Annotated in this window: 46 protein-coding genes and 4 pseudogenes (2 of these 50 running past the window's edge); 29 read left to right on the top strand and 21 right to left on the bottom strand. The window is 73.1% G+C overall.

The genetic code is table 11. The features are described from left to right. From IE244_RS17975 to IE244_RS17965, 3 genes are all read left to right on the top strand, one after another. On the top strand, positions 1 to 239 hold the 3' portion of the coding sequence (locus tag IE244_RS17975) for a sensor histidine kinase (RefSeq protein WP_229854178.1). The gene continues 1,165 nt to the left of window position 1, outside the view; the window shows 239 of its 1,404 coding nt (coding positions 1,166-1,404); the start codon falls outside the window, past its left edge; the stop codon is at positions 237 to 239. Positions 240 to 472: 233 nt separating this feature from the next. Then, positions 473 to 3,355: a lectin gene (locus tag IE244_RS17970; RefSeq protein ID WP_191874529.1), complete on the top strand. Its 2,883-nt coding sequence runs from the start codon at positions 473 to 475 to the stop codon at positions 3,353 to 3,355. Positions 3,356 to 3,482: 127 nt separating this feature from the next. After that, positions 3,483 to 4,613, top strand: coding sequence for a PP2C family protein-serine/threonine phosphatase (locus IE244_RS17965; RefSeq protein WP_191874706.1), 1,131 nt, complete (start codon positions 3,483 to 3,485; stop codon positions 4,611 to 4,613). 12 nt (positions 4,614 to 4,625) lie between these two features. On the opposite strand, the gene IE244_RS17960 is transcribed toward IE244_RS17965, so the two are convergent. Next, on the bottom strand, positions 4,626 to 5,420 hold the full coding sequence (locus IE244_RS17960; protein WP_191874528.1) for a maleylpyruvate isomerase family mycothiol-dependent enzyme: 795 nt from the start codon (positions 5,418 to 5,420) through the stop codon (positions 4,626 to 4,628). A gap of 87 nt (positions 5,421 to 5,507) precedes the next feature. After that, positions 5,508 to 7,967 (bottom strand): SpoIIE family protein phosphatase, encoded by a 2,460-nt coding sequence (locus tag IE244_RS17955; RefSeq protein WP_191874527.1) that lies wholly within the window; start codon positions 7,965 to 7,967, stop codon positions 5,508 to 5,510. Positions 7,968 to 8,127: 160 nt separating this feature from the next. On the opposite strand from IE244_RS17955, the gene IE244_RS17950 reads away from it, so the two are divergent. Both IE244_RS17950 and IE244_RS17945 read left to right on the top strand, forming a co-directional pair. Beyond that, positions 8,128 to 10,230, top strand: a complete 2,103-nt coding sequence (locus IE244_RS17950; protein ID WP_191874526.1) for a SpoIIE family protein phosphatase — start codon at positions 8,128 to 8,130, stop codon at positions 10,228 to 10,230. A gap of 94 nt (positions 10,231 to 10,324) precedes the next feature. Beyond that, complete coding sequence (locus IE244_RS17945) at positions 10,325 to 12,241, top strand: glycoside hydrolase family 5 protein (protein WP_191874525.1); 1,917 nt, start codon at positions 10,325 to 10,327, stop codon at positions 12,239 to 12,241. On the opposite strand, the gene IE244_RS17940 is transcribed toward IE244_RS17945, so the two are convergent. Further along, complete coding sequence (locus IE244_RS17940; protein ID WP_191874524.1) at positions 12,218 to 12,829, bottom strand: TetR/AcrR family transcriptional regulator; 612 nt, start codon at positions 12,827 to 12,829, stop codon at positions 12,218 to 12,220. The genes IE244_RS17945 and IE244_RS17940 overlap by 24 nt on opposite strands. Positions 12,830 to 12,925: 96 nt before the next feature. Here IE244_RS17940 and IE244_RS17935 point away from each other — a divergent pair, with 96 nt between their 5' ends. Further along, positions 12,926 to 13,717, top strand: a complete 792-nt coding sequence (locus tag IE244_RS17935; RefSeq protein ID WP_191874523.1) for an SDR family NAD(P)-dependent oxidoreductase — start codon at positions 12,926 to 12,928, stop codon at positions 13,715 to 13,717. 426 nt (positions 13,718 to 14,143) lie between these two features. After that, a complete protein-coding gene (locus IE244_RS17930) occupies positions 14,144 to 14,911 on the top strand; it encodes a GNAT family N-acetyltransferase (RefSeq protein ID WP_191874522.1) in 768 nt (255 codons plus the stop codon). Positions 14,912 to 14,958: 47 nt separating this feature from the next. Here IE244_RS17930 and IE244_RS17925 read toward each other — a convergent pair whose 3' ends face one another. Then, positions 14,959 to 15,807, bottom strand: a complete 849-nt coding sequence (locus tag IE244_RS17925) for an alpha/beta fold hydrolase (RefSeq protein WP_191874521.1) — start codon at positions 15,805 to 15,807, stop codon at positions 14,959 to 14,961. A gap of 134 nt (positions 15,808 to 15,941) precedes the next feature. Here IE244_RS17925 and IE244_RS17920 point away from each other — a divergent pair, with 134 nt between their 5' ends. Beyond that, the gene (locus IE244_RS17920) at positions 15,942 to 16,541 is read left to right on the top strand and encodes a TetR/AcrR family transcriptional regulator (protein ID WP_191874520.1); all 600 of its coding nucleotides are present in this window, start codon (positions 15,942 to 15,944) and stop codon (positions 16,539 to 16,541) included. Between the two features lie 48 nt (positions 16,542 to 16,589). Here IE244_RS17920 and IE244_RS17915 read toward each other — a convergent pair whose 3' ends face one another. After that, positions 16,590 to 17,216 carry a DinB family protein gene (locus IE244_RS17915; protein WP_191874519.1) on the bottom strand — a complete coding sequence of 209 codons (627 nt, stop codon included), beginning with the start codon at positions 17,214 to 17,216 and terminating at the stop codon, positions 16,590 to 16,592. Positions 17,217 to 17,561: 345 nt separating this feature from the next. Next, positions 17,562 to 18,272, bottom strand: coding sequence for a GPR1/FUN34/YaaH family transporter (locus IE244_RS17910; RefSeq protein WP_191874518.1), 711 nt, complete (start codon positions 18,270 to 18,272; stop codon positions 17,562 to 17,564). 259 nt (positions 18,273 to 18,531) lie between these two features. On the opposite strand from IE244_RS17910, the gene IE244_RS17905 reads away from it, so the two are divergent. The 7 genes from IE244_RS17905 (at position 18,532) to IE244_RS17875 (ending at position 27,142) form a co-directional block, all read left to right on the top strand. Continuing rightward, complete coding sequence (locus tag IE244_RS17905; protein ID WP_191874517.1) at positions 18,532 to 19,305, top strand: polysaccharide deacetylase family protein; 774 nt, start codon at positions 18,532 to 18,534, stop codon at positions 19,303 to 19,305. Between the two features lie 157 nt (positions 19,306 to 19,462). Beyond that, complete coding sequence (locus IE244_RS17900; protein WP_191874516.1) at positions 19,463 to 20,671, top strand: EfeM/EfeO family lipoprotein; 1,209 nt, start codon at positions 19,463 to 19,465, stop codon at positions 20,669 to 20,671. Then, positions 20,668 to 21,915 carry an iron uptake transporter deferrochelatase/peroxidase subunit gene (gene efeB / locus IE244_RS17895; protein ID WP_191874515.1) on the top strand — a complete coding sequence of 416 codons (1,248 nt, stop codon included), beginning with the start codon at positions 20,668 to 20,670 and terminating at the stop codon, positions 21,913 to 21,915. Before IE244_RS17900 ends, efeB begins: the two co-directional genes overlap by 4 nt. Positions 21,916 to 22,118: 203 nt before the next feature. Then, entirely contained in the window at positions 22,119 to 23,927 is a 1,809-nt protein-coding gene (locus IE244_RS17890) for a phospholipase C (RefSeq protein ID WP_229854176.1), read from the top strand. A 289-nt stretch (positions 23,928 to 24,216) separates the two neighbouring features. Further along, positions 24,217 to 25,218: an aminoglycoside phosphotransferase family protein gene (locus tag IE244_RS17885; RefSeq protein WP_191874513.1), complete on the top strand. Its 1,002-nt coding sequence runs from the start codon at positions 24,217 to 24,219 to the stop codon at positions 25,216 to 25,218. A gap of 96 nt (positions 25,219 to 25,314) precedes the next feature. Beyond that, a complete protein-coding gene (locus tag IE244_RS42810; protein ID WP_268252895.1) occupies positions 25,315 to 25,443 on the top strand; it encodes a hypothetical protein in 129 nt (42 codons plus the stop codon). A gap of 139 nt (positions 25,444 to 25,582) precedes the next feature. Continuing rightward, entirely contained in the window at positions 25,583 to 27,142 is a 1,560-nt protein-coding gene (locus tag IE244_RS17875) for a N,N-dimethylformamidase beta subunit family domain-containing protein (protein ID WP_229854175.1), read from the top strand. Positions 27,143 to 27,232: 90 nt separating this feature from the next. Here the strand turns inward: IE244_RS17875 and IE244_RS17870 are convergent, their stop codons facing one another. The 4 genes and pseudogenes from IE244_RS17870 to bla all read right to left on the bottom strand — a co-directional run bounded on the left by IE244_RS17870 (position 27,233) and on the right by bla (position 29,140). Further along, positions 27,233 to 27,415, bottom strand: coding sequence for a hypothetical protein (locus IE244_RS17870; RefSeq protein WP_031168583.1), 183 nt, complete (start codon positions 27,413 to 27,415; stop codon positions 27,233 to 27,235). A gap of 108 nt (positions 27,416 to 27,523) precedes the next feature. Next, positions 27,524 to 28,051 (bottom strand): DinB family protein, encoded by a 528-nt coding sequence (locus tag IE244_RS17865; protein WP_191874512.1) that lies wholly within the window; start codon positions 28,049 to 28,051, stop codon positions 27,524 to 27,526. 67 nt (positions 28,052 to 28,118) lie between these two features. Beyond that, positions 28,119 to 28,256 (bottom strand): annotated as a pseudogene (locus tag IE244_RS42040) (right-handed parallel beta-helix repeat-containing protein); the annotation flags it as partial. Continuing rightward, positions 28,247 to 29,140, bottom strand: a complete 894-nt coding sequence (gene bla / locus IE244_RS17860; RefSeq protein WP_373305752.1) for a class A beta-lactamase — start codon at positions 29,138 to 29,140, stop codon at positions 28,247 to 28,249. The pseudogene IE244_RS42040 and the gene bla, both read right to left, overlap by 10 nt. 163 nt (positions 29,141 to 29,303) lie before the next feature. Between bla and IE244_RS17855 the strand changes: the two genes are divergently transcribed. Then, complete coding sequence (locus IE244_RS17855) at positions 29,304 to 30,287, top strand: LysR family transcriptional regulator (RefSeq protein WP_191874510.1); 984 nt, start codon at positions 29,304 to 29,306, stop codon at positions 30,285 to 30,287. After that, a complete protein-coding gene (locus tag IE244_RS17850) occupies positions 30,284 to 31,219 on the top strand; it encodes a serine hydrolase (protein WP_191874509.1) in 936 nt (311 codons plus the stop codon). The genes IE244_RS17855 and IE244_RS17850 overlap by 4 nt, the downstream gene beginning before the upstream one ends. Positions 31,220 to 31,380: 161 nt before the next feature. Here the strand turns inward: IE244_RS17850 and IE244_RS17845 are convergent. The 4 genes and pseudogenes from IE244_RS17845 to IE244_RS17830 all read right to left on the bottom strand — a co-directional run bounded on the left by IE244_RS17845 (position 31,381) and on the right by IE244_RS17830 (position 35,714). After that, a pseudogene (locus tag IE244_RS17845) lies at positions 31,381 to 31,944 on the bottom strand (LuxR C-terminal-related transcriptional regulator). A gap of 96 nt (positions 31,945 to 32,040) precedes the next feature. After that, positions 32,041 to 32,772: a DUF4232 domain-containing protein gene (locus tag IE244_RS17840; protein ID WP_191874508.1), complete on the bottom strand. Its 732-nt coding sequence runs from the start codon at positions 32,770 to 32,772 to the stop codon at positions 32,041 to 32,043. 245 nt (positions 32,773 to 33,017) lie between these two features. Continuing rightward, positions 33,018 to 35,243 (bottom strand): catalase/peroxidase HPI, encoded by a 2,226-nt coding sequence (gene katG / locus IE244_RS17835; RefSeq protein WP_191874507.1) that lies wholly within the window; start codon positions 35,241 to 35,243, stop codon positions 33,018 to 33,020. A 33-nt stretch (positions 35,244 to 35,276) separates the two neighbouring features. Then, a complete protein-coding gene (locus IE244_RS17830) occupies positions 35,277 to 35,714 on the bottom strand; it encodes a Fur family transcriptional regulator (RefSeq protein WP_191874506.1) in 438 nt (145 codons plus the stop codon). 495 nt (positions 35,715 to 36,209) lie between these two features. On the opposite strand from IE244_RS17830, the gene IE244_RS17825 reads away from it, so the two are divergent. The 6 genes and pseudogenes from IE244_RS17825 (at position 36,210) to IE244_RS17800 (ending at position 42,182) form a co-directional block, all read left to right on the top strand. Beyond that, complete coding sequence (locus IE244_RS17825) at positions 36,210 to 37,250, top strand: helix-turn-helix domain-containing protein (RefSeq protein ID WP_191874505.1); 1,041 nt, start codon at positions 36,210 to 36,212, stop codon at positions 37,248 to 37,250. A 254-nt stretch (positions 37,251 to 37,504) separates the two neighbouring features. Further along, on the top strand, positions 37,505 to 38,602 hold the full coding sequence (locus tag IE244_RS17820; protein WP_191874504.1) for a hypothetical protein: 1,098 nt from the start codon (positions 37,505 to 37,507) through the stop codon (positions 38,600 to 38,602). Positions 38,603 to 38,638: 36 nt separating this feature from the next. Further along, positions 38,639 to 39,670, top strand: coding sequence for a non-homologous end joining protein Ku (gene ku, locus IE244_RS17815; protein WP_191874503.1), 1,032 nt, complete (start codon positions 38,639 to 38,641; stop codon positions 39,668 to 39,670). A gap of 240 nt (positions 39,671 to 39,910) precedes the next feature. Continuing rightward, positions 39,911 to 40,162: a hypothetical protein gene (locus tag IE244_RS17810; protein ID WP_191874502.1), complete on the top strand. Its 252-nt coding sequence runs from the start codon at positions 39,911 to 39,913 to the stop codon at positions 40,160 to 40,162. Next, a pseudogene (locus IE244_RS17805) lies at positions 40,159 to 40,530 on the top strand (TIM barrel protein); the annotation flags it as partial. The gene IE244_RS17810 and the pseudogene IE244_RS17805, both read left to right, overlap by 4 nt. 470 nt (positions 40,531 to 41,000) lie before the next feature. Next, entirely contained in the window at positions 41,001 to 42,182 is a 1,182-nt protein-coding gene (locus tag IE244_RS17800) for an acyltransferase family protein (protein WP_191874500.1), read from the top strand. Between the two features lie 613 nt (positions 42,183 to 42,795). Here IE244_RS17800 and IE244_RS17795 read toward each other — a convergent pair. Then, positions 42,796 to 43,209, bottom strand: a pseudogene (locus IE244_RS17795) (MarR family winged helix-turn-helix transcriptional regulator); the annotation flags it as partial. Between the two features lie 297 nt (positions 43,210 to 43,506). On the opposite strand from IE244_RS17795, the gene IE244_RS17790 reads away from it, so the two are divergent. Genes IE244_RS17790 through IE244_RS17770 form a run of 5 tightly spaced genes read left to right on the top strand, consistent with a single transcriptional unit; the run spans position 43,507 to position 47,954 of the window. Continuing rightward, complete coding sequence (locus IE244_RS17790; RefSeq protein WP_191874499.1) at positions 43,507 to 44,400, top strand: STAS domain-containing protein; 894 nt, start codon at positions 43,507 to 43,509, stop codon at positions 44,398 to 44,400. Then, a complete protein-coding gene (locus IE244_RS17785; RefSeq protein ID WP_191874498.1) occupies positions 44,397 to 44,777 on the top strand; it encodes an STAS domain-containing protein in 381 nt (126 codons plus the stop codon). The genes IE244_RS17790 and IE244_RS17785 overlap by 4 nt, the downstream gene beginning before the upstream one ends. Then, positions 44,777 to 45,223 (top strand): anti-sigma regulatory factor, encoded by a 447-nt coding sequence (locus IE244_RS17780; protein WP_191874703.1) that lies wholly within the window; start codon positions 44,777 to 44,779, stop codon positions 45,221 to 45,223. Before IE244_RS17785 ends, IE244_RS17780 begins: the two co-directional genes overlap by 1 nt. Next, positions 45,220 to 46,281: an ATP-binding SpoIIE family protein phosphatase gene (locus IE244_RS17775; protein ID WP_191874497.1), complete on the top strand. Its 1,062-nt coding sequence runs from the start codon at positions 45,220 to 45,222 to the stop codon at positions 46,279 to 46,281. The genes IE244_RS17780 and IE244_RS17775 overlap by 4 nt, the downstream gene beginning before the upstream one ends. Further along, a complete protein-coding gene (locus IE244_RS17770; RefSeq protein ID WP_191874496.1) occupies positions 46,278 to 47,954 on the top strand; it encodes a PP2C family protein-serine/threonine phosphatase in 1,677 nt (558 codons plus the stop codon). Before IE244_RS17775 ends, IE244_RS17770 begins: the two co-directional genes overlap by 4 nt. 70 nt (positions 47,955 to 48,024) lie before the next feature. On the opposite strand, the gene IE244_RS17765 is transcribed toward IE244_RS17770, so the two are convergent. Both IE244_RS17765 and IE244_RS17760 read right to left on the bottom strand, forming a co-directional pair. Beyond that, positions 48,025 to 50,304 carry a catalase gene (locus IE244_RS17765; RefSeq protein WP_191874495.1) on the bottom strand — a complete coding sequence of 760 codons (2,280 nt, stop codon included), beginning with the start codon at positions 50,302 to 50,304 and terminating at the stop codon, positions 48,025 to 48,027. Between the two features lie 716 nt (positions 50,305 to 51,020). After that, entirely contained in the window at positions 51,021 to 51,380 is a 360-nt protein-coding gene (locus IE244_RS17760) for an ANTAR domain-containing protein (RefSeq protein WP_191874494.1), read from the bottom strand. Positions 51,381 to 51,512: 132 nt separating this feature from the next. On the opposite strand from IE244_RS17760, the gene IE244_RS17755 reads away from it, so the two are divergent. Then, on the top strand, positions 51,513 to 52,469 hold the full coding sequence (locus IE244_RS17755) for an AraC family transcriptional regulator (protein WP_191874493.1): 957 nt from the start codon (positions 51,513 to 51,515) through the stop codon (positions 52,467 to 52,469). An 82-nt stretch (positions 52,470 to 52,551) separates the two neighbouring features. Here the strand turns inward: IE244_RS17755 and IE244_RS17750 are convergent, their stop codons facing one another. From IE244_RS17750 to IE244_RS17735, 4 genes are all read right to left on the bottom strand, one after another. Next, positions 52,552 to 53,907: an FAD-binding protein gene (locus IE244_RS17750; RefSeq protein WP_191874492.1), complete on the bottom strand. Its 1,356-nt coding sequence runs from the start codon at positions 53,905 to 53,907 to the stop codon at positions 52,552 to 52,554. Positions 53,908 to 53,951: 44 nt separating this feature from the next. After that, positions 53,952 to 54,767: an inositol monophosphatase family protein gene (locus IE244_RS17745; protein WP_191874491.1), complete on the bottom strand. Its 816-nt coding sequence runs from the start codon at positions 54,765 to 54,767 to the stop codon at positions 53,952 to 53,954. Between the two features lie 73 nt (positions 54,768 to 54,840). Next, positions 54,841 to 56,637, bottom strand: coding sequence for an RICIN domain-containing protein (locus IE244_RS17740; protein WP_191874490.1), 1,797 nt, complete (start codon positions 56,635 to 56,637; stop codon positions 54,841 to 54,843). A gap of 126 nt (positions 56,638 to 56,763) precedes the next feature. Next, a protein-coding gene (locus IE244_RS17735; RefSeq protein ID WP_229854174.1) for an FAD-dependent oxidoreductase crosses the window boundary here: on the bottom strand, positions 56,764 to 56,954 show its end. 991 nt of this gene lie beyond the right edge of the window; 191 of the gene's 1,182 nt are visible here — the last part of the coding sequence; its start codon lies off the right edge, out of view; the stop codon is at positions 56,764 to 56,766.

Here is a 56,954-nt window from a genome sequence, read left to right as displayed (position 1 = left end):
GGCTGGAGATCACCGTCCGCGACCACGGTCCCGGCATCGACTCGGCCGACCTTCCTCATGTGTTCGACCGCTTCTACCGGGCCCGCTCCGCCCGTGCCCTTCCCGGCTCGGGCCTCGGCCTGGCCATGGCCCGGCAGATCGCCCACACCCACCACGCCGAACTCACCGCCCACCAGGCCCCGGGAGGCGGCGCCCTGTTCCGGCTGCGACTGCCGACGGACACGGGCCTGGCCCCCTGAGCGGTCGGCTCGGCCGCGACCTCCGGGCGGCCGAGCCGCTGTGGGAGCACCGTGCGGCCGTGAGACACGACGCTCCGGCCTTGTGGGATGTGTTCAGCCGCGCCAAACGGCCCGTCCCTCACGGCATGTGACGTCACGTCAGGCGAACGGCTGGTTCTGTACCGCGCGTGCTTGACAGCAGGGGCCAAAGGGGCCAGTTTTCGGGACAACGTTGTCGAAGGGACATGGTCACGATGGTGCCGTTCCGCCTCCTGTCCGTGCTCGCCGCCGGCGCCCTGGTCGTGGGTGCCGCCTACGCCCCCGCCCAGGCCGATCCCGTCCGGCCGGCCCCGGTGTCCGATCCGGCCCTGCTCGTGGACCCCTTCATCGGGACCACGCACGCCGCCGACGACTTCCCGGGGGCCGACACCCCGTTCGGGATGGTCCAGTGGAGCCCCGACACCAGCCCCCACCGCCCGGACGGAGGCGGCTACGAGTACGGCGACTCCGCCATCACCGGCTTCGGCCTGACCCATATCGCCGGACCGGGCTGCCGGGCCGCCGGAGACATCCCGGTACTGCCGACCGTCGGCGCGGTGGACACCGCCGCCACGGTCGGCTTCTCGCACGCGAACGAGTCCGCCGGCCCCGGCTCGTACACGGTGTCCCTGGACAACGGCGTCACGACGGAACTGACCGCCACCACCCGCAGCGGGATGGCCCGTTTCACCTTCCCGTCCAGCACCCAGGCGAACCTCCTGTTCAAACTGACGGGCAGCGAGAACGGCGACACCGCCGCGCAGTTCGACGTGGTCGGCGACAAGGAAGTGCGCGGGAAGGTCAGCAGCGGGAACTTCTGCGGCGAGGGCAACTCCTACACCGTCTACTACGACATGGTCTTCGACCAGCCGTTCCGCCACAGCGGTACCGCGCTGGCCGCCGCCACACCCACCACGCCGGAAACCGTCGCCCCGCCCAGCGCCCCCGAGGCACCGAACAAGCCGGTGCTGCACGGTTCCGTCCCCCGCACGCCCCACGCCTTCGCTCCCCCGGCGAGCGGCTCCGACGGCTATGTCACCTTCGACACCACCACCCGCCGGGCCGTTCAGGCCAAGGTCGGCATCTCCTACGTGTCGGCGGCCGACGCGGCGGGGAACCGGCAGGCGGAGAACCCCGGCTGGGACCTGGCGAAGGTCCGTGGCGCGGCACACGACGCCTGGAAGTCCCTCCTCGGCCGGGTGCGGATCGCCGGAGGTACGCCCGCTCAGCAGAGCGTCTTCTACACGGCGCTCTACCACGCGCTGCTGCACCCGAACGTGATCAGCGACACCAACCGCCGCTATCCCGGCTTCGACGGCAGGACCCACACCGTCGACCAGGGCCACGGTGCCGCCTACGCCAACTACTCGGGCTGGGATGTCTACCGCTCCCAGGCCCAGCTGGAGGCCCTCGTCGCGCCGCAGGTCGCCTCGGACACCGCCCAGTCGATGGTCGACGACTACCGCCAGACCGGCCTGTTCCCCAAGTGGTCGGAGAACAACGGCGAGACACACGTCATGGTGGGCGATCCGGCGGACGAGACCCTCGCCGACTACTACGCCTTCGGAGCCCGCAACTTCGACACCGCCACCGCGCTCAAGGGCATGATCGCGGACGCCACCGTCCCCAACGACAACCGGCCCGGGCTCGCTTACCTGGAGCAGCTGGGCTGGCTGCCGAGCAACGGCAGGTACGGCTGCTGCAACTTCTACGGCGCGGCCGCCACCACGCTCGAGTACGACTCGGCGGACTTCGCCGTCTCGGCCCTCGCCGGCGCCCTCGGTCACACCGCCGATCAGCGACGGTTCGCGGACCGGGCGCAGGGCTGGCAGAACCTGTTCCACCACGGCAGCGGATTCGTCCAGCCGCGCGACGCCTCGGGGTCGTGGACCGCGGGCTTCTCACCGACCTCGGGGAAGAACTTCGTCGAGGGCGACTCCTGGCAGTACACGCCGATGGTGCCGTTCGACCTGCACGGGCTGGCGACCGCCATGGGCGGTGACGCGGCCATGGCCACGTACCTGGACACGGACCTGTCCTCGCTGACCGGCGCCGGCGGATACACCGACCTGGGCAACGAGCCCAGCCTCAACATCCCCTGGGAGTACGACTACATCGGCCGCCCGTACCAGACGCAGAAGGTCGTCCGGCAGGTCCAGGACCAGATCTGGACCGCCGGCCCGTCCGGACTGGCGGGCAACGACGACCTGGGCGAGATGAGCTCGTGGTACGTGTGGTCCGCCCTCGGCATGTATCCCGAGACCCCCGGCACCGCCGACCTGGCCCTGGGCAGCCCGCTGTTCACCCAGGCGCTGATCACCCTCCCGTCCGGGCACGTCCTCACGATCGACGGCAGGGGCGCGGCGGACGACGCCCCGTACGTCCAGTCGGCCACATGGAACGGCACGGCCTGGAACGCGGCACACGCGCCCGACGGCGCCCTGACCGACGGCGGCACCCTCGGCTACGTCCTGGGCACCTCCCCCGACACGTCCTGGGCCTCGGACCCGTCCGCCGCCCCGCGTTCCTATCCGGGCGCGCCCGCCTACAGCGACGTGGGGACGTCCGGCGACACCGCCGCGGCCTCGGCGAACTTCGACGGCGCGGGCTACAGCTACTCCGCGCACGCCCTGGCCGGGGCGGGCGTCACGCCCGGCGCGAAGGTCACCGTCAACGGCGTGCCGTTCACCTGGCCCGACGTGGCGCCCGGCGCACCGGACAACTACGAGGCGAACGGACAGACGGTACGGACATCGGGCTCGGGCAGCATCTCCTTCCTGGGTGCCGCCAACAACGGTCCGGCGACCGGCACGGCGACCGTCACCTACACGGACGGCACGACCCAGTCGGTCCCGGTGGGCCTGTCCGACTGGACGCTGAGCGCGGGCACCGCCCCACCGCGCGCCGACAACACCGTCGCGGTCACCCTGCCGTACCGCAACCACGCGGGCACCGCGTCCGACAGCACCCGGACGTATGTGTTCGCGACGACGCCCGTGGCACTGAGTCCGGGCAAGACGGTCAGCAGCGTGCGCCTGCCGTCCGATGTCGCCGCCGGGGGTCTGCACGTCTTCGCGGTCGGCTTCGGCACCGGCTGACCCGGCGGCGGTGCGCCGACGCCGGAACATGCCGTTGAGTGGAGCAATACCGGGGTACGGGGGCACCGGCCATCAGGCTGGTCGGGTGACGTACGAACGGACCGGCCGGGAGCCGGAGGACGGTTCGATGCCCCGGCCCCGGCTGCCGGCGCCTCCGGCGTGGCTGCGCTGGCTTCCGCTCCTGTACGTCGCCGCCGTGCTGCTGCTGGAGCCCGCCACGCCCGTGGACTGGCCGGTGAGCTTCGTGCTGATCGCCGTACCCCTGGTGACGGCGTTCGCGCACGGTCCCGGGGTCGTCGCCGCGGCCACGATGTTCGCCCTGGTCCTAGAGGGGGTGCTGGCCGGTACCCCGTGCTGTGCGGGCCGGTCCGTCGGCTATCTGTGGGACCGTCACTACGTGGCGTCCTATGTCTGTACGGCCCTCGTGGGCGCCCTCGGCACGATCCTGGCCGCCCACCGGATCCGGCGCGAACGCACCCTCGCCGACGTGCGGTTCGTGGCCGAGATCGCCCAGCGGGTCCTGCTGCGGCCCGTGCCGCACCGGATCGGCCACCTCCGTCTGGAGAGCCTGTACCTCTCGGCGGCGGCGGAGGCCCGCATCGGCGGCGACCTGTACGAGGCCGTGCCCACCCGTTTCGGGGTCCGCCTGGTCATCGGCGACGTCCGCGGCAAGGGGCTGCTCGCGGTCGAGACCGCCGCCGCGCTGCTCGGGGCGTTCCGCGAGGCGGCCTACGACGAACCGGAACTGCCGGCCCTGGCCGACCGGGTGGACACGAGCATGAGCCGCCGGGCGACACAGCTCGGCGGGAGCGAGACGAGCGAACGGTTCGTGACCGCGGTCTTCGTCGAGATCCCCGCCGACGGCCGGCTCGTCCGCCTCGTCAACTGCGGTCACCCGCCGCCGATCTCGCTCAGGGCCGACGAGGTGCGGGAACTGGAGAGCGGGCGGCCGGCACCGCCCCTGAACCTCGGCATGCTGGTCGATGACCCGTTCCGCCTGGAGGTGTATCCCTTCGGGCCCGGCGATCAGCTGCTCCTGTACACCGACGGCGTCACGGAGACGCGGGACGCGGCCGGCAGCTTCTATCCGCTGCTCCAGCGCCTGCGCTCCTGGGGTCCGCTCCCGCCGAAGGAGCTGCTCGAACGGCTCCACGACGACCTGCTGGACTACAGCCACAACGGTCTGCAGGACGACACCGCGGCCCTCGCGGTCTGCCTGCATCCCGAGCAGCCGCCGGTCGGGGCATCGGCCCGGTGAGGACGGCCCGGGTCAGAAGGCCGTGTGGGCGAACCAGGTGTCCAGGACCGTGGTCCGTCCCGAGACCTCGAAGGCGGAGTCCTGGTACGACCGCCGTCCGTAGAGAAGGAGCAGCAGGTCCCCGGCCTGACCGCGCACCGCCGCCGTGACCGGCTCGGCCTCACCGGCCTCCCGCTGCACCAGGCGGAAGCCGTCCGGGTCCAGCCGTACCCGCCACTCCTCGCCGAGGTCCGTGCACCGGAACGCGAGGGTCTCGCCGTCGCCGCGCAGCTTGGTCACGCCGGGAGCGAAGAGACCGGCGTGGGGCAGGTTGACGAGGAACTCGTCCACGCCGTCCGCCGCGAGCACCGGGTCGAGGTCCGGCTCCACGCCGACGGCACGCTCCGCGTCCACCCGGTGCACCAGGGTCTCGAAGAGCATCCGGCGGGCCCAGAACCGCGCGTGCCGGTCCTCGCCCCAGACCCACATCGGCGCCCCGGGATCGGTGTCCCGCAGGACCGCCGCCACACCGGGCACCCCGTCCGCCACCCAGTCGGGATAGTCCCGCGGGTTCTCCGGCAGCCCCAGCTCGACGTCGCGGCTGCGGGGAGGCTCCTGCACCAGCCGGGTCAGCAGCGTGCAGAACCAGCGCTGCAGGGAACCCACGTGCCGGGTGAGGTCGGCCAGCGTCCAGTCGGGGCAGGAGGGTACGGCGACGGCCGGGTCGGCGCCCCTGACCACCTCGGCGAAGCGCAGGGTCTCGCGGGCGACGGCCTCGCGGTAGGTGTCGTACGGCAGAGGATGCTCCGCCTTGCTGGTGGTTGCCATCGGCTGCCGCCGTCCTGTTCTGTTCTCGGCAGGGGTTCGGTCACCGACAGTCTGGATGCTGGAGTCCACTCGAAGGCAAATCCGGGCTCAGGGAATCTCCTGTTCGGCCCAGATGACCTTTCCGTCGCCGCTGTACCGGGCGCCCCAGCGCTGGGTGAGCTGGGCCACCAGGAAGAGCCCCCGGCCGCCTTCGTCCGTGATCCGGGCGTGTCTGAGCCGGGGGGCGGTACTGCTGGCGTCGGCGACCTCGCAGGTGAGACGCGCGTCGCGGAGGAGCCGTAGCCGGAGGGGCGGTGTGGCGTAGCGGATGGCGTTGGTGACGAGTTCGCTCACCACGAGTTCCGTCGTGATGGCCAGTTCGCCCAGGCCCCAGGCCTCGACCTGGCGGGTGGCCTGGGCGCGCAGGATGCCGACGGAGGCCGGGTCGGGGGGGATGTCCCAGGAGGCGACCCGGTCGGCTCCGAGGGCGTGGGTGCGGGTCAGGAGGAGGGCGATGTCGTCGGGCTGGGGCACGGTCAGGAGCTGCCGCACGGCGGACGTGCACAGCGCGTCGAGGTCCTTCCCGCTGTGGGCGAGCACCTCGCCGAGCCGGGCCATGCCGCGCTCCACGTCGCGGTCGCGGCCTTCGATCAGACCGTTGGTGTAGAGGCCGAAGAGGGTGTTCTCGGCCAGTTCGATCTCGCTGGCCTCGAAGGCCATGCCGCCCAGCCCGAGCGGGGGCCCGGCGGGGATCTCGGCGAAGCGGACGTGCCCGTCGGGGGTCACGACGACGGGCGGCGGGTGTCCGGCCCGGGCCATCGTGCACCGTCTGCTGACCGGGTCGTAGACGGCGTAGAGGCAGGTCGCGCCGATGAAGGTGCTCCGGGCGGCGGTGCCGGCGGCGGTCTCCTCGTCGCTCAGCAGGAGCACGAGGTCGTCGAGATGGGCGAGCAGTTCGTCGGGGGGCATCTCCATGGCGGCGAGGGTCTGCACCGCCGTGCGCAGCCGGCCCATGCTCGCCGCCGCGGTGATGCCGTGGCCCACCACGTCGCCGACGACGAGTCCCACGCGTGCGCCGGACAGCGGGATCACGTCGAACCAGTCGCCGCCGACACCGCCCGAGGGGTCCGCCGGGAGATAGAAGGAGGCCACCTCCAGCGCGGTACCGCCCGTCACGGCGGGGGGCAGCAGGCTGCGCTGCAGGGTGAGCGCCGCCGTGTGCTCCCTGGTGTAGCGGCGGGCGTTGTCGACGCACACCGCCGCTCGGGCCACCAGCTCCCGGGCCAGCAGGACGTCGTCGGTGGCGAAGGAGACGGGGTTGAGGGACCGGGCGAACGTGGTGAGGCCGAGGACGGTGTTCCGGGCCCGCATGGGCACGGCGATGAGCGAGTGCAGGCCGAACTCGCGGATGCGTTGCGTGCGCACGGGCTCCCGGGTGAGCCACAGCTCGTCGGAGGGGTCGAGGACCGGGATGAGCAGCGGCTCGCCCTCCGTGAGCAGGCTGCCGTCGTGGGGCGGCGGGAGGAAGTCGACCCGGTCGCCGACCCGTGCGACGGCCTCGGGGCAGCCGTCGCGCACCGACCGCAGCGCGGCGCGGCGCATCGCCGGCCGGGCGGGCGCGGGTCCGGCGTCGGTCAGCCAGGTTCCGTGGCCCTCGGTGCTGAGTACGGCTTCCAGCAGGTCGACGACGACGAAGTCGGCGAAGCGCGGGACGGCGAAGTCGGCGAGTTCCTGGGCGGTGCGCAGCACGTCGAGTGTCGTGCCGATGCTGGTGCCGGCTTCGTTGACCATGGTCAGCAGCTGGCGGGCGGTCCATCGCTCGGTGACGTCCTGGACCATGTAGCAGACGCCGGTGGCGGTGCCGGCGGCGTCCACCAGGGGGAAGAACGAGGTCGAGTAGGCGTGCTGGCGGTGCGGGTCGGCCCAGCTCCAGCCCACGTACTCGTAGTCGGTCACCGGCAGGCCCGTCGCGAGCACCTTGCGCATGAGGCTCTCCAGGGACTCCGCCTGCAGGCCGGGCAGCAGCTCGCTGAGCCGGCGCCCGAGCCGCTCGTCCCGGGGGACCCCGCCGAACCGCTCCAGGGTGTCGTTCAGCCAGACGTACCGGAGCTCGGTGTCCATGACCGCCATGCCGACCGGTGAGCGGGTCAGGAACCCGTCCAGGACCGACTGGCCCATGGTCCAGCGCTGCCGCTCGTCACGGGCGGACACCAGGAAGCACTCGGTGTCGCCCATGGGGAACGACGCCGAGACCCGCAACCGGATGCCGAGGCGACGGCCGTCGCGGTGCCGTACGGCGATCTCGCCGCTCCAGCCGTTGCCCCCGCGGCAGCGCTCCACGACGCCGGCGAGCCGTACGGGGTCCTCGGGCATGGCCAGCAGGCCCGCGGCACGGGCGCCCACGACGTCCGGGGCCGCGTAGCCGAGGAGTGCTGCGGCGCCGCGGGTCCAGCCGACCACCACGCCGTGTTCCGAGATCACCGCGGCCGCGTCGGTGGACGCGTCGAAGAGATCACCCGGTTCCCCGGGTGCGGCCGCCGCGGAGAAGCCCTTGCGCGCAGGTTCCATCAGTTACACCCGTACACCACTATGAGTCAGTTCGGCGGTGGATGTGCAGGGCCGGACGGTCCACGCCCCCGCCCTGCGGTTGGGCCGAGGCCCGGGCCGGAGGGACCATGGGGGTACCGGTCGTCAGCGCCTGCGCGTGCCCGGCCGGTGGAGGTGAGGCATGGCGGTGGACTCCTTCGAAACCGGCCACGAGGAGCAGCGCACCGGGCTGCCCCGGCCGACCGGGCTGCTCGACGTGCTGAGCGTGGCGGCGGTGGCCCTGGACACCCGGGGCCGGATCGTCTTCTGGACCCCGCAGGCCGAGGAACTGTTCGGTTACTCCGCGGAGGAGGCCCTCGGCAAGCACGCCGCGCGCCTGCTCATCCATCCGGACCATCTGCAGGCCGTGGTGAGTCTGTTCACGGAGGTGCTGGAGACCGGCCGGGGCTGGGCCGGGGCGTTTCCGGTCCGGCACAAGGACGGCGGCAGCCGGCTGACGGAGTTCCGGGCCATGCGCCTGCTGGACGACCTCGGGGACGTGTACGCCCTCGGCATCGCGGCCGACCACACCCTGCTCCAGCGCGTCGAGACGGATCTGGCGCTGTGCGAGCAGCTGATCAACCAGTCCCCGATCGGTCTGGCCCTCCTCGACCCGGACCTGAAGTATCTGCTGGTCAATCCGGCGCTGGAGCGCATCGACGGCATTCCCGCCGAGGACCACATCGGCCGCCATCTGCGGGAGACCCTGCCCTTCCCGGACGTCGCCACCGTCGAGTCCGCGCTGCGTCAGGTGCTCACCACCGGTACGCCGCTGCTGGACCAGTACCACGTCGGCCGCCCCTCGGCCGATCCCGGCCGCGAGCACGCCTGGTCGCTGTCCTTCTACCGGCTGGAGGATGCCGGCGGGCGGGTCCTGGGCGCGGCCGCGTCGGTCGTCGACGTCACCGAGCGGCACCGCGCGGCGGCCGAGGCCGACCGGGCGCGGCGGCGCCTGGCGCTCATCGCGGACGCCTCCGCGCGGGTCGGCACCGCGCTGGACGTGGAGCAGACGGCCCGTGAACTGGCCGAGATCGCCGCGCCCGCGCTGGCCGACGTGGTCGCCGTGGACGTCCTCGACTCCGCGCTGTCCTGCGGTCGTATGCGCAGACGGGGCAACGGCCCGGAGATCTTCCGGGCGCTGGCCCTGAAAGCGGCCCATCCCACGGTCGCGCTGCGCGCCGCCGACCCGCCGGGCGACCTCGCCGCGTACGAGGGCGACCGGCTGGTCACCCTGTGCGTCCACACCGCGCGGCCGGTCCTGGTGCGCCATGTGGGGCCGCGGGACCTGCCGCGCATCGCCCGGGACGCGGCGGCCGGTGAGCTGCTGGCGCGGGCCGGCGTCCACTCGTATCTCGCCGTGCCGCTGGTCGCCCACGGCGAGGTGCTCGGCGCCCTGGACCTCAAGCGGACCCGCAATCCGGCGCCCTTCGACGAGGACGACGTCGTCCTGGCCGCCGAGCTCGCCGGCCGGGCCGCCGTCGCCATCGACAACGCCCGCTGGTTCCAGAGCGTCCGCAACACCGCCCTCACCCTGCAGCGCAGTCTGCTGCCCGAGCACTCGGCGCACCACACGGGCCTGGAGCTCGCCTCCCGCTACCAGCCCGCGCAGGCCACCAGCGAGGTCGGCGGCGACTGGTACGACGTCATCCCGCTGGCCGACGACAAGACCGCCCTGGTGGTGGGCGACGTGATGGGCAACGGCATCGACGCGGCCGCCACCATGGGCCGGCTGCGTACCGCCACCTGCGCCTACGCCGATCTCGACCTCGACCCGGGCGCGGTCCTCCAGCACCTGGACAAGATCACCTGCGATCTGGAGCACTACATCGTCACGTGCCTGTACGCGGCGTACGACCCCGGCACGGGGCGGTGCAGCATCGCCAATGCCGGACACATGCCGCCCGCGCTCGCGCGGCCCGGCGACGCGCCGAGGCTCCTGGAGCTGCCGGCCGGGGCGCCCCTCGGTGTCGGCGGCGTACGGTTCGAGACGACGACCGTCGCGCTGCGCCCCGGCGATGTGCTGGTCCTCTACACCGACGGGCTCGTGGAGACCCGGCAGCACTCCATCGACGACCGGCTGAACGCCCTGCTGGCCCTCCTCGACGAGCCGCGCAGACCGCTGGAGGAGACCTGCGACGTGCTGCTGTACGGGCTGCGCCACCCCGACGACCACGACGACGTGGCCCTGCTCGTCGCCCGGACCCTGCAGGCCGGGCCTCTTCCACCTGTTCCGCCTCTTCCCTGAACCGTGTCTCCTGGTGGACACTCCGCCCACCAGGCCGACGTCGTCCCCCTGGTAGCCCCACTCCCCCGGCCCCCTACAGTCAAGGGCTCCCCAGATGCCGATCGCCCCTGCCGTCCTGCGTCTGACCGCCGCGGTCGCGGGCTTCCTGCTCGCCGCCACCTCTCCCGCGGTGTCCGCCGCGCCGACGTCCCGTGCGGTGGCGGAGGCTGACGCCACGGCACCGGCCTCCTGGTCCGCTCCCCTGTCGACCCGGGGCCGCTTCGTCGTGGACAGCCAGGGGCACCGCTTCCGGCTCAGGGGCGCCAACTGGGACGGGGCACAGGGCTCATGGATGGGCAGCGGTGACATCACCGATCCCGCCAACCACCACGCAGGACAGGACTCCCATGGCGTCCCGCTCGGCCTGGACCGCGTGCCGCTGCCCCAACTGATGGACGACTTCCACCAGTTGGGCATCAACACCGTTCGGCTGCCGTTCTCGAACGAGATGATCCACAGCACCGCCCCGGTCCCCGACAGCGCCGTCGCCGCCAATCCCGGGCTGCGCGGCAGGACACCGCTGGGGGTCTACGACGCCGTGGTCGACGCGCTCAGCGCGAGCGGGTTCGCCGTGATTCTGAACAACCACACGAACACCTCACGCTGGTGCTGCGGCGTCGACGGCAACGAGCGCTGGAACAGCTCGCAGACGACACGGCAGTGGGCCGACGACTGGGTCTTCATGGCCCGCCGCTACGCCGGCGTGCCCCGCGTGGTGGGCGCGGACCTGTACAACGAGGTGCGGCGCGATGTGCTGGACGACCCCAACTGGGGCTGGGGCGACGACCACGACTGGTACGCCGCGGCCCAGCTCGCCGCAGACCGCATTCTCACGGAGGCCGACCCGCGTCTGCTCATCGTCGTCGAGGGCGTCAACTGGACCGGCGTCCCCGCGGACGGACTCCCCCACGGCCGGCCCGTGCTCACGCCCGCCCGCACCCTTTCCCACACCCTCGTCGACGCCCACAAACTGGTGTACTCCGCGCACTTCTACGGCTACACCGGCCCGCACCACAGCGGCGCGACCGGCGTCGGCGAGACGCACGACGCCCGTTACCAGGACCTGTCACGGGACGATCTGTACGCGGCACTCCAGGACGAGGCGTTCTTCGCCGAGGAGACGGGCCGGCACTACACCGCCCCCGTCTGGGTCAGCGAGTTCGGCATCGGCGCGGGCGAGACCGGCCCGGCCGCCCGGGCCTGGTTCGGCCGTGTCACCGACTACTTCGCCGACCACGACACCGACTTCGCGTTCTGGCCGCTGGTCGGTTTCACCGGCCACGACGACTGGGCGCTGCTGCGGTACGACGCGGCGGGGCACCGCTCCGGCGTCCTGGACGCGGGCGACTGGCGCGCCGCGGCGTGGCAGCACCTCATGACCGCGCCGAGCCGGACCGGTCCGGTGGCGGCCGTTCCCGTGTGGCGGATGCTCTCCGTGGACCACGGCGACGCGGTGGAGTCGCTGCGGGTGCGGGCCACGGGCGACTGGGATCCGGGGGCGTACAAGGCCACGTGCCCGGACGGGCTGCGGCTGATCGGCCTCGGCCACACCCGCGGCCGCGGTCTGTGCACCGACGGTACGACCGGTGCTCCGGGCGATCTGCGGGCGGCAGCCGCCGGGCAGACGGTCGTCACCGACGAGCGGTACGTCCCGTCCGGCGGCGACTGGGCGTCGGGGTACACCAAGCTGCAGTGCCCCGAGGGCGGTTTCCTCATCGGGTACAGCGTCCGCGGGCAGCGGCTGTCGGCGGCGCTGTGCGTGCCCGCGGAGCACCCGCTCGCGGGAGCGGGGCGCACGGTGTGGTTCGACCGGTCCGACAACCGTCCCGCCGACGCCTCCGGCGGCGATTTCGCGTACGGCGACTACAAGGGCCAGTGCGCCGACGGCGAGTACGCCGCCGGCATCGCCTTCACCACCCGGGTGGGCAGCCGCCCGGGGCCCGGCGCGCTACTGTGCCGCCGGCTCTCCTGAGGCATGCGTGACCGGCCGGTCGACGCCCCCGCGCACGAGCAGCAGCAGGGCGTCGACCAGGTCCTCGGCGGGGCTGCCCGTGGCCAGTCGGCGCAGCTGCAGGCCCATCACGAGGGCGACCGTCGTGGCGGCGAGGCGTTCGGCGTCCGGGACGCCGAGCGCGCTGAGGATCCGGGCGGCGAGCAGGTCGTAGGCCCGGAACGCCTCGGCCGCCGCCTCCCGCAGGCGCTCGTCGCGTCCGGCCTGGAGATACAGCTCGAAGGGTGCGAGGTGGGCGCTGTCCAGGGCGGAACCGCAGGCGACCTGACCGGCCAGCAACGCCGCGTCCTCCACGTCCAGGCCCTCGGTCTGGCACTGCTCGGCAAGCTCCGTGAAGTGCCGCGCCTCCTCGCGCACGAAGTGCAGCAGGCTCTCCCGCAGCAACTCGTGCTGGGTCTCGAAGTGGTAGGTGACCGAGCCGAGGGACACGCCCGCTTCCCTGGCGATCCGCCGGTTGGTGACCGCCGCCACTCCGTCCTCGCCGATGATCTGCAGGACGGCGGTGATGATGCGCTGGCGCGTCGGCGCGGAGTGGGCGGCGTGTGGCATGGCGTGCATTCTTCCACCCCCGGTCCCCCGCCCTGCTGGACAGGGCCGCCTGGACTCCCTATTGTTCGTTCGAACGAACAGGACTGGAGGGTAGTCGTGCGCATTGCCGGGTCGACCGTTCTGCTCACCGGCGTCACCGGCGGCATCGGGGGCGCGCTGGCCGCCGAGTTGTCCGCTCGCGGCGCCCGCCTCGTGCTCACCGGGCGACGGCCCGAGGCACTGGAGCCGCTCGCCCAGCGCTACGGCGCCCGGACGATCCCGGCCGATCTGGCCGACCCCGACGATGTGCGGAGGCTGGCCGAGGAGGCCGCCGGCACGGACATCCTGATCGCCAACGCGGCTCTGCCCTCCAGCGGCGACGTCCTCGACTACACACCGGAGCAGATCGACCGCGCCCTCGCGGTGAACCTGCGCGCTCCCGCGGTGCTCGCCCGGTTGCTGGCCCCGGGGATGGTGGCCGCCGGACGCGGTCACATCTGCTTCGTCGGGTCGCTGTCCGGCATGGCGGCCACCAGGTCCTCGTCCCTGTACAACGCGACGAAGTTCGGGCTGCGCGGCTTCTCGCTGGCCTTCCGCCAGGATCTGCACGGCACGGGCGTCGGCGTCTCGATCGTCCAGCCGGGTTTCGTCCGCGAGCTGGGCATGTTCGCGAAGACGGGCTCGTCGACGCCCGGCGGCGTCCGTACCGTCTCCCCGGAGCAGGTCTGCAGGGGCGTGACGCGGGCGATCGAACGCGATGTCGCCGAGGTCAACGTGGCGCCGCCCGAGCTGCGGTTCCTCACCAAGGTCGCGTCGCAGTTCCCGGGGTTCGCGGAGCGGGTGCAGCGGCTGGCGGGGGCCGAGCCGACCATCAAGGCGATCGTGGCCGCGCAGCGAGCGAGCCGCTGACGGTCAGCGGTGCCCGCCGGGCGGTGGGCGCCGAGCACGAACACCTCGAGGTCCGGCCGGGGCCGGCGGCTGTCGGCCGGCGCGGGCTCGAAGGCGGTACAGCACCGAGGACTTCGTCTTGCCCGTTGATATTCCCCGTTGTTCTTCCCCCTCGGGCTGTGGCAAGATCCATCTCGTTCGAAAGCGCATCCGACCACACGTCATGAAGGACTGAAGTCCATGGTTCCGGCGTCCCGCAGCGGCCGCCGTCGATACTGAGCCGTCTGCCCCGAGGCAGCGTTCTCCGGTATCCCCGCGTTCCCCTCACGGCGGCCCGACGACGCGGTGTCCAGCACACCGCCCACCTCCTCGCAGAGGTCGTCCCCCATGCCCGGCCACTCGCGGCCCTCAGCGGTCCGTGGCCACCTTCACCGTGAGGTCTTCACCATGCGCACCGATGTCCAGCGCTTTGCCGTCGCCCACCTGCTGCGCCGCCCGGCGGCGCGTGCGGTCGGCGGTTTCGTCGTGGGATTCGATCCCTCGACGACCAGCCCGTACGTCAACTACGCCACACCTCTTCCCGGCGCCGAGCCCACCGGCCGGGACGTCGCCGACCTGATCGGCGCGTTCCGCGAGCGCGGGCTCCGGCCCCGCCTGGAGTTCGCCCCGGACGCCGCGCCCGCCGTCGAACCCGCGCTGCGCCGGGCCGGTTTCGCCACGGAGGCGGTGCACGAGTACCTGGTCTGCACGCCGGAAACGCTGGCCGTGCCCCGCGCCGGAGCCGGCCCGGCGGGCCCGGTCCAGGTGGAGGCACCGGCCACGGAGGCCGACTACACCGCGCTCGACATCGCGCTGTCCGAGGCCTTCGGCGGCGAGTGGGAGCCCTCCCCGGAAGGCGCGGCCCGGTTGCGGCGCACCGAGGAGGGCGGCGGAGCCGTCCGGTTCGTGCGCACGCCCGACGGCGGCTGCGCCGGCGGTGCCCTCTGCTCGGCGCCCGCCGAGGACACCGCGGAACTGGCGGGCGTGGGCACCCTTCCCGCGTACCGGGGCCGCGGCATCGCCGCCGCGGTCACCTCGGCCCTGGCCGGGACCCTGTTCGGCCGCGGAGCGCGGTCGGTGTGGCTGGAGTACTCCGGCGAAGGCTCTCGCCGCGTGTACGAGAGGGTCGGCTTCCGGCCCGGCGGCACACGGCTGTACGTCTCCCTCGAAGGGTGAAATCCCGGGCCGGCGGGGACGGGGCCCGTCCCCGCCGTCGCGCCGCGTCATCCCTCTCCGGGCAGCGGGTGGTCCTCGACGAAACGGCGGATCTCCTCCGTGAGGGCGGCCGGGTTGTCCAGCTGGACCAGGGTGCGGGCGTCGGGGATCTCCGTATAGCGGGCGTTCGGCAGCAGGCCGGCCAGGCGGCGGCCCGTCTCGGGCGGCATCATGCGGTCCTCGGCACCCCAGGCGACCAGTGCCGGGCGGGTGAACCGCGGGAGGTTCCGGGCCGCTTCCCGGTAGCAGTCCTTCCGGGTCGCACGGCAGAACTTGGCCAGGTCCCGGCGGATGTGACGGTTCGTCAGCACGGGTCGGTACCAGCGTGCGACGAGCTCGTCCGGCAGCCGCTTCTTCGCCATTCCGCCGAGCGAGGTCTGCATGCGGGTCAGGAACGGGAAGCGGAAGGACTGCAGGAGGAGGAAGAGACCGCCGGGGAACCTGCTGGCCGCGTACAGGATCCGCCCCTGGATGCCGGGCGGGTAGTTGTCCAGTGCCTCGCAGGAGGTCAGGACGAGCCGGGCGATGCGCTCGTCGCGTACGCCGACGAGGAGCTGGGCCGTGCCGGTGTCGTTCTGGACGAGGGTGACGTCCCGCAGGTCCAGGCGGTCCATGAACTCCGCCAGCAGACGGGCGACGCCGTGCGCGGACAGGTCCGCGTCCGGCCGCATCGGACGCCGGTGGCTGCCGAGCGGCAGGACGGGCACGAGGACGCGGAAGTCGGGGCGCAAGGCGGACACGACCTCGGCCCAGACCGACTCGTCGAAGCCGAGGCCGTGGGCGAGGAGCACGGCGGGACCGTCGCCCCCGGTGTCCTCGTACTCGATGGTTCCCGCGCTCAGCTCGATCTCCGGCATGCCCGCGCCTCCGCCCCGCTCGGCCGCTGATGTGTCGGCACCACTTGACATCACTCTTGATAGATCGTTCTAGTGACAGAATAGGCACCGGCCGCACCAGGGCAACAGCGTCTGCATTCCGGAGGGGCCATCCCATGAGCGACGGCAAGGCCATCAGCACCCATGAGACCCGGCAGCGGATCGTGAAGGCCGGCACGGAGCTGTTCCGGCGCTCGGGCTACACCGGTACCGGGATGAAGCAGATCGCCGAGGCCGCCGGTGCGCCCTTCGGCTCGATCTACCACTTCTTCCCCGGTGGGAAGGCCCAGCTGGGCGAGGAGGTGATCCGCACCTCCGGCGCCGTCTACCTGGGGCTCGTCACCGCGCTGACGGCGCCGTACGAGGACCGGGTCGCGGCCACCGCCGACGCCTTCGCCGCCGCGGCCGGCACGCTCGCCGAGCTGGACTTCGCCGACCCGTGTCCCATCGCCACGGTCGCGATGGAGGTCGCGAGCACCAACGAGGCGCTGCGGCAGGCCACTTCGGAGGTGTTCGACAGCTGGATCGAGTACCTGGCCGCGTACTACGCCCAGGGCGGCGTTCCCGAGTCCGCCGCGCGGGAGACGGCCGGCTCGGTCATCGCCCTGCTGGAGGGCGCCTTCATGCTGGGCCGGGCCGCGCGCAGCACCGAACCGGTGCGGGCCGCGGGCACGGCGGCCGCGGCGATCGTACGAGCGGCGCTGGCCGGGCAGTGAGCCGGCTCCGCCGCAGGGCCTGGCCGCCCGCCGGTACGGCCGCGGCCGTCAGGGGTGCCGGGCCGCCCGGTACAGGTCGCGGAGCAGGGCGATCTCGGCTCCGTGGTGCAGCACTTCCTGGTTGACCCACCACACGATGTCGAGGAAGGGTTCCTCACCGTCGCTGCCGTAGGGGTAGGCGCAGTACCCCACCGTGTCCAGAGCCGCCTCCTCCGCGCCCAGCAGGGCCTGCCGCCAGGCGGCGGCGCCGGTCTCGAAGGCCGCGATCGCGCCGGCGGCGTCCCCGTCGACGGGATGGCCCTCCCTGGTCGCCGAGCGGCTGCCGGCGGTGTGGTCGGCACGCAGCGCCAGCATCTGGGAGAGGTGACTCAGGCGCCATGCGAGGGTCGTGACGGGCGGTGGCCAGGGGTGCGGGAAGGGCGCGGCGTCCCGTCCCCAGGGGCCGGCTCCGGCCAGGAAGGCCGCCCGCGGTCCCGGCCCGTCCGCGCGTCGTCCGACCGTCCAGCGGCCGGGGACCGGTTCCCAGAAGTACTCGTCGTCGGTCAAGGGCTCGACCCTGGCGTCCGCGCCGTCACCGCTGTCCATGACGGGCCCGGCCAGACGGCGCACCAGGCGTTCACCGGCGAAGTCGAACTGGGCCGGCAGCGGCACGAGTCGGGGCGGTGCTGCAGTCATCGAACGCTCCTGCGGAGCCCCTTCGGACTGTCGCGTGATCAGCACGATACGCGGGCCGTGGTACGCACCGCCATACGCGCGTGGGGTGGGTCGGGCAGCCGGGGCAGAGCTCGCCGTGGAACACCTGGTGGGCGTACCGGCCGCGGTGAGCGGCGGCGACGGGGCGCGCTCGGTTCGCCGCGCAGCGCCGCCTGAACTCCGCATGAGGGAGCCGGTACCTGTCTCCCGCAGATCCCGCCCGCCGCTTCCGGGACTGCCGGGCTCGCGGTCGGAAAGCCGTGTCCGATCAGTCGGTCCCGGTCCGCGCCGCGGGAGCACGGCCGCCTCGCCGGGGGTTGCCGCAGGTCACAGTTGCCGTCGTACGCCGGCCTCCCGTTCTGCCCGCTCCAGCTGGTGGCCGAGGTCGCCCTGCAGGGACGTGCGGGCGCGGCCCCGGCGGCCCAGCGGGAGGACGGTGCGCTGGGCGGAGTCCTCCAGCAGCAGGGCGAAGCCGGCGTAGAGGGCGAAGACCGCCAGGGCCACGCCGGTCCAGCCGGCCGCGGTGCGCAGGACGGCGGCGCCGCCCGCCTCGTACACGCCGGTCAGTGCGAAACGGCACGCTCCGATCAGGAGCAGCACGGAGAACAGGGGCTTGCCGAGGACCGCGGCGGCGCCGAGGACGAGCATCAGCGGGGCGAGGCTCAGCAGGAACACCGCCAGCGCGGGGCTGGGCCGTCCCGTCGGACCGGACAGGGTGACCAGTGCGGTGCCCGCCCAGGCGCAGCCGAGCACGGACAGACCGCAGGCCGCGCCGCTGTCACGGGCGAGGAAGGCGAACACTCCGGAGAGCAGTTGCAGGGGCACGACGAACACCAGGACCAGCAGCATCAGCGGCCGGCTCTGCGCCAGGGGCACCCACTGCAACTGCGCGGCGGTGAGCAGGATGCTTCCGGTGCCGAAGGCGAAGAAGCCCAGGGGCAGGCTGCTGGCCAGCGGCCTGAGCACGATCCTCGTCAGGGCCTCGGGCCGCGGTGGCCCGGTGGCCGTGTCGTTCGTCCGCGCTGCTGGTGGCGGCATCCGGATCACCCCGTCCCTCGGGCCTGAGCCGTACTCCTGCGGTACTGCGTCGGTCGTATGACACGGGGGACCCCGATGTGCGCGCTGTCCCCCGTCCCAGCGCCCCCGGCCACGGAACGGAGCGTTCTGTCGCGGAAGCGCCCCGGAATTGTCCGTGATTTGTAACAGCCGGATCCCGTGCTCAACCCCGCCCGTCCTGACAGGTGCACAGGGACCAGGTGCACAACAACACAGGGACACGGCAGGAACGGGGCGGGGCATGGCGCGGCATGGCGGGCGGGGATGGCACGGCCGGATGATCGCGGCGGCGATCGGGGTCACGGCGGTCGCGGCCGTCACATCGGTGTGGACCGCGCAGGCCGGACAGCCGGCCGGCGGTGCGCCGCGGGCGGGCGTCTCGTCCGGGCACACCGCACCCAAGGCGGCGACCGTGTCCGCCGGCATCGCCCATGCCTCGGACGGGGGCGCGCACGCGGTCAACATCACCATCGACGACGGCCCGGACCCGGCCTGGACCCCGCAGGTGCTGCAACTGCTGCGCGCCAACGGCGTGAAGGCCACGTTCTGCATGGTCGGCCCGCAGGCCCAGGCGCATCCGGAGCTGGTGCGGCAGGTGGTGGCGGCCGGGCACCGGCTGTGCGACCACACGGTGTCGCACGACACGACGATGGACAAGAAGTCCGAGGCCTACCAGTCGCAGCAGATCCTGGGTGCCGAGCGGCAGATCACCCAGGCGTCCGGTGGTGTACGGCCGATGTACTACCGGGCTCCGGGCGGCGCCTTCACCCCGTACAGCCGGCATCTGGCGGCCTCGCACGGCATGCGGCCGCTGGGCTGGAACGTCGACTCCAAGGACTTCGAGCGGCCGGGTACCGACGCCATCGTCGCCACGGTCAAGCGTGAGCTGCCGAACGGGCCGACGATCCTCTTCCACGACGCGGGCGGCGACCGCTCCCAGACCGTGGCCGCGCTGCGCGTCCTGCTGCCGTGGCTGAAGCAGCAGGGCTACTCCTTCGGCTTCCCGGTGCGCTGAACCGGCCTGCCGCGAGGCACGGGTCCACGGCCGCGCAGGGCCACGCGCCGGTGAACCCCGGGAGAAATCTTGGTCATCGAAGGGCTGGGACGGGTGTTCGGATCCGGAGGGATGTCTACGATGATCCCTCTGCGTACGACGTCCGGAAAGGCTCGCCATGCCGTTGCCCCGCCTCGGCACGCGGTCCGTCCGGCTCCGGACGGCCCCCGCCGTGTTCGTGGTCCTCGCCGCGGCGCTCGCGGCCACGCTGCTCACGTTCTCACTGGGTGGGCCACGGCACGAACCGTCCGGCGCCGCCCCGTCGGGGCACATCGCCATCGACGTGTCGCAGAGCCGCTGCGGCCGCGGCTGGACCCGCCCCGAGCCCGGTCTGCGGACCTTCGACCTGCACAACTCCTCCGACGGCGCCGCCGAGGTCTACCTGGAGGACCCGGGCAGCCAGGCGGTGTACGGCGAGGTGGAGGGCGTCGGGCCCGGTACCACACGTGAGTTGACCGTCCGGCTGGGCAAGGGGACGTACGCCTTCAAGTGCGTGCCGGACGACGCCGACGCCGTCACCGGGCCCACCGTGCGCATCACCGGCGGGCGGCGCGGCCCGGGCGCCGCGCCGGTGACGCAGCACGACCTGATCCCGCCCGCCCTCGCCTACCAGAAGTGGGTCGGCGGCGGCCTCGCCGACGTCGTCCGGCTGACCACGAGGCTCCGGGACGCGATCGACCGGGGCGACCTCGCCGGTGCCCGCTCGGCGTGGCTGCCGGCGCATCTGCGGTACGAGCGGCTGGGGGCGGCGTACGACGCCTTCGGGGACGCGGACTCGGAGATCAACGGCACCGACGCCGGCCTGCCCGGCGGGGTGCACGACGCACACTTCGCCGGGTTCCACCGCGTCGAGTACGGCCTGTGGCACGGTGAGTCGGCGGACGGGCTGCGCACACCGGCGGCGGCGCTGGTGAAGGCGTTGACCGGGCTGCGGGACGGCTGGTCGCAGACCCGGATGGACCCCGCCCAGCTGGGTCTGCGCGCGCACGAGATCCTGGAGAACACCGTGCAGTTCGAGCTGACCGGCCGCACCGACTACGGCAGCGGCAGCAACCTCGCCACCGCCCGCGCCAATCTCGACGGCACCCGCGCGGTGCTGTCCCGGCTGCGCCCGCTGCTCGCCACCCGGTACGCCGGTCTGCCGGAGCTGGAGAGGGAACTGGACCGCGCCCGGCACACCCTCGACGGCTTCCGGCACGGCGACCGCTGGACCCCGCTCGGCGGCCTGGGCCGCGCCCGGCGGGAACAGGTCGACGCGGACCTCGGCGACCTGGTGGAGCGGCTGGCGTCGGTGGCCACCCTGTGCGACCCGCGGAGGACCGTGTGAACGCCCGTCCCAGCGACCGTGACAGCAGCGCCGGACGGCCCGACGGCCTGGGCCGGCGCCGTTTCCTGCGCGGCGCGGCCCTCGCCGGCGCCGGCCTGGCCACGGGCGCGGCCGCCCCGGACGGCACGCCCGGCGCCGGCCCCGCCCTCGCCGCCTTCCACGGCGTCCACCAGGCCTCGGCCATCGCGGCCCCGCGACGGACCTGTGTGTTCGCCTCCCTCGACGTGACCGCCGCGAGCCGCGCCGAACTCACCGACGTGCTGCGCACGCTGACCGACCGGGCCCGCTTCCTCACCTCGGGCGGAGCGCCCTCCCCGGCCGGCATCACCGGTCCGCCCGCCGACTCCGGCGTGCTCGGCGACCGGCTGCCCTCGGGTCAACTGGCCGTCACCGTCGGCGTCGGCGCCTCGCTCTTCGACGACCGGTTCGGGCTGGCCGCGCTGAGACCCCGGCGGCTGACCGCCATGCCCGCCTTCCCCGACGACGACCTCCGCGCCGACTGGTGCCACGGCGACCTCAGCCTCCAACTGCACGCCGACGAGCCGGACACCGTCCTGCACGCGCTGCGCGACATCGCCCGGCACACCCGGGGCGCCCTGCAGGTCCGCTGGCGGCTGGACGGCTTCTCCAGCCCGCCCCGCCCCTCCGGCACCCCGCGGAACCTGATGGGCTTCAAGGACGGCACCGCCAACCCGGACGCCTCGAACGCCCACGAGATGGACCGTCTGGTGTGGGTGGGCAAGGGCATGGACGAGCCGGACTGGGCGGTCGGCGGCAGTTACCAGGTCGTGCGGCTGATCCGGATGCTGGTGGAGTTCTGGGACCGGGTCTCGCTCAGCGAGCAGGAGCGGATGTTCGGCCGCGCCCGTGTCTCCGGCGCGCCGCTGGACGGCGACCACGAGCACGACACGCCGAAGTACGCCGACGACCCCAAGGGTGACGTCATCCCGCTGGACGCGCACATCCGCCTCGCCAACCCGCGCACGCCGGCCACCGCCGGCCAGCGTCTGCTGCGCCGCGCCTACAACTACGACCGGGGCATGGACACCAACGGCAACCTCGACATGGGCCTGCTGTTCTGCTGCTACCAGCAGGACCTGAAGCGGCAGTTCGAGACCGTGCAGCACCGGCTGGCGGGCGAGCCGCTGACGGACTACATCAGCCCGTTCGGCGGCGGCTACTTCTTCGCGCTGCCCGGGGTGCGGGACGCCTCCGACTGGTACGGGCGCGCCCTGTTCACCTGATCCTGTCCGGACAAGTGAGGGACCAAAAGAGTCAACACATCGTCAAAATTGGTCCCAGCATCCCTGACCCGGTGTTCACCCACGCGTCATCATGGCTCCGCCGGCGCGCCCGGCAACGGGCGCAGCATGCGTCCTCGTACAACGCACAAACGTTCTGTCCGGAGGGGTAGACCACCATGGCCAGCAGGGGAAGAAGAACCGCGATGCGCAGTATCGGCGCGCTCGCGGGAGCCGCCGCGCTCACGATGCTCGGCGGCAACACGCCGGGCTGGGCAGCAGCGCCCTCCGGAGCACAGAGCGGCCATTCCTCGACCGCGACACCGATCAAGCACGTCGTCGTGCTCTTCGACGAGAACATCTCCTTCGACCACTACTTCGCCACGTACCCGAAGGCCGCCAACACCGACGGCACGAAGTTCACCGCGTCGAAGAACACCCCGAAGAACATCGACACCCTCGCGCACGCCGGGCTGCTGACGAAGAACCCGAACCAGTACGCGCCGAAGCGGCTGTCCCCGTCCCAGGCGATGACCTGCGACCAGAACCACTCCTACGGCGCCGAGCAGTACGCCTACAACGGCGGCAAGGCCGACCAGTTCGTGCAGAACACCGAGGTCGACAAGTGCAGCGGCGGCCTGTTCGGCGAGCCCGGCCTGGCGATGGACTACTACGACGGCAACACCGTCACCGCGCTGTGGAACTACGCCCAGCACTACGCCCTGAGCGACCGCTCCTACAGCTCGAACTACGGCCCGTCCACGCCCGGCGCGCTCAACCTGATCTCCGGCAACACGCACGGCGCCGTCTCCGTGGACCCGGCCACCGGCAAGCAGACGTCGAAGCCGGACCCGTACGCGATCCAGTCGCCGGACGCCAAGGGCGTCGGCACGGTCGTCAACGACCCCGATCCGGCCTACGACGACTGCTCCGGCAAGGACCACACCAGCACCGACGCGCTGGCGTCGATGCAGGGCAAGAACATCGGTGACCTGCTCAACGCCAAGAAGGTGAGCTGGGGCTGGTTCCAGGGCGGCTTCCGTCCGTCGGCCGCGTGGAACGGCGCGTCCGGCTCGTACGCCAAGTGCGACACCACGCACACCAACGTGGGCGGCGCGGCCGTGGTCGACTACAGCCCGCACCACAACCCGTTCGCGTACTACAAGTCGACGGCGAACCCGCACCACCTGGCGCCGAAGAGTGTCTCGGAGATCGGCCACGCCGGCCGGGCCAACCACAACTACGACCTGACCGACCTCTCCGCCGCGCTGAAGGCGGGCAAGCTGCCGGCCGTGAGCTTCGTCAAGGCCGGTGCGTACCAGGACGGCCACGCCGGTTACTCCGACCCGGTCGACGAGCAGCACTTCCTGGTCAAGCAGATCAACGCGATCCAGAGCTCGCCGCAGTGGAAGTCCACCGCGATCGTGGTCGCCTACGACGACTCCGACGGCTGGTACGACCACGCCTACGTCGTCCCGAGGAACGGCTCCACGGACACCTCGGTCGGCTCCAACGGCAAGGCCACCGACAGCCCGGCCTGCCAGAAGGGCCCGAAGGCGGCCGGCGGTTACGCGGACCGCTGCGGTCCCGGCACCCGGCAGCCGCTGCTCGTCGTCTCGCCGTACAGCGAGGTGAACAAGGTCGACCACGTCCTGACGAACCAGGCGTCCATCACGCGGTTCATCGAGGACAACTGGCGCACCGGCCGGATCGGTGACCACTCCTTCGACGCCACCGCCGGCTCGCTCGCGGGCATGTTCGACTTCCGGCACCCGAACAACAAGCAGGTGCTGCTGAACCCGGACGGCTCGGTGCGGCACGTCGGTCCGGTCCAGCACGTCGCCCCGGTGGCCACGAGCATCACGCCGGGCCCGGCGATGGAGAACACGGCCGCCTCGACCGACGCCTCCGGCTTCCCGGTCCTGCCGGTCGGCCTCGGCGTGGGCGCCCTGCTGGCCGCGGGTGCGACCGGCACGTACCTGACGCTGCGCCGCAGGCAGCACGGCACCGTCTGATCCCGAACCACCCCAGAGGACCGCGCCCCCGGACGACGTCCGGGGGCGCGGGCGCCGTTCCGGCGGGGACGCGAACGCGCATGCTTCTCCGGCAGGTCGCGGCCCGACCGCCCTGTCGCGCCGGCCGGCCACCCTGCTGGCGTGCGGGTCACTCCAGGCCGAGGCCCCTGCGGCCGGTGGTGTCGAGCCGGTCGGCGGGGAAACGGCCGGACCAGGAACGCTCGTGGTGCTCTTCCGGGAATCGGAAAACCGGCTGACCGGTCCCGGGCCGTGGTGGTGGGATGGCGCGATGCGGAGTGAGTTTTCCATCGCCGTGGACCGCGGTACCTACCTGTACGCCCCGACTCCGTGGGAGCAGGGCCGCTGGCGGGCCGAGGCCCTCGACTGGGTGGCGGGGCGGCTCGCGGCGCACGGCCTACGCGTGAACGGGATCCTCAGGGTGCGGCTGCGGCCGTGGTCCGTGCTGGTGCGGGTGCCCGTGGAGGGGCGGGACGCCGTCTGGTTCAAGGCGAACCCGCCGGCCAGTGCCTTCGAGGGGCCGCTGACCGCGGCGCTGGCCCGCTGGGTGCCGGAGCAGGTGCTACGACCGCTGGCCGTGGACGCCGACCGCGCGTGGGCCCTGCTGCCCGACGGCGGAGAGCTCTTCCGCGACGTGCTCGCCCGGGAGGCGGCGGAGCCGCGCAGCTGGGAGGAGCCGCTGCGTCAGTACGCGCGCATGCAGCGGTCCCTGACCCGGTACGCGCGGGACATCGAGCGCCTGGGCGTGCCCGCCACCCGGACCCTCGGCCTGCCCGCGGAGTTCGACCGGCTGCTCGCGCGCAACACCGCGCTGAGCCCGGAGGACCGGGCCCGGCTGGAGCGGCTGCGGCCCCGCCTCGCCCACTGGTGCGCCGAACTCGCCTCCGTCGGCGTCGCGGACACCCTCGACCACGCCGACCTGCACGACGGCCAGCTCTTCCGTCCGGCACCGGGCCGGTTCGTCTTCTTCGACTGGGGCGACGCCGCCGTCTCGCACCCCTTCTGCAGCCTGCGGGTCCCCGCCGAGAAGGCTCGCGCGCGGTACGGGCCGCGGGTCCTGGCCCGGCTCCTCGACGCCTACCTGGAGCCCTGGACGGACACCGGCCGCACGGCGGCGGAGCTGCGCCGCGCCGCACGTCTCGCCTGGCGTCTGAGCGCCCTGGGCCGCGCCGCGTCCTGGGGCCGCACGTTCCCCGCCCCGTCGGGCGCCGCCGCGGGATCCGAGCACAGCGCCGCGTCTCTCCTCGAACTCCTCGGCGATCCGCCGTTCTGAGGGGGTGGGGGTGCACGGCTCCGTCCGGGCGCGGCGATCCAGGACGGCCACGCGGTCGTCGACCCGGCGACCCCGCGCGGCCTGGTCGAACGCTTCATGCGGGACGCCGCGGCCGCGGGGTCGTACAACGTGGGCGGTCCCCTGCCGCTGACGGGCGCCGCCGCCGGCCAGTTCCTCAGCGACGCCGCCCACCACGACCACGTGCACGTCGGCTTCCGCACCTGAGGCCGGTGCGGAACGTCACCCGTTGGGCCGTACCCTCCCGCCCCGCGAGCGCGCGCCGCCGGGCTCTCCCCCGCCGCCGCGGTTGCGGCGACCGGGCGGGCCTCGGGACGCTGGAGCGGACACGCATCCGGGAGGTCATGTGGCTCCGGGACACGACACCGCGCCGACGGACGGCCTCGGCCGCCGGCGTTTCCTCACCCTGTGCACCGGCCTGGGCCTCGGTACGGCCGCCGCGTGCACGGCCGCCCCGCCGCACCCGCACGAGCCGACCGGCCGGGACGCGCGGCGGCTGCGACCCGAGGCGGAGCAGGACGCGCCGGGCACCACCGACTGGCGGCTGGCGTCCACCGGGCCGCCGGACGCCGTGGCCGGCTACCCGGACCGGGTGAGCGTGACCCCGGGCGAGACCGTCGGGCTGCACGTGTCCACGACCGCCGCGTCCTTCCGCGTCTCCGCGTTCCGGGTCGGCTGGTACGGCGGCCGGCAGGCCCGCCGGATCTGGGCGTCGGAGCGCATACCCGGCCGCGCCCGGCCGGCCCCGCGCCTGCTGCCCACGACCCGCACCGTGCGGGCCGACTGGCCGAGGACGCTGTCCGTGGACACCTCCGGCTGGCCGGAGGGCGCCTATCTGCTGCGGCTGGAGGCGGACACCGGCCACCAGCGGTACGTCCCGCTGATCGTCCGCTCCGCCGACGGCGCGGGCCGTACCGTCCTGTTGCACGCTCCGGCGACCTGGCAGGCGTACAACCGCTGGGGCGGCAGCAGCCTGTACGCCGGTGCCTCCGGGGCGTACGCCACCCGCTCCCTCGCGGTGAGCTTCGACCGCCCCTACGACGGCGACGGAGACGGGAAGTTCCTGGTGTACGAGTGGGCGCTGGTGGTGCTGGCCGAGCGCCTGGGCATCCCGCTCGCCTACAGCACGGGGGTCGACGTCCACCGGGATCCCGGGGTGCTGCGGGGCGCGCACGCCGTGATCTGCCTGGGGCACGACGAGTACTGGACACCGCGGCAGCGGGCCCATGTGACCGCCGCCCGTGACGCCGGTACGAACATCGCCTTCCTCGGTGCGAACACCTGCTTCCGCCGCGTCCGGCTGGAGGCCGGGGAAGCCGCGGACGACCGTACGGTGGTCTGCTACAAGACCGACTACCGCGCCGACCCCTGCTACGGCTCGCAGCCGGCCCAGGTCACCACCGACTACCGTCTGCCGCCCGCCGCGGATCCCGAGTCCTCACTGACCGGGGTGCTCTACGAGGGCTATCCGGTCGACGCTCCCTACGTCGTGCGGGCCGCCGGTCACTGGGTCTACGACGGCACCGGCGCGCGCCCCGGTGACGCCTTCGCGCATCTCGTGGGCGTCGAGTACGACCGCGTCACCCCCGGCGCCCCCACCCCGGGGCCCCTGGAGATCACCGCCCACTCCCCGCTGGTCTGCGGCGGGCGGCCGAGCCACAGCGACTCGGCGTACTACACGGCCGCCGGCGGCGCGGGCGTGTTCGCGACCGGCACCATGCGCTGGGTGGAGGGCCTGGTGGCCGGGACGGGCATGCTGGGGCGCGACCACGGCATGGACGCCCGTACCCGCGCCTTCGTCACCCGCACCACGGAGAACCTCCTGCGGACGTTCGCCAAGGGCCCCGCGGCCCGGCACGCCCCGCCGCCCGAGCCCGACACGGCGGCGCTGTACGGCGGGGCCTGAGCACAGGGCAGCGGTGTGCCGCCGGTTCGCGGCGAGGATCCAGGCGGTGCTGTGTCCCGCCTGGGGCGAGCCCGAGCGGGACAAACCCGGTCAGTCCGTCACCGGGTGCTGCCCTCCCGCGCGCATGTGGTCCCTGCGGGCGTTGTTGTAGATCCGCAGGAGATGCTTGGCCACGGCACAGGCCGCGCGGTCCGCGTGGCACTGCCGGCACGTGCGCATGTGCTGGTCGTAGGTGAGGCGCGCGTTCTCCAACGCGTCGTTGACAGAAGACATGGACTTCTCCGGGCAGGGCGCGTCCTGGGACGCGTAAAAGTTGACTGACTGGTACACCCGAAGCAAGGTGATCATGTTACTTGCGGTACTGGGAAACCGTGCCGGCGGTCACCGCTGCGCGGTGGTGTTCGCCCCGTCCAGCGCCTCCCGGATGATGTCCGCGTGCCCGGCGTGCTGGGCCGTCTCGCGGATCAGGTGCAGCAGGATGCGCCGGGCGGACCAGTACACGGTCTCGGGCGGGGACCAGGGGGTCCGGGGCAGCGGCACGGTCCGCTCCAGGCCGGGAACGGCGGCCGCGGCCGCCTCGATCGCGCGGGTCCCGGCCGCGTACTCCTCCAGCAGCCCGGCGAGCGTGTCGCCGTCGGCCATGCGGTACTGGCCGAGGTCGAGCATGCCTTCGGGCACCTCGCCGTCGCCCTTCGCCATGATCTGGGCCCACACCCGTTCACCGCGCGCCAGGTGCTTGACGATCCCGCCCAGCGTCAGCTCGCTCACCGTGGTCCGGCGGGCGGCCTCGGCGTCGGTCAGGCCGCGCACGGTGATCAGCAGCAACGCCCGCTGCTCGGCGAGGGCTCCCAGCAACTCGGTGCGCTCGTCGGACGGCAGGGACGCGTGGTGCTCCGAAGAAGTGTCCATGGTCCCGACCGTAGCCGGGACCTAGGTCAGGAACTGCCCTCATTCAGGCCGCTGTTGCTGTTCAGAAGTGCCAGGTGAACCCGTGGTGGCCGTTCTTGCAGGCGATGCCGTGCCGCACGACGCGGTAGACCGCGATGTCGTCGCCGCCCAGCTTGCAGCCGTTGCGGTCGCCGTGGGCGTTCTGGGTGCCGTCGGTTACTCGCCCGGTGCGAGGCCCCGGGCCAGGATGCGTGCCGCCTCCTCGACGAGCGCGTCGTCGGCCGGTGCGTGCTGGGCGCCCTTGGCCGTCAGCACGGTCAGCAGGACCGGCGTCCCCCGGGTGGTCCAGGCCACGCCGATGTCGTTGGCGGACCCGTAGTCACCGGTGCCGGTCTTGTCCGCCAGCACCCAGTCGCGCGGCAGGCCGGCACGGAACCGTGCGGCGCTGGTGGTGTTGCCCTTCAGCCAGCCGACCAGCCGTTCCCGGTCGGCGCCGGTGAGCGCCCGGCCCAGGGTGAGCCGCTCGAAGCTGCGGCCGAGCGCCTGCGGGGTCGTCGTGTCGCGCAGGTCTCCGGGGATCGCGCTGCCCAGGTCCGTCTCCCACCGGTCGAGCCGGCTCACCTGGTCGCCGAGCGACCGGAAGAAGCGGGTGAGTCCGGCGGGGCCGCCGATCTCGCGCAGCAGCAGGTTGCCCGCCGCGTTGTCGCTGTACTGGATCGCCGCCGCACACAACTCCGCCACCGTCATACCGGTGTCCACGTGCTCCGCGGTGCGCTGCGAGTTGGAGATGATGTCGTGCGGCGGGTAGTGGACGACCTTGTCCAGCGGCGCGCAGTCGCCGTGGTCGCGCAGCACCGCCGCCGCGGCGAACGCCTTGAAGGTCGAACACATCGCGAACCGCTCTCCCGCCCGGTGCGCCACGGTCCGGCCGGTGCGGAGGTTGCGCGCGTACACGCCGAGCCGGGCACCGTGCCGGCGTTCCAGATCGCTCAACTCGGCCTTGACGTCGCGGTGTTCGCCGTCAGCCGCCGCCGACGCGGGGATCGCGCCGGCCGCCACGGCCGCGGTGGTGAGCGCGAGGCCCGCCTTGAACAGTCCGCGGCGGGCCATGGGGTGGGGGCCGGGGCGGTGGGAGCCGGTCATGGGCACAGTCCTCCTGGGTCGTCCGTGTTCGGAGTCGTCGATCTTCGACGGGACCAGAGAAACAGGCGGAACACACTCATGTCCAAGAGTGAAGTTTGAACACCTCATGCCTTATTGATATGAGTGCGGGATGGATCTCCTGGCCCACCTTGAGGCGTACGTGGCGACGGCCGACGAAGCGAGCTTCTCCCGGGCGGCCGACCGGCTCGGCATCGCCCAGCCCCTGCTCAGCCGCCGTATCAAGACCCTGGAGGAGCACTTCGGCGGCCTGTTGTTCGACCGTGCGCGGCGGCAGATCACGACCACGGAGCTGGGGGTGCTGCTCCTGCCGTACGCGCGGGACGTGCTGGACCGGGCGCAGCGGCTGCGGCAGGTCGCCGGTGATGCGGGGCGGACGCGGGTGCGCGCCGTCGGGGTGCCGGCGCACTGCGCCCCGGCGGCGCTGGCGCGCGCGATCCGTGCCGGCACCGAGCGCGGAATCACCCTCGGCATACGTGAACTGCCGCCTCTGGCACGGGATTCCGGGCTCGCCGACGGTTCGCTCGCCTACGCGCTGGTGCGGGTTCCGCCGGAGCGCGGCGCGTTCCGGGTGCCGCTCGGCCTCGCGTCGGCGCCTGAGGCGGCCCACGGCGAACGGCTCCCGGGCCAGGCCGGTTCGCGGCGCGCGATCCACCTGGACGACCTGCGTCCCCGCCGTCGCCGCACCGGCGAACCCGCGTCCCCTGTCACGGTGTTGACCCTGCCGGAGGATCACGTACCCGTGTGCGAGGACCGTCTGGAGCGTGCCCTCGCCCGGGCCGGGCTCCCCCCGGGCCGGTTCCGGCCGGGCGGGTCCGCGGCCACCGCCCTCGCCGAGACGCTGGCCGGGCGCGCGCTGCTGCTGTGCGCCGAGCCGTTCGCCCGGCAGCACGGGGCCCGGTGGGCGCCGCTGGGCGACCGGTCACTGCACCGGGGGTACGACGTGAGCGCCGCCCCCGACCGGGCCGGCGCGGCGGTCGTGCCGGACTGGCTGGCGCCGCTGCTGGCGTCGGCCGTGGGAGCCGTCGTCCGCGGGTCCGGCGCGTCACGCCGCGGTGCCGGGGACGTCCCGGCGCGTCTGGCGGCCCGCGGATGAGCGCGGCGCCGGTGCACCACCCGGTGTACGTGGACGGCGACGGGGCCCTGCTGGACGTCGCCGAGGCGATCGCCGCGGACTGGGCGGGCCTGGGTGTGCGCGGCTCCTTCCTCGCCCGGAACCTCGACACGGGCGAACAACTCGGTTTCGACGTCGAGGAGATGATGCCGCTCGCGTCGGTGGTGAAGGTCCCGCTCGCCCTCGTCGTACTGGACCGGATCGCGGCCGGGGCCCTCGACCCGGCGCACCCCGTGACGCTCGACCCGGCGAGGAGCAGCGTCGGTCACACCGGGCTCGCGGCGTTCCGGTACCCGGCCACGGTGGCCGTCGGCGACCTGCTCCTGCAGATGCTGGCGGTGAGCGACAACGCGGCGGCGGACGCACTGCTGGATCTCGTGCCGGTGGCCGATGTGGAGGCGCGGCTGCGGGCGTGGGGCTGCGGGGACATCCGGATGCGGCACCGGTTGAACCACATGTACGAGTGCGCCGCCGGTGCGGCGGCACATGACTTCTCGCTCGCTCTGGAACTGGCCGTGCGGGACGAACGGACGGGGCGGCCCACCATCGCGACCCTGGATCCGGCGTACGCGAACGTGGGATCGGCCGCGGCGCTGGTGGAACTGGTGGGGCGGGTGTGGTGCGATGAGATCTCCGTTCCGGGGGCGACGGCCGAGTTGCGGCGGCTGATGGGCCTGCAGGTCTTCACGCACCGGCTGGCGAGCGAGTTGCGGGCGGACACGCTGCGGTGGAGCGGGAAGACGGGGACCTTCCTGCATCTGCGGCACGAGATCGGTGTGGTCGAGGCGGAGTCGGGGGACCGGGTGGCGATGGCCGCGCTGACGCGCACGGGACGTTGCGCGGGGCTGGCGCCGGATGTCGACCTCGCGATCGGGGTCGCGGGGCGCGAGGCGTTCGAAGCGCTGCGGAGGTGAGGACCTCGTCGGCGGCGTGAGGCTGACCGCTGTCGCGCCGTGGGGCTGACGCTTGTCGGGCTGTGAGGCACTGCCGCTGACGGCTGACGACTGTCGTGCGGGGCCGGGTGCGCTGTGGTCGCTGCTCGCGCGGCGCCCCCTTGCCGGTCTTCGAAAGCACCTCAGGGCAGCAGTCGTTGCTCCTTCGCCACCGCCCCTGCCCGGGTGTCGACTCCCAGCTTGTCGTAGATGCGGCGCAGGTGGGTCTTGACCGTGGCCTCGCTGATGTGGAGGGCGCGGGCGATGGCGTGGTCGGGCAGGCCCTGGGAGAGGGGGGCGAGGATGTCGCGTTCGCGTGGGGTGAGTGCTGGGCGTGGGTCGCGCAGGCGGGACATGACGCGGTCGGCGACCGGTGGGGAGAGGGCCGGGCGGCCCTGGGCGGCGGCATGGATCGCGGTGAAGAGGTCCTCGGCGCGCTCGGCCTACAGCAGACAGCCGGTGGCGCCGGCCTCCACGGCACGGGTGACGTCGGCGTCGGTCTCGTAGGCGGTGAGGGAGCGGAGCCTGCGGGTGGTCTCCACGCCGTCGATGCCGGCGCCGAGTTGCAGATCCCTCAGGACGGACCGGCGGAGCGCCCCGGTCCCCGCGCCCCTCGCGGGGACCAGGGACCGGAGACCGGGGAAGGGCCCTGCGGGTGCCTGCGCGCCTCTCCAGCACGGCCGGAAAGGCGCGTCCCCCCACGGCAGAGCTCTCCGTGGACGCCGGTCTCTCCCCCACGGCGTAGCCTCGCCGTGTCTGAGGCCGCCGTCTGCTGCGGGGCCGGCCGCGGAACGGAGTGCCGCTCAGGCAGGCTTCACCGACGTGACCGCGGTCGCGGCGACGGTGTTGTCACACTCGGCGAACTCACCGTCCGTCAGCGCGACCTGGTGCGCACCCGAGCCGGGCAGGCCGACCACGAGCGTCGGGTAGACGACGGGCTTCGCGCCGGACTTGCAGTAGCCGTCGCCCTCGCCCTGGACCTGGTGGAAGGTCAGCTTCACCCATGCCTTGCCGCCCGGGGCGAGACGCACGGACGACGCCGTACCCGTGGGGGTCACCGTCAGCGGGCTGTTGTGCGAGGGGGAACCGTTGCCCGCACCGGCCACGGTCGGGTGGCCCTGGAGGGCGCACGCATGGGCGGAGACGTTGGTGAACTCGACGATCGCCGCGCCCGTGCCGGTGCCGACCGGACGGTTGGCCGCCTGGTAGGCCGTCGCCTCGACGGCCGACAGCGTGCACCGCGGTGTCGTGGCGGCCGAGGTGGCGGACGCGGGAGAGGCGGCCGGCGCACCGGAAGAGGTCGCCGTACCGCCGCCGGAGGATCCCGGGGCCGAGGAGGCCGAGGAGGCTGCGGGGCCGGGGTTGCCGGTGGCGGGGGCGGAGGCGGCGTGGGAGGGGGTGGCGGAGGCCGGGGCCGGGGAGGACGTCCTGCCCGCCCCGTCGCCGCCTCCCGCACCGCAGGCCGTGAGCGACAGCGCGGCGGCGATCACGGCCGTCGCCGACGCGGCGAGGCGGATGGTGTTGCGGTGCTGCATGGGGTCCCCCGATATGTCCGGTGTATGTGGTGCGACCGGCTCCTTGCCGGTGCTCACCGGGGGAGACAGAACGGGGAGGCCCGGGGTTTCCGCGGTGGATCGCCTGTGACCGTTGTGGATCATCTGTGACAGTTCTGTCGAACAGGTCCGTGGGGGCGATCAACGGGGAGGGCCCTGCCCCGGTGAACGACGAGGGCGTCCGGGCCGACCTGCGCAGGTCGGCCCGGACGCCCTCGAAGCGATGCTCAGACCAGGTCGAACCGGTCGAGGTTCATGACCTTGTCCCACGCGGCGACGAAGTCCTTGACGAACTTCTCCTTCGCGTCGTCGCTCGCGTACACCTCGGCGAGCGCGCGCAGCTCGGAGTTGGAGCCGAAGACGAGGTCGGCGCGGCTGCCGGCCCACTTCAGCTCGCCCGTGGCGGCGTCCCGGCCCTCGAACGTGGTCTGGTCCTCGGAGGTCGCCTTCCAGGTCGTACCCATGTCGAGCAGGTTGACGAAGAAGTCGTTGGTGAGCACGCCGGGCGTCTTGGTGAGGACGCCGAGCTGGGACTGCTGGTGGTGGGCGCCGAGCACGCGCAGACCACCGACGAGCACCGTCATCTCGGGGGCGCTCAGGTTCAGCAGGTTCGCCTTGTCGACCAGCAGGTACTCGGCCGGCAGGCGGTTGCCCTTGCCGAGGTAGTTGCGGAAGCCGTCCGCGGTCGGCTCCAGCGCCTCGAAGGATTCGGCGTCGGTGTGCTCCTCGGTCGCGTCCACACGGCCCGGGGTGAAGGGGACCCGCACCTCGAAGCCGCCCTCCTTGGCGGCCTTCTCGACCGCGGCGACACCGCCGAGCACGATCAGGTCGGCCAGGGAGACCTTCTTGGCGCCGGAGGAGGCGTTGAAGTCCTGCTGGACGCCCTCGAGGACGCGCAGCACCTGGGCCAGCTCGTCGGGCTCGTTGACCTCCCAGCCGCGCTGCGGCTGCAGACGGATGCGAGCGCCGTTGGCACCGCCGCGCTTGTCGCTGCCCCGGAAGGTGGAGGCGGACGCCCAGGCGGTGGTGACCAGCTGCGAGACGGAGAGACCGGAGTCCAGCAGCTTGGTCTTCAGGGTCGCGATGTCGGCGTCGTCGATCAGCTCGCCCTCGCGCTCCGGCAGCGGGTCCTGCCAGATCAGGGTCTCGTCGGGGACCTCCGGGCCGAGGTACAGCGACTTCGGTCCCATGTCACGGTGGGTGAGCTTGTACCAGGCGCGGGCGAAGGCGTCCGCGAACTCCTGCGGGTTCTCGTGGAACCGGCGGGAGATCGGCTCGTAGATCGGGTCGAAGCGCAGCGACAGGTCGGTGGTGAGCATCGTGGGCAGACGCTTCTTCGACGGGTCCTGCGGGTCGGGGATGACGGCCTCGGCGTCCTTGGCCACCCACTGGTTGGCGCCGGCCGGGGACTGGGTCAGCTCCCATTCGTAGCCGAAGAGGATGTCGAAGAAGCCGTTGTCCCACTCGGTCGGCGTGGCGGTCCAGGTGACCTCCAGGCCGGAGGTGATGGTGTCCGCGCCCTTGCCGGTGCCGTAGGTGCTCTTCCAGCCGAGTCCCTGCTCATCCAGGCCGGCGGCCTCGGGGTCGGCGCCCACCGCGTCGGCGGGGCCGGCGCCGTGGGTCTTGCCGAAGGTGTGGCCGCCGGCGATCAGCGCGACGGTCTCCTCGTCGTTCATCGCCATGCGGCGGAACGTCTCGCGGATGTCGCGGGCGGCGGCCAGCGGGTCCGGGTTGCCGTTCGGGCCCTCGGGGTTGACGTAGATCAGGCCCATCTGGACGGCGCCGAGCGGGTTCTCCAGCTCACGGTCGCCGGTGTAGCGCTTGTCGTCCAGCCAGGTCGTCTCGGGGCCCCAGTAGACGTCCTCTTCCGCCTCCCAGACGTCCTCGCGGCCGCCGCCGAAGCCGAAGGTGGAGAAGCCCATGGACTCCAGGGCCACGTTGCCGGCGAGGATCATCAGGTCGGCCCAGGAGATCCGCTGGCCGTACTTCTTCTTCACCGGCCACAGCAGGCGGCGGGCCTTGTCCAGGTTGGCGTTGTCCGGCCAGCTGTTCAGCGGCGCGAAGCGCTGCTGGCCGGCGCCGGCGCCGCCGCGGCCGTCACTGATGCGGTAGGTGCCCGCGCTGTGCCAGGCCATGCGGATGATCAGCGGGCCGTAGTGGCCGAAGTCGGCCGGCCACCAGTCCTGGGATGTGGTGAGAACCTCGGCGATGTCCCGCTTCACGGCCGGAAGATCGAGGCTCTTGAACGCTTCGGCGTAGTCGAACTCCTCACCGAGCGGGTTCGTCACGGGCGGGTTCTTGGCCAGGATCCTCAGGTTGAGCCGCTCCGGCCACCACTGACGGTTGCCACCGCCCTGGGTCGGGTGCAGGGCCCGGTCGTGGGCGACGGGGCAGCCACCGCTCGCCCCCTCCGCCTTCGCGTCTGTGACGATCGCGTCGTGGTTCTCAGTCATGGCAATCCTTCCGAACTGTGCGGAACTCGGTGCTCAGGAACTGCGGCCGGTGGAACAGTCGGGGCAGGTGCCCCAGTAGACGACCTCGGCCTCGTCGATGGCGAAGCCGCGGTCGTCGGAGGCGGTCAGACACGGCGCGTCGCCGACCGCGCAGTCGACGTCGACGACGGCGCCGCAGGACCGGCACACGAGGTGGTGGTGGTTGTCCCCCACGCGGCCCTCGTACCGCGCCGGGTGACCGGCCGGCTCGATGCGGCGGACCAGACCCGCCGCGGTGAGTGCGTGAAGGGCCTCGTAGACGGCTTGCAGGGAGATGTGGCCTACGCGGTCGCGTACCCCGGAGGCGATCGCCTCGACGCCGAGGTGGTCGCCCGCCCGGACGGTCTCCAGCAGCGCGACGCGGGCTGCCGTCACGCGCAGGCCGGCACCGCGGAGCTCTTCGGCGGTGGTCGGGGTCGGGGAGGCGGTCATACGGCCGAACCTACCCTCATAAACACGAAGGCTTCAAGAAAACTAACGATGCAATTTTGGTCGCGCGCCGTCGCCCGCCGGTCATCCGCACGTCCTCTCCCGTACCCGCCCGCACGTTTGCCTTCGCGTTTGCCTTCGCGTCCCCTTTCGCCCGCGGCCTGGCGTGCGGCTCTCCGCTCGCGGCCTGGCGTGCGCCTTCGCATGGCGCTGACCGGTGGCGGGAGCGCGGGCGGTACGGCGGCCGGCCGCGGAGCGGGTCGGCGGCAGGGTCCGGGGCATGCCCGCATCATGTGGCCCCGGAACGACGACGGTCGCGCGGCAAGCCGCACGGTCCTCCCAACGGGTGAGCCGGGAAGCTCGCCGACGGACGCGTTCGTCCGCGGTGTGCCGCGGGTCGACCGGTCGTAACGGGACACGGGACACGGCCGGTTGACCCGAGAGCGGTCGCCTGCACGCCCCGACGGCCCCCGCCCCACCCTGTGGTTGACTACCGCCGTGTTGCCTGAAACCGTCTTCAGCACCCAGGAACTGCCGGCGAGCGACCGTTTCGAGGCGTGGACGGAGCAACTGGGGCGTACGCACGCGCCGATGCACCTGAGCAGCGACCGCACCGCCGACTACCGAGGACACCAGCGGGTCATCGGGCTGGACGAGGTGGCGGTGTGGCCCGCGACCTTCGACCACCTGGTGTTCCGTCGGACGCCAAGGCTCGTGCGGCAGTCCGACCCGGAGGTGTTCCACCTGTCCCTGCTGCGGCGCGGCGACGGCGCGGCGAGCTGGGGCAGGCAGCAGGTGGGGTACCGGATCGGCGACTTCCACGTGAACCACTCGTCCCGGTCCTACGAGATATCCACCGGCCCCGACCCGGTCACCATCGTCGGGGTGGAGATCCCGCGCACCGCCGTGGATCTCCCGGCCGACCAGGCGTTCGGGGTGGTCGGACAGCGGATATCCGGCCGTGAGGGCATGGGCGCGCTGCTCGCGGGGCTGCTTGTGCAGTTAGCCTCGGACACCTCCTCCTACCGGGCGGCCGACGCCGAGCGGCTGGGCAGGGTCGTCAGTGATCTCGTCACCGCCGTCTTCGCCCACGCCCTGGACGCGGAGCCGGACCTGCCGCCCGAGACGCGTACCCGCGCCCTGATCCTGCACATCAAGTCGTTCGTCCAGCGACATCTGGGCGATCCGGAGCTGACCCCCGCGAAGATCGCCGCGGTCCACCACATCTCGCGCAGCTACCTCTACCGCCTCTTCCAGGAGGAGGGGCTGACCGTGGCCTCGTACGTACGCGACCAGCGGCTGGCCAAGGCCCGCCAGGACCTCACCGACCCCGGGCTGCGCAGTCTCCCCGTCCACGCGATAGCCGCCCGCTGGGGCTACCTCCGCCCCGGCGACTTCACCCGGGCCTTCCGCACCGCGCACGGCATCACGCCCAGCGAGCTACGGGAACAGGCGCTGAGCCGAACACCCGTGGACGGTGGGCACATCGACGTGGACGCTGTGCGAATGACACCCCCCGACACACACACGCATCATTGACCCCGGTCGCTCAACAGGCCCAGTGCCCGCAGCGTGCCAGGGCCACGGGGGTGCCCTGACTCGCCGACGGCGCTGACGGCTCCCCAACGCCGGCGGCGTCAATCCCCTCGACACATGGACGCCGCCGGCTCAGCCATGCCTCATCCCGTGCCCAGTCCGGCACCGAGGTGACAAATCATCCAATTCTGCACATAAGCCTCACACAGTGAGAAACTCGTACGTCCGCACCGAGGTGGCCGTCGAGAGGGGCACTGGTGGACCTGGACGTCGTCGCCGACGAGCTGTACGGGCTGCGGCCGGAGGAGTTCGTCGCCGCCCGCGACCGTCGTGCCCTGGACGCCCGCAAGGCCGGTGACCAGACCCTCGCCAAGGCGATCGGCGCGTTGCGGCGGCCGAGCCTGGGCGCCTGGGTCAGCAATCTGCTGGTGCGCCGGCAGGTCGGGCCGCTGCTGGCTCTCGGTGAGGAGCTGCGCCGGGCCCATCGTGCACTGGACGGTCCTGAGCTGCGCAGGCTCGCCCGGCGGCAGAGCGAGGTGATCGGCGCGCTCGGGCGGCAGGCGCGGCAGCTGGCCGCGCAGGCCGGGCACCCGGTCGGCGAGGGGGTACGGCGCGAGGTCGAGGAGACCCTGCACGCCGCGCTCGCCGACCCCGAGGCCGCCCGCGCATGGGCGGCGGGGCGGCTCGTGAAGCCCCTGAGCTCCGCATTCGGGTTTCCGGAGGCCGATGAGGGCGTCCTCGCACGCCGTCCCACCGCCCCGAGGGCAACCGGGGCGCAACGACGCGCCGAGGTCGCGGAGGCCGACGGACGCGGGGCGGGGAGGAAGCGCACCGAAGCCGAAGAGACCGACCGACGCGGAGCGGGGACAAAGCGCACCGAAGCCGAAGAGACCGACCGACGCGGAGCGGGGACAAAGCGCACCGAAGCCGAAGAGACCGACCGACGCGGAGCGGGGAAGAAGCGCGCCGAGGCCGAGGAGCGTGCGGACGGGCTGGCACGCCGACGCCGTCTCGACGAGGCCCGCAGAGCCGCCCGCGACGCCGAGCGGGAGCTCCGCGCCTGCGAGGCGGAGGCCCGGGCCGCCGAACAGGAGGCGGCGGAGACCGGCGACCGGGTGGCCGAGGCGGAGCAGCGCGTGCGTACCCTGCGCGGGGAACTGCGCGACGCCGAGGCGGAGCAGCGGCGGGCGCGTACCGACGAGCAGACGGCACGCGACCGGGCGCGGCAGGCCGACCGCGCCCTGCGCGAGGCCCGGCGGCACGCCGAGAAGACCGCGGCCCAGGCGGAACGACTGTCCGGCACCCGGGCGGACGGCGCGTCCACGGGCCGTACGCGCCGGCTGGTCGCCCGTTAGCAGCACCACGGCTCCTCGGACAGGAGGCGAGAGGCGATGGCGAGACCGATCTGGACCGGTGTCCTGACCTTCGGGCTGGTCACCCTGCCCGTGGGCCTGTACACCGCCACCGAGGACCACACCGTGCACTTCCACCAGCTCCAGCGCGGTACCTCGGACCGGATCCGCAACAAGCGGGTCAACGAGCGCACCGGCAAGGAGGTCGCCCCGGAACGGATCGTCAAGGGCTACGAGCTGGACGAGGGCGAGTACGTCGTCGTGGAGCCGGAGGAGCTGGAGGGGATCGCGCCCGGGCGGTCGAAGGCGATCGAGCTGGCCGGGTTCGTCGACCTGCACCAGGTCGCGCCCGTGTACTTCGCCCGCGCGTACTACGTCGGCCCGCGCGGCAAGGAGTACCTGAAGGTCTACGAGCTGCTGCGGGCGGCGCTGGAGCGCTCGGACAAGGCCGGGATCGCCACACTCACCATGCGCGGCAAGGAGTATCTGACCGCGTTGCGCGCGCAGCAGGACGTCCTCGTCCTGCACACCCTGCACTGGGCCGACGAGGTGCGCGACCCCGCCGACGTGGTGCCCGAACTGCCGCAGCGGCGCACGAAGGCCGACAGCAAGGAGCTGCGGACGGCCCAGCAGCTGATCGACGCCCTCACCATCGACTGGGATCCCGGCGAGTACCACGACACCTACGAGGAGCGGGTCAAGAAGCTCGTCGCCGCGAAGCGGAAGGGCGAGGAGGTCGTCGGCGAACCGGAGCCGCCGGAGGCGACCAATGTCATCGACCTCATGGAGGCGCTCAGCCGGAGCGTCGAGCAGAGCCGGTCCCGTGGCCGCAAGGCCGCCCGCGAGAAGCCGGCCGCCGGGCGGAAGGAGGCCGGGAGCGTGGCGTCCCGGAAGGCGACCGCCGCACGGAAGCAGAGCCGGAAACGGACCGCCGGGCGGAAGGAGGGCGAGGACCTCGGGGCCCTGTCGAAGGCGGAGCTGCGGCAGCGGGCGAGCGCCGCGGGGGTACCGGGCCGGTCGAAGATGACGCGGGACCAGCTCGTCAAGGCCCTCGCCGGCCAGGCGGCTTGACCGTCGAAGCCGTAGGCGGGACTCCGTCGGACTCAGACAGGCGGCGGCCCGCTCGTGCCGCACACGACGGTTCCGGGTCCAGCTCCGCCTCTCTGGGCTTTGGTTCGGGGTCCTCCAGGTGCTGGTCGCCGAAGTGGACCGCGGGTTCGGCCGTCAGGCCCGGTTCGCGGAGGCGCTGGACAGTGCGCGGCGGCCGGCGAGACGGGCCTGGTCCGGCTGCCCGGCCCCGCCGCGGTCGCCGTGCGCGCTTGCGGGCAGCACGGCACGGAGGTCCCGACGGACCGGGTGGGCCGGTTCGCCAAGGCCTTCGACACCCCGTTGCGCGCGTGGATGGCGGAGAGCGTCGCAGGCCAGGAGCCCACCGGTCCGTCGGCCTGGGACGGCTGTGCCGCCACCGTCGTCACCGGCACGACCGTCGAGGCCCTGGAGCCGGGACGCTTCGTCCCCACGGGCCTCAAGCCGCGCTCCGCGTTCTACGGGGGTGCCGCGTGAAGATCGCCCTCGACCCGCACATGTTCCGCGCCCCGATCGACGCCATGGTGCGCGCGCCGGCCGAACTCGGATACGCGTCCATCGAGTTGTTCCCGCGCCACGACTTCATGCCGTTCTTCCTGCACCCGCGGGCGGACGACGCACCGGTGGCGGAGCTGGAGCAGCCCCCGCGCACGCACGGGGTGCGGCTGTCCTCGGTGCTGCCGCTGTACACGGGGTCCTCGCCGGACGAGGAGGAGCGGCAGGCGGCCGTCCGTCACGGGAAGCGGATGATCGAGATCACCGCGGAGCTGGAACGCCCGCTGATGAACTCGGAGTTCAACGTGCGCCCCGAGCACGCCGCCGCGAGCGAGGCCGCGTTCTGGCGCCCCGGGAGGAACTGCCCTGCGCGTTGAGAGCTGGAGTTCGACGGAGTGGCCACGGCCCGCGTGGTCGCCTGGGAGGAGCGGGCCCGGGAGTCCTTGATGTCCTTGCTGGAACGGATCACGAGGGACGGGCCGCGTGGTCCGTCCACGCCTCCTCACCCCCATTACTTCAACTCACCTGAGACCGCGTGGAGTTGACCGGATCGCCGCGCCGCGGCGACGGCCGCCGCACGGCGGGCCGGTGACGCGTGGGACAGCGGTCACCAGGGTGTCCGGTGGGCCGGGCCGGGGCGATCAAGGCGGTGCACGAGGCCTCACTCGTACGGGTGCACCCGGTCCGGCCGTCCGTGGCATCCGGAAGGGTTCGTCGTTCGGCAGCAGTGTGATGTTTGCCATGTGACGTGATGGACCTGGGATAAACGGGCAGCGTTCCCCTTCATGCCCCACGCCAACCCTCTCCGGCAGGTGATTCGATGACCACGGCGACGACCCGGGCGCTCCGGACGACGCCGCCCGCCCGTACCGGCGAGACGACCGCCAGGGACTCCCCGGCCACCGCCATGCCCTCGCTGCCGTCCCTCACGGGGCTGCGGTGGATGGCGGCACTCCTGGTGTTCGGACTCCACGTGAACAACTTCGGCTACTTCGGAGGCACCGGTGGCCGCCTCGTGACCTGGGGATTCGGTGCCGGTGCCACCGGAGTGTCGTTCTTCTTCGTGCTGTCCGGCTTTGTACTGACCTGGTCGGCCCGGCCCCGCGACCGCGCGCTCGCGTTCTGGCGGCGGCGCATCGCGCGCGTCTATCCGGTGCACCTCGTCACCCTGATCGTCGCCCTCGTCATGGCGTACTCACTGGCACACCAGCCGAGGCCGACGCCGAAACAGGCCCTGTCCAACCTGCTGCTGCTCCACTCCTGGTGGCACCCGTGGTGGCAGACGCTGGACCCGGTCAGCTGGTCCCTCGCCTGCGAGGCGTTCTTCTACGCTGCCTTCCCCCTGCTGATCCTGCTGCTGCGCCGGCTCGGTGCGCGCGGATCGGTCGCGCTGGGTGCCCTGTCGGTCGCGGCGGTCATGGTGCTGGCCCGGGCGGACGCCCACCACTGGTGGACGTACCCGCTGTACTCGTTCCCCGCGGCCCGGCTGCCGGAGTTCGTCCTCGGCGCGGTCACCGCCCGGCTGGTGCTGCTCGGCCGATGGCGGGGGCCTGGTCTTGAGGCGTCGCTCGCCCTGGCGATCATCGGCTACTTCCTCGTCCCGCAGGTCACGCCCGGGTACTCCGCCACCATGTGCACCCTCGCCGGGTTCACGCTGCTCATCCCTGCCGCGGCCGTCGCGGACGTCCAGGGGCTGCCGTCGCTGTGGCGGCGCCGGCGGCTGGTGCGGCTCGGTGAGCTGTCGTTCGCCTTCTACATGATCCATCTGCTGGTGCTGCGGGCCGGCACCCAGTTGCTGGGTACGAAGCCGCACTTCGGGCTGCTCGCGGGGCTGGCCGTCACCACGGCCGTGTTCTCGGTGTCGCTGGGCCTGTCCTGGGTCCTGTACGAGGCGGTGGAGTGCCCGGCCAGACGCCTGCTGCTGCGCCGACGCCGCCGTTCCGCTCCCGAGCCGGACCGGGTCCAGGCATCTCGCGAGGCACCGGCCGCGGCGCGGGACTGAGCGGGCCGCGGACCGTGACGCGCCGTGCCGCGCGGTGCACGGTCTCCAGGTGGACGCCGTCCGCGCTCCCCAGCGCGCGGAGATGGCACGGCGTTCCCGGCCTCATGGAGTTCCCGTCGGATCGCACGCACGGGTGACGTCGGCAACAGCCAGGAGAGTCCGGCGGGATTCGGGGTAGTCGGCCCACCGACACCGGCCCGGTGGCATCCGCCGCCGGGCCGAGACGGCTTGGCCCGACGAAGGAGCGTGTCGACGTGCGCGGGAACGAGAACGAGGTGTGCCGACGGAGGGCCGCCGACGCGTCGAGCTCGCCGTCGTACGGACGGCTGGGCGGTCGTCCCGCTCAGGCCGGCCCGGGTGGGCACCGCGGCACTTCGCCGGCGCTCGCCCGGCGTCGGTCGCCGCGGCCCACGCCGCCGCGGGTGAGGGCTCAGGCCGGCCGGTGCCCCGCGGCGCCGAGCCACTCGGCACCGGCGGGCGCCTGGCCGAGGCCGGCCCCGGGGCCGTCAGCCGCACGCGCGCCCCGGCCCGCCACAGCGCTCCGCCCCGCCGTCCCCCGGTTCCCCGCGACGTCCTCGGCCGCCCTCCCCTCGTCGTCCTCGGCCGCCGTCCCCGCATCGTCCCGGCCGAGGACCCGCGAAGACGCGGCGGCGCAGAACGCCTCAAGGCCCTCCAGCAGGGCCTGGGCCTTCGCCGGTGGCATGGCGGACAGCACGGCCGCCATCTCGCCCTCCCTGCGGGCACGCAGGTCGGCGAGAAAGGAACGGCCGGTGCCGCTGAGGCGCAGCCGTACCTCGCGCCGGTCGGCCTCGCCGGCCTCGCGTTCGAGGAGCCCGCTCGTCTGCAGCCGGTCGCACAGCCGGCTCGCGGACGGGGGCGCGGTGCCCAGGATCGCGGCGAGCGTGCGCAGATTGATCCCGTCGTGGTGTTCGAGGACGAGCAGCACGCGCACCTGCGGCGCGGAGGCGGGCGCCGTGGAGGTCCGTCCGGACAGCATTTCCAGCAACTCCGCGGCCGTGGCGGTCATCCGGGCGGCCTCGTCGGTGGACGGACGGGAGCGGAATGCGGCCACGGTCCCCCTCTCGCAAGCACTGGGACGATGTCCGCCAGCGTACTAGGACGGTCCGGGCCGGCTCTCGGGGCCCGGTGCCCGCGAGCAGATTCTGGGCCCGAAGTCCCATGGACATGAGGCTGGTTGAGCGAAGCGAGAGGTCCGGCGGCGGGTTTGGTCCGGCCACGGGCGCCGGACTATCGTTGCCGGACGGCAACGATCGGCTCGGAGCCGGCCGACAGGCGGCGGGCCCTGGCTGTGCGAGAGGAGAGGATGAGAGTGCCGGAGCAGGACGCGACCGGATCGGCGCCGCGGGTGGTGAGTTCCTTCCTTGAGCGGCGACGGGAGCAGATCGCCCAGCGCTGGGCCGACGCCCCGTTGTTCCGCTCGGTCTTCACCGTCTCCCGCGACGAGGCGGTCGAGGCGTGCAAGGCCGTGGTGGACTCCCTGTCCGACGTGGCGGTGAGCGGACGTCTGGAGGACATCACGGCACCCGGTTTCCTCCCGGTGCGCGACCAGCTGGGGCGCATGACGCAGACGAGGACCCTCAGCGGCTCGACGCCGTCCCAGATCGCCGACGAGGTGGCCGGACTGCGCGTTCCCGCCGTGGAGCTGCTGCGCGAGGAGTTCCCCGATGCCACCGCCGCGCAGGCCCAGGAGAGCGTGCTGGCTCTGACCCTGCTGCTGGGCACGCTGCGCCTGGTGGTCATGGAGACGGCGCTGGACGCGAACGCGGAACTGATCGAGCGGCAGCGGCAACAGCTGCTCGAAGTCGCCACCCCGGTGATCAAGCTGTGGGAGGGCACGGTGGCCGTCCCGCTGATCGGGACCCTGGACAGTGCGCGCAGCCAGGTCGTCATGGAGTCGCTGCTGGAGGCCATCGTCGACCAGCGCGCCCGGTACGCCATCCTGGACATCACCGGTGTACCCACGGTCGACTCGCTCGTCGCGCAGCATCTGATGAAGACGGTGGCCGCCGCACGGCTGATGGGCGCCGAGTGCATCGTCTCCGGCATCCGTCCGGCCATCGCGCAGACGATCGTGCAGCTGGGCATCGACCTCGGCACGGTGCTCACCCGTGCCTCGCTGGCCGACGCGCTCGCCTACACGCTGGGCCAGCAGGGCATCGAGGTCTCCCGTGCGGACGCGAGTGCGAGTGCGCGGTGAACCTGCCCACTCCCGGTCAGCCGCCCCAGGTCCCGGTGCTCGCCCTGGGCGACGTCCTGCTCGTCTCGCTCCAGGGCGAGCTGCACGACGGCATGGCCGAACAGCTGCAGCACGACATCACCAGCCGCATCGCCGCCAGCCGGGTGACCGGCGTGGTGATCGACATCTCCGGAGTGGACATCGTCGACTCGTTCCTCGGCCGGGTGCTCGCCGAGATCGCCTCCACGGCCCGGCTGCTGGCTGCCCGAACGGTGCTGGCCGGGATGCGGCCCGCCGTGGCGATCACCCTCGTCGAGCTGGGGCTCACCCTGCCCGGCCTGGTCACCGCCCTCGACGTCGACCGTGCCCTGGAACTGCTGTCCCAGAGGGGGACATGATGCGTGCGTCCGGCCAGGCGTCCGCGACCAGCCTGCCCATCGGCTCGGACGCGGATCTGGCCTGGGTGCGGCAGGAGGTGCGGCGGTGCGCGGCCCAGCTCGGCTTCGGGCTCGTCCAGCAGACCAAGCTGGTCACGGCGGCGAGCGAGCTGGCCCGCAACACACTCGTGCACGGCGGCGGCGGTCGGGCGGAGATCACGCCGCTGGACGAGGGCCGCGGCCGGGGCCTGAAGATGTGCTTCGTCGACAGCGGCCCCGGCATCCGCGATCTGGAGCTGGCCATGACCGACGGTTACACCAGCGGAGGCGGTCTCGGCCTCGGACTGAGCGGCGCCAAGCGGCTGGTGCACGAGTTCGCCGTGGACACCGAACCCGGGCGGGGAACGACCGTCACGGCCGTCGCCTGGGTGGCCCAGGTGCCCTCGTCACGTGCGGGGGCGGGATGAGCCGGGTGTGGGAGGTACCGGTGGGCGACTCCACGCGGGTACGCGATGCCCGTACGGCCGCCCGGGAGGCATGCGCGCACGCGGGCCTCGACCCGCAGCGGACCGCGGCCGCCGAACTCGTCGCCACCGAGCTGGCCACCAACCTGCTCAAACACGCGGGCGGCGGACGCATGGTGGTCAACCTCGTCGGGCCGCCGTCCGGTGGCCCGGCTCTGTCGGTGCAGCTCTTCTCGCTCGACCACGGGCCGGGCATCGCCGACGTCCCCACGGCGCTGCGGGACGGCTACACCACCGCAGGGGTCTCCCTCGGCGCCGGTCTGGGCAGCTGTCTGCGCAGCGCCGACGCCTTCCATCTGTACAGCGCGCCGGGCCGCGGGACGGTGGCGACGGCCCGGATCGACCCGGAGCGCGCCGGGCCCCGGACACGGCCGCGGACGCCGGCGGCGCAGGTACCGGCGGGCGGGATCTGCGTCTCACTGGCCGAGGCCGAGCAGTGCGGTGACGCCTGGGCCTGGGCGCGCTCCGGCACCCTGCTGACCCTGCTCCTCGCGGACGGTCTCGGGCACGGCCCGAAGGCCGCGCACGCCTCCACCGCCGCCGTGGCCGAGCTGCGCCACGCCGCCCACCTGGGGCCGGTCGAGATGCTGCGCCGGCTGCACACCGTGCTGCGGCCCACCCGCGGCGCGGCGGTCGCCGTGGCCCAGCTGGACACCGAGCGCGCGGAACTCGCCTTCGCCGGCATCGGCAACGCCGGCGCCCGGCTGCGTACCGGGGAGGGCTGGACGTCCCTCGTCTCCCATCCGGGGATCGTCGGGGCGTACTTCCCGGCCCACATCCCCGTGCGCAGGATGCCGTGGCGCCCGGGCAGCCTGCTGGTCGTGCACAGTGACGGACTGCCCAGCCGCTGGACACCGCCGCAGGACCCCCAGCTGCTCGCGCGGGATCCCGCGGTGCTGGCCGCGGCCGTGCTGCGCGACGCGGGCAGCCCCGCCCGCCCCGTACGCGACGACACCAGTGTGGCCGTACTGGCCCCCCGACCGCCGGACCAGCACCCATGACAGCCGTCTCCGAGACCTGGACCCTCGCCTCCCCCGCCGACGCGGCCCGCGCCCGTGCCCTGCTGGCGCGGCTCACCGCGGACGCCGCGGTGCCCGCCCTCGACCGCACCCGCTTCCTGGCCGCGCTCGGCGCGCGGCTGCGGCCCTGCCGGGACGGGCGCCGGGTGGAGCTGACCGTGACGGCTCGCGCCGACGGGGCGCTGCACGTGGAGGTGTGCGGGCCCGATCCGTGGCGGCGCACCCTCTCCTGTGCCGTCCCCGTCACCGGTCCGCTGCCCGGGCCCGCCGGCCTGGACGACGCCCGGCTCGCCGAGGCCCTCCTGGACGCGGACGAGGACGCCGCCGCCGTCCTCGCGCAGCTGGCGGAGACGGAGGAGCTGATCCGGTTCCACCGGGAGGAGCTGCACCAGACCAACCAGGGCGTGCTCGCGCTGCACGCCGAGCTGGAGGCGGCGGCGCTGGCACAGCGCGAGCTGCTCGACGCCGAGCGGGCGGCCCGCGCGGAGGCGGAGAACGCCCGGCGGCAGCTGACCTTCCTCGCCGACGCCAGCGCCGCCCTGAACGAATCGCTGGACCACGAGGACATCCTGCGCGTGCTGCCGGAGCTGCTGGTCCCGGAGTACGCCCGGCACGTCGACGTGTGGCTCGTGGACGACGAGCGGACGCCCCCGGCAGAGCGGGCGGCGGCCTCGGTGACGGCGGCCCGCACCGGCCGGCCCCAGCACGCGGGTCCACGACCGGGCGGGCTGCCGGGCGTGGACGATCTGCCGGCCTCGGCCCTGTCGCCGGACCGGCCGCTGCTGTGTCTGCCGCTCGGTGTGCGCGCGGTGCAGGGGGTGCTGACGCTGGCCGCGCACGGTGACCGTTTCGACCCGGACACCACGGTGATGCTGGTCGAGCTGGCCCGTCGCGCGGGCATCGCGCTGGACAACGCCCGGCAGTACCAGCAGCACCGCAACGTCGCCGAGGAACTGCAGCGCGCCCAGCTCACCGAACTGCCCGTCACCCGGGGCCTCGCGCTCGCCGCGCGCTATCTGCCGGCCACGCACGGGATGAACATCGGCGGCGACTGGTACGACGCCTTCCCGCAGCCCGACGGCAGTGTGCTGGCCGTGATAGGAGACGTCACGGGGCACGGACTGCGGGCGGCGGTCATCATGGGCCAACTGCGCACCGCCCTGCGCGCGTACGCGGTCGAGGGCAACGGGCCGGCCCGTATCCTCACCCTGCTGCACCGGATGCTGCGCCACCAGCAGCCGGAGCTGTACGCGACGTGCGCCCTCGCCCGGTTCACGCCCGGGGACGCGCGGGTGGTCTGGGCGGCCGCCGGGCATCCGCCGGCGGTCGTACGCGGCCCGGCGGGCGAGGTACGGGTGCTGGAGGCCAAGCCGGGCATCATGCTGGGGGTCCCGGTGCCCTACGAGTACGAGGAGCACACCGTCGAGCTGCCGGCCGGCTCGACGCTCGCGCTGTACACGGACGGTCTGGTGGAGCGGCGGTCCGCCGGGATCGACACGGGCATCGAGCGGCTGGCCCAGGCCGTGGGCGCGCTCGGCACGGCCGAGCTGGAGGACCTGGAGACGGCGGCCGACTCGCTGCTGAAGCCGATGCTGCACGACTCCGAACACGACGACGACATCTGCCTGTTGCTGTGCCGCACCACCCGGACCTGACAGCCGTACGCCGGCGGGCAGGTCCGGGGCGGGTCCGGAGGCACGGCCCCGGCCGCGGGCGCGCGGCCGGTCAGGCGGCGGACGGGAAGCGGTCCCAGACCCGGTGGGAGCCGAGCAGCTGGGTGAGCTGCTGCAGCACCGGGGCGGCGCCGTCGCCGGCGATCACACCGGGCGCGTCGAGGGGGATGCCGGCTGCCTCCAGCACGCTCTGCGCGCCCTTGGTGGCTCCGATGGCCTTGCCGTGCCGGTACGCCTCCGCCAGCAGCAGTCCCACGCGCGGGTCGGGGGTGCCGTTGCGGTCGGTGGGCAGGCCCGCCTTGGCGTCACGGGCGCCGTGGGCGTCGGTGCCGATGCCCGGGGTGCCGGCCACCAGCAGGGCGTCGAACTCCACGGACCGCGCCGTGGCGTAGGTCCGCTGCACGTCCAGCGCGTCCCCCTCGGGACCGAGGGTGCCGCCCGTCGGCGCGACGACCAGCGGGACCATGCCGCTGTCCAGCACCTCCTGGCGTACCGCCCGTACCCCGTCCAGGTCGCCGTCGGGGCCGGTGACGATACCGATGATCCGGCCGTCGGTGGGCCAGGTGCGTCCGACCTGGGACAGGGCGGGACTGGGCGCGACGTCGGCCAGGGGCACGGTGGGCCGCGGCGCGGGCAGGCCGAGGCCGGTGGCGACGCCCGCGCACAGCTCCGGGTCGATGTTCGCCAGCACCTGCAACGCCCGTTCCCTGATGGACTGTTCGTAGCACTTGGCGAGTTCGAAGGTGTAGGCGCCGATGATGTGCTCGCGCTCCACGGGGCTCATGCTGAGCCAGAACCGGCGCGGCTGGCTGAAGTGGTCGTCGAAGGACGCCGGCGCCTCGCGGACCTTCGTCGCCTCCGGGACGCGGACGGGAGCCTCGACGTAGGCCGCCAGGTCGGCGCCGGCCGTGAACGGGCATCCGCCGTCGAGGGAGTTGGGGCGGTAGGGGGCCACTCCCCGGTGCACGGCCGTCTGGTGCATGCCGTCGCGCAGCATGTCGTTGACGGGTGCGTGTGGCCGGTTGACCGGGATCTGAGCGAAGTTGGGGCCGCCGAGGCGCGTGATCTGGGTGTCCAGGTAGGAGAACAGCCGCCCGGACAGCAGCGGGTCGTCGGTGATGTCGATGCCGGGGACGAGGTGGCCGGGGTGGAAGGCGACCTGCTCGGTCTCGGCGAAGAAGTTCGACGGGTTGCGGTTCAGGGTGAGCAGCCCGATGGGCTGCACGGGGGCGAGTTCCTCGGGGACGAGGTTGGTGGGGTCCAGCAGGTCGATGCCCTCGAAGGTCTGGTCGGGGGTGTCGGGGAAGGTCTGGATGCCGAACTCCCACTCGGGGTACGCGCCGGCCTCGATGGCGTCGGCGAGGTCCCGGCGGTGGAAGTCGGGGTCGACTCCGTTGACGATCTGGGCCTCCTCCCACACCAGCGAGTGCACGCCCAGCCTCGGCTTCCAGTGGAACTTCACCAGCGTCGTCCCGCCGGCCGCGTCGACCAGGCGGAAGGTGTGGACGCCGAAGCCCTCCATCGTGCGGTACGAGCGCGGGATGCCGCGGTCGGACATGTTCCACAGGGTGTGGTGGGTGGCCTCGGTGTGCAGGGTGACGAAGTCCCAGAAGGTGTCGTGGGCGCTCTGCGCCTGTGGGATCTCGCGGTCGGGGTGCGGTTTGGCGGCGTGCACGACGTCCGGGAACTTGATGGCGTCCTGGATGAAGAAGACCGGGATGTTGTTGCCGACAAGGTCGAAGACGCCCTCGCTGGTGTAGAACTTCGTCGCGAAGCCGCGGGTGTCCCGGACGGTGTCGGAGGAGCCCCGGGAGCCGAGCACGGTGGAGAAGCGGACGAACACCGGCGTCTCGACGTCCTCGGAGAGGAAGGCCGCTTTCGTCACGTTCGCCGCCGCGCCGTAGCTGCGGAAGACCCCGTGCGCACCGGCGCCGCGGGCGTGGACCACGCGCTCGGGGATGCGCTCGTGGTCGAAGTGCATGACCTTTTCCCGCAGGTGGTGGTCCTGCAGGAGCACCGGGCCACGGGGTCCCGCCTTGAGCGAGTGGTCCGTGTCGGACAGCCGGGTGCCCTGGGCGTTGGTCAGGTAGCTGCCGCTCTGCGCCGTCCGGGCCTGGTCTGCGCCGGTGGGCTGGCCGGTGGGCGAGACGGTGTCGGGGCCGGTCTGGTCGGGCTTGGGCGGGTACGGCTCATGGGGTCCGGTCGGCTCGGCGACCGGCGGCGTCCGGGGACCGGGCTTGCCGGGGATCCCCTCCTCCGGGCCCGTGCCGTCCCCCCGCAGGGCGTCCGTCACCTTGTCCGCCGCTCGCCTCAACGGGTTCGTCTCGCTCATCTCCACCATTCCTTCGCTGGTCACGGGGGCGGGCCCGGCACCGGCGAAGAGGGGTGTCCGACGCGCGGTGGCCACACCCGGGCATACGGCCGGCCACACGAACACATCGGGAGAAAGGGGTCGACGCGGCCTTCGTACCGAGGTCCCCGAGCCGGTGCGTCCGAAACCGGGAATCGCACAGGATCTCCGGTCGGGGTGAAGTCGGGCCGTCTCCCATCGAGTAGCCGGGACGGCTGGCCCGCCGGACGCCTCCGTCCGGACCCGGGGACCGTCGAGCAGGGCCAATGGCCCCCTGCCGAGGGTGGTTTCGTCAGCAGGGCCGGATTCTTGACCCGAGCAGGCAAGCACCCGGCTGCCCGCACCGCCACCTTAGGCGCTGGCCCCGGCCGCCGCAGTTCGAAAGCGCCGGTCAGCGCCGGACGGGCCGCCGGGGAGCGGAGCACGCAGCGGCCGGGGCCCGGCCCTGCGGGCAGGCCCGGGCCCCGGTCATGGGCGGGCCGTGACCCGCGGGGTCTCCCGCGGCGGGTCCGCCGCGTCGGAGACGGGTGAGCCGTGCTCCACTGCGCCGCGCGGGTACTCCGCCAGGGCCCCGTGCACGAGGGCGCGCGTGTCCCCCTGGGTGGCCTCTTCCTCTGCCGGCGTGTGCAGGGTACGGCCCGCGAGCGGGGCCACCCCCTTCGTGTTGCACGCGGCGCCCATGCACAACCCCGGCCTCGTCAGCTGACCGGGCCGCAGCTCATGGCCTGTCCGTCGCTCTCGGGCGCGGACGCGGCGGCGTGCTCGGCGTCCCGGGCGCGGGCCACCGCCGCGGACAGGGCCCGGCGGATGTCGTCGGGGAACCGGCCGCTGGAGGGCCACAGGACCACCCAGCGGGCGACGTCGCGGAGTTTGACGTTCGTGTGCTGCGAGACCTGCTTGAGCACCTCCCAGCCCTGTTCCGGGCGGAGCCCGGCGGCGGTGATGACCACGCCGATCGCCTGGTCCACCAGGGCGTGCGAGGCCACGGCCCGGCGCAGCTGGGCCACCTCCTCCTGGAGTGCCGCCAGCTGGTCCGTCTGCTCGTCGCGTCCGATCATGCCGCCACCCTGCGCGGCCCGCCATGCCGACACCAGCCACCAGGCGAACGTCCTGGCGGGCAGCCGTACGGAAAACGAAAAACGCCTGGTCAGGCGTTACATAGTCAGGTGATTCGGGGGCATCCGCCACACATGGAGACGCTCACCTTCGACAGCGCGGATCTGGCGGCGACGGAAGACTTCCTCAGCCGTGCCTACGCCAGGATGCGTATCGGCAGCAGCACGCCCGAGGCCACCCGGACCCGGATCCGGCGCAGCGCCATCGCCCCGGTGAGCGTGGACGAACTCGCGCTCGACTTCGAGATGAGCTACTCGGTGACGCCACTGGGCCGGGTCTGTCTGTGCGTGGTGCACGAGGGAACGGTGCGGGACCACGGCTTCCCGGGCGTCGAGAACGACACCTTCGGGCCGGGTGACGTGGTGCTGTTCGCGCCGCCCGACCTGCCGTACTCGGGGCGGATCCACCACGCCCGCTACACCATCACGATGCTGGATCCGGCGCTGCTCGCCCAGGTGGCCGCCGGTCCGGACGGCTCAGGACCGGTGCGGCTGACCGGCCACCGGCCGCGCTCGGCGGTCGCGGCCCGCCAGCTGGGTCACGCGATCGGCCATCTGCGCGATCATGTGCTGTGCGATCCGGGGACCGCCGACCAGCCGCTGATCGCCGCGACGGCCGGACAGTACCTGGCGGCGAGCGTCCTGAACGCCTTCCCGAACACCGCCCTGTCCGAGCCCACCGCGACCGACCGCAGGGACGCCCATCCCGAGATGCTGCGCCGTGCCCTCGCCTACATCGACGACCACGCCGGTCAGCCGGTCACGGTCGCCGACATCGCCGCGGCGGCCCATGTGACGGCCCGGGCCCTGCAGTACGCGTTCCGGCGGCACCTGGACACCACCCCGCTGGCGCATCTGCGCCGGGTACGGCTCGCGCACGCCCATCACGACCTGGTGGCTGCCCACCCCGGCGGCGGGGAGACCGTCACCTCGATCGCCGCCCGCTGGGGCTTCCACCACCCGGGCCGCTTCGCCGCCCTGTACCGGAACACCTACCGGCGTACCCCGCACGCGACCCTCTCGGACGGCTGAGGGGGTGCGGCGCGGATCGCGGGAGCGAGAACAGGCCGGTGACGAGCGCGTCGTCGCCGTCGGCTCTTCGGGAGCGGATACCTCAGAACCGCATCCCGTGTCCCCGGGCCAGGACGAGGTGCGGGTCGTGGCGCCGTTTGGCCTCGGCGAAGGCCGGCCAGCGGACGCCGTGGTGGTCTTGCCAGTCGGCGTCCGACAGGGGCAGGGCGTTGACGGGATAGGCGACCCCGCCCCGGGAGCGGGCGAGTTCGTACGCGGCGCGGTTGGCGGCCAGCATCGCCGCGACCGTCTCGGGGCTGCCGGGCGGGGCCGTGCGCAACAGGGCGAACAGGTACAGGACTTCCCCGGACGGGCGGCTGAAGAAGGGGGCGCGCAGCCGGCTGGAGAGCACCGGGTACAGCAGGACGAGGCCGGTGTCCCGCAGGTCGCGGAAGGCCGGGTCGGCGAGTACGGCCCGGACGACGGACTCGGCACTGTCGTGCGGGAGCAGCAGATTGAGCCACGGATGGGGGTGCAGCCACTCCCCCGTGGCCCGCAGGGCCTCCTCGTCCGTGTCCACGCGGTGGGCGAACTCGCCGTAGCCGAGGTCCTCCGTCTCCACGGCGGCGGGGTCGTACGAGAGCCCGGCGAGCAGGGTGCGGTCGTCGAGCGGGTACGGCCCGTCGTAGGGGGCCACGGCCTCGATCATGTACTGCCAGCCGGGTCCGTCGGCCGGCCGCGCCTGGCCCTCCAGATAGGGGAAGCGCTGCTCCTCGGCGAGCCGGCGCTGGTCGGCGAGGCAGCCGCCGAGGTCGGCGTAGTACAGGCAGTAGCGGCGCACCCGGGCGGCTGCGGGGACCAGTCGCAGGGTGGCGGACACGATGACGGCGCACTGGCCGAGGCCGGCGAGCACGGCGTGGAACAGCTCGGGGTCCCGGTCGGGTGAGCAGATCCGGTGCTCCCCGGCTCCGGTCACCACCTCCAGCTCCAGGACCTGGTCCGCGACCAGGCCGTGCCGGTGGGTGGCCCCGCCGAGTCCGCCCGCCGACAGGACACCGCCGATGCCCGCGCCGAGGTAGTCGGTGAGCACCGCCGGGGTACGCCGGTGCGGCAGGGTGACGGCCAGCAGCTCCCGCCACAACGCGCCTGCCTGTACGCTCACCTGATCGTCCGTCACGGGCCCGACCCGGTTCATCGCCCGCAGGTCCAGCACGATCCCGCCGTCCGCCTGTCCCTGGCCGTACAGGGAGTGGCCGCCGCCGCGCACGCTCACCGGGATGCCCTGGGGTCCGGCGCACTCCAGCAGGTCCTTGATCTCGGCGGCGGACCGCGGGCGCAGCACGCCGAGCGGGGCGCCCCGCACGATGTGCCCGAAGTCCTGCGCGCACGCGCGGAGCGTCTCCGGGCGGGTGTCCAGGGCCCGGCCGAGGCGGGCGGCGAGGTCGTGGGCCGGCGTCATGACGGCATCCCATCAGACGGCTGCGGCGTCCGTCGAGAACGCCGTCAACCCTCCTGCGCCCTCTGGCGGTTGATTAGCTGCAGCAGTGCGGCGTGGGTCTCCGCGTCGGCCGCCGCGACCAGTCCGCGCGCGCCGGTGAGCACGGGTTCGCCGTACAGTCCGGTCACCACGCAGCCGGCCGCCTCGCACAGGGCGATGCCCGCCGCGAAGTGCACGCTGTCGCGCAGGTCGCCGTCGGTGACGTAGGCGGCCCTGCGTCCGGCGGCGACCCAGGCGACGGCGAGGGTGCTGGAGACCACCCGGGGCCGGAAGCGTTCGGCGAAGCCGGGGTCGGCGAGCAGGCGGGTGGCGTGGAATCCGGGGGCGTTGGGGAAGGGCGGGTCGAGGTTGACGTCGACCAGGGCGGACCCGGGCCAGGGCGTCAGCCGCTCGTCGGCGCCGTCGCCGTGGAGCCGGGCGTTGTCGCCGTCGGTCCAGAACACCTCGCCGCTGAACGGGTCGGCGGTCGCGGCGGCCGTGATCCTGTCCCCCTCCCGCAGGGCGACGTTCACGCCGACGAGCATGTTCCGCACCGCGTAGTTGAGGGTGCCGCACAGCGGGTCGACGAGCCAGCGGCGAGGTGCGTCGGCGGCGCCGGAGCGGCCGCTCTCCTCGCCGGTCACGGCGTCTTCGGGGCGGGCGGCGCGCAGCACGTCCAGGATGGCCCGCTCGGCGGCGAGGTCCGCCTCGGTCGCGAAGTCTCCGGCGGACTTGTCGTAGCGTGCGAGCCGGCTGCCGTAGAGCTCTCGGACCACGGCGGCGCCCGCCTGGGCCGCGGTCACGGCCAGGCGGGCGTCGGATTCCCCGTTGATGATCGACATGGGCGCAGGATAACCGCACGTTCCGTGACCCCCGCAGGGGTTGGGCGCCCCGTGTGTGCAAGGTGCGCGGTGCTCAGGTCGCGGTGAGGGACAGGGTCTGTTCGGCGGCGCTGCGTCCGGCTCCCACGGAACTCCCGCTACGGTCCGTCCAGGCGCGCACCGGTGTGGTCTCGGCGAGCCGGCCGGAACGGCCGGAGAGGCCGAGCACGAGTCCGCTGTAGCGGTTGACCAGGCGGTAGCTGCCGCCGGACGCGTTCGGGAGCACGAACCACTGCTGCCCGACGCAGGGCCCGCCGGCGGGGGCCGCGGTGACGGTGGGCCGGGCGCCCCAGGCCCGGCCGGAGGCGGAGGTGGAGTCGACGCCGAGCAGCCCGCCGCTCGCGGCGTTGGCGAGGGTGAAGGCTCCGTCGCCGGTCGGGGTGAAGGCCCAGGAGTCGCGGCCGGATCCGGTGGGCCGGGCCAGCGAGGTGGTGGCGGTGCCACCGGCCTTCTGGGCGAGGATCCGCCCCGCGCCGCTGGTGATGCGGTAGCGGCGGCCGGTGTCCATGGGCGCGGCGGCGGGCTTCCCGGTGTCGACGGTGATGTCGACGTACTCGCCGGAGGCGTCGTGCGAGCAGCCGAAGGAGCAGTACGAGCGGAAGGACCGGCCGACGGTCGTGGAGCCGGTGCGGTTGGCGCTGTCGAGGAACCAGCGGTACCAGGAGGCGTTGGTGTAGCCGCCGGTGTCGCCGACGAGGTGCCACTTCTGGGTGGTCAGGTCGTCGGTGGCGTAGAGGTACTGCGGGGAGTTCCCGCTCTGGTCGACGGCCTGGGGCGTGCCGATGTACAGCCCGAGATAGGCGTCGTAGGCGATGTTCATGACGAAAAGCGGTGAGGTCGGGGGCATCTTGCCGGCCGCGATCTGCTGGGCGGCGGTGCCGGTGTTGGCCGGGTCGTACTCGGCGGAGGCGGGGGTGTAGCCGGTGGGGTGGCCGGCGTCGGCGGGGACGATGTCGCTCTCCCTGCCGCCGGTGCCGGGCTGGGACCAGGCGCCGTCGTACCACTTGCGCCAGGAGCCGGGGGCCATCTTGGCGGCGATCGGGGCGCGGGCCACGTGTTCGTAGAACGCCTTCCAGCCGCCGCTCTTGTCGATGATCCGGGAGCCGTAATAGACGTAGAAGTAGCCGGAGGCGGTGTCGACGAAGAGGCGCTGGTCGCCGTCGCCGTAGGAGTACGTCTGGTTCGGGAAGGCCGTGGTGTCCCCGCGTTTGGTGCTGTAGGGGGACGTGAGCACGTGGTTCTTGACGGTCCAGGTGCGGCCCCGGTCGGTGGAGACGGCGTAGTCGATGGCGTCGTAGTGCAGTCCGTCGCCGAAGGGCTGCGGGGTGAACTCGTTGTGCACCAGGCCGTACCAGGCGCCGGTGTCGGGGTCGACCCACACCCCGGACAGGTCGCAGTAGTTCTTCTGCGCGTAGCCGGAGCCGCTCGGCGCGTACGTCGCCTGGCGGCCGGTGGGGCTGTTGTTGCAGCGCCAGGTGGTGTCGTCGTTGCGGTCGGCGGGGTTGGCGGGGTTCACCGCCTTGCTGAGGGCCTTGTCGAACGCGGCGGTGTCGAAGTCGGTGCCGGTGTAGAAATCCCAGGTACGTGGGTCCTTGGCGCCGTACAGCGCGGCGGACTGCTGGTAGTGGAACGTGCCGTCCCGGTCGAGGTAGGGACTGGCGGGGGTGTCCGTGGGGTGGGTGAAGGGCACCGGGGTGCCCACGGTCACGGTGTAGGTGGCGTCGTCGGGGGTCGCGGCCGATGCCGGGGACGCGGGGCCGCCGCCCAGGACCAGGGCGGCAGTCGCCGAAAACACCGCCAGGGCGCCGCCTGCGCGGTTCGAGGGTCGCAACTGTGCTCCTTGTTGCCGAAGGGCCGGTTGCACGGAACGATCCGGCCCGGTGGTTTCCCCGGCAATGGACTCCAGTGCTCCGCCTCTTGCACTTTCGCGCGCGTACGTCCGTTCGCGGGCCGCCGCTCAGGGCCGCGCGGGCGGGTCGGCGGGCAACGGGCTGTCCCAGGCCAGCTGGCGGAGCAGCGCCTCGTCCGGCTCGACGGGACGGGCCGCGACGGGCGCCGGGCCGGACGGCGTGCGGGTGCCGCGGGAGAGGCCGCCGCTGACGGTGATGTTGTGCTCCACGCGGGGGCGGCGATGCCGCTCGTAGGCGG

Origin of the sequence: Streptomyces filipinensis, from assembly GCF_014649495.1 — a bacterium.
In the GTDB taxonomy this organism is placed as follows: Bacteria; Actinomycetota; Actinomycetes; order Streptomycetales; family Streptomycetaceae; genus Streptomyces; species Streptomyces filipinensis.
Note: the sequence above shows the minus strand (reverse complement) of the source record. Positions and strands in the feature narration are given on the sequence as shown.

Bases quoted from the DNA above. Each gene is read 5' to 3' on its own strand.
- IE244_RS17945 (WP_191874525.1), top strand. From the start codon at position 10,325: ATGCCGATCGCCCCTGCCGTCCTGCGTCTGACCGCCGCGGTCGCGGGC.
- ku (WP_191874503.1), top strand. From the start codon at position 38,639: ATGGCGAGACCGATCTGGACCGGTGTCCTGACCTTCGGGCTGGTCACC.
- IE244_RS17840 (WP_191874508.1), bottom strand. From the start codon at position 32,772: ATGCAGCACCGCAACACCATCCGCCTCGCCGCGTCGGCGACGGCCGTG.
- IE244_RS17885 (WP_191874513.1), top strand. From the start codon at position 24,217: ATGCGGAGTGAGTTTTCCATCGCCGTGGACCGCGGTACCTACCTGTAC.
- IE244_RS17965 (WP_191874706.1), top strand. From the start codon at position 3,483: ATGCCCCGGCCCCGGCTGCCGGCGCCTCCGGCGTGGCTGCGCTGGCTT.
- IE244_RS17745 (WP_191874491.1), bottom strand. From the start codon at position 54,767: ATGTCGATCATCAACGGGGAATCCGACGCCCGCCTGGCCGTGACCGCG.
- IE244_RS17955 (WP_191874527.1), bottom strand. From the start codon at position 7,967: ATGGAACCTGCGCGCAAGGGCTTCTCCGCGGCGGCCGCACCCGGGGAA.
- IE244_RS17900 (WP_191874516.1), top strand. From the start codon at position 19,463: ATGCCGTTGCCCCGCCTCGGCACGCGGTCCGTCCGGCTCCGGACGGCC.
- IE244_RS17750 (WP_191874492.1), bottom strand. From the start codon at position 53,907: ATGACGCCGGCCCACGACCTCGCCGCCCGCCTCGGCCGGGCCCTGGAC.
- IE244_RS17760 (WP_191874494.1), bottom strand. From the start codon at position 51,380: ATGATCGGACGCGACGAGCAGACGGACCAGCTGGCGGCACTCCAGGAG.
- IE244_RS17915 (WP_191874519.1), bottom strand. From the start codon at position 17,216: ATGACTGCAGCACCGCCCCGACTCGTGCCGCTGCCGGCCCAGTTCGAC.
- IE244_RS17960 (WP_191874528.1), bottom strand. From the start codon at position 5,420: ATGGCAACCACCAGCAAGGCGGAGCATCCTCTGCCGTACGACACCTAC.
- IE244_RS17755 (WP_191874493.1), top strand. From the start codon at position 51,513: ATGGAGACGCTCACCTTCGACAGCGCGGATCTGGCGGCGACGGAAGAC.
- IE244_RS17870 (WP_031168583.1), bottom strand. From the start codon at position 27,415: ATGTCTTCTGTCAACGACGCGTTGGAGAACGCGCGCCTCACCTACGAC.
- IE244_RS17850 (WP_191874509.1), top strand. From the start codon at position 30,284: ATGAGCGCGGCGCCGGTGCACCACCCGGTGTACGTGGACGGCGACGGG.
- IE244_RS17855 (WP_191874510.1), top strand. From the start codon at position 29,304: ATGGATCTCCTGGCCCACCTTGAGGCGTACGTGGCGACGGCCGACGAA.
- IE244_RS17905 (WP_191874517.1), top strand. From the start codon at position 18,532: ATGGCGCGGCATGGCGGGCGGGGATGGCACGGCCGGATGATCGCGGCG.
- IE244_RS17830 (WP_191874506.1), bottom strand. From the start codon at position 35,714: ATGACCGCCTCCCCGACCCCGACCACCGCCGAAGAGCTCCGCGGTGCC.
- IE244_RS17925 (WP_191874521.1), bottom strand. From the start codon at position 15,807: ATGCCGGAGATCGAGCTGAGCGCGGGAACCATCGAGTACGAGGACACC.
- IE244_RS17910 (WP_191874518.1), bottom strand. From the start codon at position 18,272: ATGCCGCCACCAGCAGCGCGGACGAACGACACGGCCACCGGGCCACCG.
- IE244_RS17865 (WP_191874512.1), bottom strand. From the start codon at position 28,051: ATGGACACTTCTTCGGAGCACCACGCGTCCCTGCCGTCCGACGAGCGC.
- IE244_RS17800 (WP_191874500.1), top strand. From the start codon at position 41,001: ATGACCACGGCGACGACCCGGGCGCTCCGGACGACGCCGCCCGCCCGT.
- IE244_RS17950 (WP_191874526.1), top strand. From the start codon at position 8,128: ATGGCGGTGGACTCCTTCGAAACCGGCCACGAGGAGCAGCGCACCGGG.
- IE244_RS17775 (WP_191874497.1), top strand. From the start codon at position 45,220: ATGAGCCGGGTGTGGGAGGTACCGGTGGGCGACTCCACGCGGGTACGC.
- IE244_RS17765 (WP_191874495.1), bottom strand. From the start codon at position 50,304: ATGAGCGAGACGAACCCGTTGAGGCGAGCGGCGGACAAGGTGACGGAC.
- IE244_RS17780 (WP_191874703.1), top strand. From the start codon at position 44,777: ATGCGTGCGTCCGGCCAGGCGTCCGCGACCAGCCTGCCCATCGGCTCG.
- IE244_RS17890 (WP_229854176.1), top strand. From the start codon at position 22,119: ATGCGCAGTATCGGCGCGCTCGCGGGAGCCGCCGCGCTCACGATGCTC.
- IE244_RS17970 (WP_191874529.1), top strand. From the start codon at position 473: ATGGTGCCGTTCCGCCTCCTGTCCGTGCTCGCCGCCGGCGCCCTGGTC.
- IE244_RS42810 (WP_268252895.1), top strand. From the start codon at position 25,315: ATGCGGGACGCCGCGGCCGCGGGGTCGTACAACGTGGGCGGTCCCCTG.
- IE244_RS17940 (WP_191874524.1), bottom strand. From the start codon at position 12,829: ATGCCACACGCCGCCCACTCCGCGCCGACGCGCCAGCGCATCATCACC.
- katG (WP_191874507.1), bottom strand. From the start codon at position 35,243: ATGACTGAGAACCACGACGCGATCGTCACAGACGCGAAGGCGGAGGGG.
- IE244_RS17920 (WP_191874520.1), top strand. From the start codon at position 15,942: ATGAGCGACGGCAAGGCCATCAGCACCCATGAGACCCGGCAGCGGATC.
- IE244_RS17930 (WP_191874522.1), top strand. From the start codon at position 14,144: ATGCGCACCGATGTCCAGCGCTTTGCCGTCGCCCACCTGCTGCGCCGC.
- bla (WP_373305752.1), bottom strand. From the start codon at position 29,140: ATGGCCCGCCGCGGACTGTTCAAGGCGGGCCTCGCGCTCACCACCGCG.
- IE244_RS17770 (WP_191874496.1), top strand. From the start codon at position 46,278: ATGACAGCCGTCTCCGAGACCTGGACCCTCGCCTCCCCCGCCGACGCG.
- IE244_RS17790 (WP_191874499.1), top strand. From the start codon at position 43,507: ATGAGAGTGCCGGAGCAGGACGCGACCGGATCGGCGCCGCGGGTGGTG.